47 protein-coding genes (2 of these 47 running past the window's edge) are annotated in these 57,117 nt (G+C 72.4%); 23 read left to right on the forward strand and 24 right to left on the reverse strand.

What is annotated here, in order from left to right; genetic code table 11:
- On the reverse strand, positions 1–1,204 hold the 5' portion of the coding sequence (locus ACZ41I_RS11205) for a Xaa-Pro dipeptidyl-peptidase (protein ID WP_468513909.1). The gene continues 770 nt to the left of window position 1, outside the view; the window shows 1,204 of its 1,974 coding nt (coding positions 1–1,204); its start codon is at positions 1,202–1,204; its stop codon lies beyond the left edge, outside the window.
- Positions 1,205–1,391: 187 nt separating this feature from the next.
- Between ACZ41I_RS11205 and ACZ41I_RS11210 the strand changes: the two genes are divergently transcribed.
- Positions 1,392–2,879 carry a M1 family metallopeptidase gene (locus ACZ41I_RS11210; RefSeq protein WP_399765767.1) on the forward strand — a complete coding sequence of 496 codons (1,488 nt, stop codon included), beginning with the start codon at positions 1,392–1,394 and terminating at the stop codon, positions 2,877–2,879.
- Between the two features lie 15 nt (positions 2,880–2,894).
- Here the strand turns inward: ACZ41I_RS11210 and ACZ41I_RS11215 are convergent, their stop codons facing one another.
- The 3 genes from ACZ41I_RS11215 to ACZ41I_RS11225 are packed head-to-tail and all read right to left on the reverse strand — an operon-like array spanning position 2,895 to position 5,806.
- Positions 2,895–3,812 (reverse strand): PfkB family carbohydrate kinase, encoded by a 918-nt coding sequence (locus ACZ41I_RS11215; RefSeq protein WP_399765769.1) that lies wholly within the window; start codon positions 3,810–3,812, stop codon positions 2,895–2,897.
- Positions 3,809–4,297 carry a macro domain-containing protein gene (locus ACZ41I_RS11220; RefSeq protein ID WP_399765772.1) on the reverse strand — a complete coding sequence of 163 codons (489 nt, stop codon included), beginning with the start codon at positions 4,295–4,297 and terminating at the stop codon, positions 3,809–3,811. The genes ACZ41I_RS11215 and ACZ41I_RS11220 overlap by 4 nt, the downstream gene beginning before the upstream one ends.
- 42 nt (positions 4,298–4,339) lie before the next feature.
- Entirely contained in the window at positions 4,340–5,806 is a 1,467-nt protein-coding gene (locus ACZ41I_RS11225) for an amino acid permease (protein WP_363217481.1), read from the reverse strand.
- Positions 5,807–6,043: 237 nt separating this feature from the next.
- Here ACZ41I_RS11225 and ACZ41I_RS11230 point away from each other — a divergent pair, with 237 nt between their 5' ends.
- Positions 6,044–6,751 (forward strand): MerR family transcriptional regulator, encoded by a 708-nt coding sequence (locus tag ACZ41I_RS11230; protein WP_468513910.1) that lies wholly within the window; start codon positions 6,044–6,046, stop codon positions 6,749–6,751.
- Here the strand turns inward: ACZ41I_RS11230 and ACZ41I_RS11235 are convergent.
- The 3 genes from ACZ41I_RS11235 to ACZ41I_RS11245 are packed head-to-tail and all read right to left on the reverse strand — an operon-like array spanning position 6,737 to position 11,389.
- Entirely contained in the window at positions 6,737–8,929 is a 2,193-nt protein-coding gene (locus tag ACZ41I_RS11235; protein ID WP_468513911.1) for a 3-hydroxyacyl-CoA dehydrogenase NAD-binding domain-containing protein, read from the reverse strand. The two genes, ACZ41I_RS11230 and ACZ41I_RS11235, sit on opposite strands and share 15 nt — an antisense overlap.
- 41 nt (positions 8,930–8,970) lie before the next feature.
- Positions 8,971–10,185, reverse strand: coding sequence for an acetyl-CoA C-acetyltransferase (locus ACZ41I_RS11240; RefSeq protein WP_363217484.1), 1,215 nt, complete (start codon positions 10,183–10,185; stop codon positions 8,971–8,973).
- Positions 10,186–10,228: 43 nt separating this feature from the next.
- Positions 10,229–11,389 carry a CaiB/BaiF CoA transferase family protein gene (locus tag ACZ41I_RS11245; RefSeq protein ID WP_468513912.1) on the reverse strand — a complete coding sequence of 387 codons (1,161 nt, stop codon included), beginning with the start codon at positions 11,387–11,389 and terminating at the stop codon, positions 10,229–10,231.
- 289 nt (positions 11,390–11,678) lie between these two features.
- On the opposite strand from ACZ41I_RS11245, the gene ACZ41I_RS11250 reads away from it, so the two are divergent.
- Positions 11,679–12,875 carry a saccharopine dehydrogenase family protein gene (locus ACZ41I_RS11250; RefSeq protein WP_468513913.1) on the forward strand — a complete coding sequence of 399 codons (1,197 nt, stop codon included), beginning with the start codon at positions 11,679–11,681 and terminating at the stop codon, positions 12,873–12,875.
- Between the two features lie 116 nt (positions 12,876–12,991).
- A complete protein-coding gene (locus tag ACZ41I_RS11255) occupies positions 12,992–13,180 on the forward strand; it encodes a hypothetical protein (protein WP_363217487.1) in 189 nt (62 codons plus the stop codon).
- On the opposite strand, the gene ACZ41I_RS11260 is transcribed toward ACZ41I_RS11255, so the two are convergent.
- The gene (locus tag ACZ41I_RS11260) at positions 13,144–13,884 is read right to left on the reverse strand and encodes an endonuclease V (protein WP_363217488.1); all 741 of its coding nucleotides are present in this window, start codon (positions 13,882–13,884) and stop codon (positions 13,144–13,146) included. The genes ACZ41I_RS11255 and ACZ41I_RS11260 overlap by 37 nt on opposite strands.
- 60 nt (positions 13,885–13,944) lie before the next feature.
- Here ACZ41I_RS11260 and ACZ41I_RS11265 point away from each other — a divergent pair, with 60 nt between their 5' ends.
- A complete protein-coding gene (locus tag ACZ41I_RS11265) occupies positions 13,945–14,241 on the forward strand; it encodes a YciI family protein (protein WP_468513914.1) in 297 nt (98 codons plus the stop codon).
- 10 nt (positions 14,242–14,251) lie between these two features.
- Here the strand turns inward: ACZ41I_RS11265 and ACZ41I_RS11270 are convergent, their stop codons facing one another.
- Positions 14,252–14,590 (reverse strand): plasmid stabilization protein, encoded by a 339-nt coding sequence (locus ACZ41I_RS11270; protein WP_363217490.1) that lies wholly within the window; start codon positions 14,588–14,590, stop codon positions 14,252–14,254.
- A gap of 59 nt (positions 14,591–14,649) precedes the next feature.
- Positions 14,650–15,744 carry a WD40/YVTN/BNR-like repeat-containing protein gene (locus ACZ41I_RS11275; RefSeq protein ID WP_363217491.1) on the reverse strand — a complete coding sequence of 365 codons (1,095 nt, stop codon included), beginning with the start codon at positions 15,742–15,744 and terminating at the stop codon, positions 14,650–14,652.
- A 219-nt stretch (positions 15,745–15,963) separates the two neighbouring features.
- Between ACZ41I_RS11275 and ssgD the strand changes: the two genes are divergently transcribed.
- The 5 genes from ssgD to ACZ41I_RS11300 all read left to right on the forward strand — a co-directional run bounded on the left by ssgD (position 15,964) and on the right by ACZ41I_RS11300 (position 22,719).
- The gene (ssgD, locus tag ACZ41I_RS11280) at positions 15,964–16,380 is read left to right on the forward strand and encodes a spore wall synthesis regulator SsgD (RefSeq protein ID WP_363217492.1); all 417 of its coding nucleotides are present in this window, start codon (positions 15,964–15,966) and stop codon (positions 16,378–16,380) included.
- A 289-nt stretch (positions 16,381–16,669) separates the two neighbouring features.
- Entirely contained in the window at positions 16,670–18,295 is a 1,626-nt protein-coding gene (locus ACZ41I_RS11285; RefSeq protein ID WP_399765801.1) for an ABC-F family ATP-binding cassette domain-containing protein, read from the forward strand.
- A 10-nt stretch (positions 18,296–18,305) separates the two neighbouring features.
- Positions 18,306–20,573 carry an ATP-binding cassette domain-containing protein gene (locus ACZ41I_RS11290; RefSeq protein ID WP_468513915.1) on the forward strand — a complete coding sequence of 756 codons (2,268 nt, stop codon included), beginning with the start codon at positions 18,306–18,308 and terminating at the stop codon, positions 20,571–20,573.
- A gap of 134 nt (positions 20,574–20,707) precedes the next feature.
- The gene (gene ddaH / locus ACZ41I_RS11295; RefSeq protein WP_399765807.1) at positions 20,708–21,484 is read left to right on the forward strand and encodes a dimethylargininase; all 777 of its coding nucleotides are present in this window, start codon (positions 20,708–20,710) and stop codon (positions 21,482–21,484) included.
- Positions 21,485–21,744: 260 nt separating this feature from the next.
- Entirely contained in the window at positions 21,745–22,719 is a 975-nt protein-coding gene (locus tag ACZ41I_RS11300; protein WP_468319051.1) for an acyl-ACP desaturase, read from the forward strand.
- Positions 22,720–23,454: 735 nt separating this feature from the next.
- Here the strand turns inward: ACZ41I_RS11300 and ACZ41I_RS11305 are convergent.
- On the reverse strand, positions 23,455–23,700 hold the full coding sequence (locus ACZ41I_RS11305) for a WhiB family transcriptional regulator (protein WP_031167920.1): 246 nt from the start codon (positions 23,698–23,700) through the stop codon (positions 23,455–23,457).
- A 244-nt stretch (positions 23,701–23,944) separates the two neighbouring features.
- On the opposite strand from ACZ41I_RS11305, the gene ACZ41I_RS11310 reads away from it, so the two are divergent.
- Complete coding sequence (locus ACZ41I_RS11310; RefSeq protein WP_399765814.1) at positions 23,945–24,736, forward strand: VOC family protein; 792 nt, start codon at positions 23,945–23,947, stop codon at positions 24,734–24,736.
- A gap of 36 nt (positions 24,737–24,772) precedes the next feature.
- On the opposite strand, the gene ACZ41I_RS11315 is transcribed toward ACZ41I_RS11310, so the two are convergent.
- Both ACZ41I_RS11315 and ligD read right to left on the reverse strand, forming a co-directional pair.
- Positions 24,773–25,879 (reverse strand): LacI family DNA-binding transcriptional regulator, encoded by a 1,107-nt coding sequence (locus ACZ41I_RS11315; RefSeq protein ID WP_468513916.1) that lies wholly within the window; start codon positions 25,877–25,879, stop codon positions 24,773–24,775.
- A gap of 138 nt (positions 25,880–26,017) precedes the next feature.
- The gene (gene ligD, locus ACZ41I_RS11320; RefSeq protein ID WP_468513917.1) at positions 26,018–27,037 is read right to left on the reverse strand and encodes a non-homologous end-joining DNA ligase; all 1,020 of its coding nucleotides are present in this window, start codon (positions 27,035–27,037) and stop codon (positions 26,018–26,020) included.
- Between the two features lie 74 nt (positions 27,038–27,111).
- Between ligD and ACZ41I_RS11325 the strand changes: the two genes are divergently transcribed.
- A complete protein-coding gene (locus ACZ41I_RS11325; protein WP_468513918.1) occupies positions 27,112–28,188 on the forward strand; it encodes an ATP-dependent DNA ligase in 1,077 nt (358 codons plus the stop codon).
- Between the two features lie 35 nt (positions 28,189–28,223).
- Here the strand turns inward: ACZ41I_RS11325 and ACZ41I_RS11330 are convergent, their stop codons facing one another.
- Positions 28,224–29,414 (reverse strand): zinc-dependent alcohol dehydrogenase, encoded by a 1,191-nt coding sequence (locus ACZ41I_RS11330; protein ID WP_399765824.1) that lies wholly within the window; start codon positions 29,412–29,414, stop codon positions 28,224–28,226.
- 276 nt (positions 29,415–29,690) lie between these two features.
- Positions 29,691–32,387: an ATP-binding protein gene (locus ACZ41I_RS11335; RefSeq protein ID WP_468513919.1), complete on the reverse strand. Its 2,697-nt coding sequence runs from the start codon at positions 32,385–32,387 to the stop codon at positions 29,691–29,693.
- 172 nt (positions 32,388–32,559) lie between these two features.
- On the opposite strand from ACZ41I_RS11335, the gene ACZ41I_RS11340 reads away from it, so the two are divergent.
- The 3 genes from ACZ41I_RS11340 (at position 32,560) to ACZ41I_RS11350 (ending at position 36,194) form a co-directional block, all read left to right on the forward strand.
- Positions 32,560–33,870 (forward strand): MFS transporter, encoded by a 1,311-nt coding sequence (locus tag ACZ41I_RS11340; protein ID WP_468513920.1) that lies wholly within the window; start codon positions 32,560–32,562, stop codon positions 33,868–33,870.
- 3 nt (positions 33,871–33,873) lie between these two features.
- Entirely contained in the window at positions 33,874–35,043 is a 1,170-nt protein-coding gene (locus ACZ41I_RS11345; RefSeq protein ID WP_468513921.1) for an anhydro-N-acetylmuramic acid kinase, read from the forward strand.
- Between the two features lie 113 nt (positions 35,044–35,156).
- The gene (locus ACZ41I_RS11350) at positions 35,157–36,194 is read left to right on the forward strand and encodes a DUF2510 domain-containing protein (RefSeq protein ID WP_468513922.1); all 1,038 of its coding nucleotides are present in this window, start codon (positions 35,157–35,159) and stop codon (positions 36,192–36,194) included.
- 150 nt (positions 36,195–36,344) lie between these two features.
- Here the strand turns inward: ACZ41I_RS11350 and ACZ41I_RS11355 are convergent, their stop codons facing one another.
- Positions 36,345–36,959, reverse strand: a complete 615-nt coding sequence (locus ACZ41I_RS11355) for a TetR/AcrR family transcriptional regulator (RefSeq protein ID WP_363217505.1) — start codon at positions 36,957–36,959, stop codon at positions 36,345–36,347.
- 169 nt (positions 36,960–37,128) lie between these two features.
- Between ACZ41I_RS11355 and ACZ41I_RS11360 the strand changes: the two genes are divergently transcribed.
- Both ACZ41I_RS11360 and ACZ41I_RS11365 read left to right on the forward strand, forming a co-directional pair.
- Positions 37,129–37,929: a phosphatase PAP2 family protein gene (locus tag ACZ41I_RS11360; RefSeq protein ID WP_468513923.1), complete on the forward strand. Its 801-nt coding sequence runs from the start codon at positions 37,129–37,131 to the stop codon at positions 37,927–37,929.
- On the forward strand, positions 37,926–38,882 hold the full coding sequence (locus ACZ41I_RS11365) for a DMT family protein (protein ID WP_468319060.1): 957 nt from the start codon (positions 37,926–37,928) through the stop codon (positions 38,880–38,882). The genes ACZ41I_RS11360 and ACZ41I_RS11365 overlap by 4 nt, the downstream gene beginning before the upstream one ends.
- A gap of 108 nt (positions 38,883–38,990) precedes the next feature.
- Here the strand turns inward: ACZ41I_RS11365 and ACZ41I_RS11370 are convergent, their stop codons facing one another.
- The 4 genes from ACZ41I_RS11370 to ACZ41I_RS11385 form a co-directional block, all read right to left on the reverse strand.
- Positions 38,991–39,857, reverse strand: a complete 867-nt coding sequence (locus ACZ41I_RS11370) for an LURP-one-related family protein (RefSeq protein ID WP_363217508.1) — start codon at positions 39,855–39,857, stop codon at positions 38,991–38,993.
- A 66-nt stretch (positions 39,858–39,923) separates the two neighbouring features.
- The gene (locus ACZ41I_RS11375) at positions 39,924–41,972 is read right to left on the reverse strand and encodes a phosphocholine-specific phospholipase C (protein WP_468319064.1); all 2,049 of its coding nucleotides are present in this window, start codon (positions 41,970–41,972) and stop codon (positions 39,924–39,926) included.
- 218 nt (positions 41,973–42,190) lie between these two features.
- Positions 42,191–43,978: an HEXXH motif domain-containing protein gene (locus ACZ41I_RS11380; RefSeq protein ID WP_468513924.1), complete on the reverse strand. Its 1,788-nt coding sequence runs from the start codon at positions 43,976–43,978 to the stop codon at positions 42,191–42,193.
- Positions 43,975–44,160: a hypothetical protein gene (locus tag ACZ41I_RS11385; protein WP_363218477.1), complete on the reverse strand. Its 186-nt coding sequence runs from the start codon at positions 44,158–44,160 to the stop codon at positions 43,975–43,977. The genes ACZ41I_RS11380 and ACZ41I_RS11385 overlap by 4 nt, the downstream gene beginning before the upstream one ends.
- 254 nt (positions 44,161–44,414) lie before the next feature.
- Here ACZ41I_RS11385 and ACZ41I_RS11390 point away from each other — a divergent pair, with 254 nt between their 5' ends.
- From ACZ41I_RS11390 to ACZ41I_RS11400, 3 genes are all read left to right on the forward strand, one after another.
- A complete protein-coding gene (locus ACZ41I_RS11390) occupies positions 44,415–45,533 on the forward strand; it encodes an effector-associated domain 2-containing protein (RefSeq protein ID WP_468513925.1) in 1,119 nt (372 codons plus the stop codon).
- A gap of 116 nt (positions 45,534–45,649) precedes the next feature.
- Positions 45,650–45,832, forward strand: coding sequence for a hypothetical protein (locus ACZ41I_RS11395; protein ID WP_399765850.1), 183 nt, complete (start codon positions 45,650–45,652; stop codon positions 45,830–45,832).
- A 17-nt stretch (positions 45,833–45,849) separates the two neighbouring features.
- Complete coding sequence (locus tag ACZ41I_RS11400; protein WP_468513926.1) at positions 45,850–47,664, forward strand: HEXXH motif domain-containing protein; 1,815 nt, start codon at positions 45,850–45,852, stop codon at positions 47,662–47,664.
- Positions 47,665–48,042: 378 nt separating this feature from the next.
- Here the strand turns inward: ACZ41I_RS11400 and fxsT are convergent, their stop codons facing one another.
- From fxsT to ACZ41I_RS11415, 3 genes are all read right to left on the reverse strand, one after another.
- Complete coding sequence (gene fxsT / locus ACZ41I_RS11405; protein ID WP_468513927.1) at positions 48,043–52,056, reverse strand: FxSxx-COOH system tetratricopeptide repeat protein; 4,014 nt, start codon at positions 52,054–52,056, stop codon at positions 48,043–48,045.
- 450 nt (positions 52,057–52,506) lie between these two features.
- The gene (locus tag ACZ41I_RS11410) at positions 52,507–53,976 is read right to left on the reverse strand and encodes a VMAP-C domain-containing protein (protein ID WP_468513928.1); all 1,470 of its coding nucleotides are present in this window, start codon (positions 53,974–53,976) and stop codon (positions 52,507–52,509) included.
- Positions 53,977–54,112: 136 nt separating this feature from the next.
- Positions 54,113–54,784: an MmyB family transcriptional regulator gene (locus ACZ41I_RS11415; RefSeq protein WP_399765862.1), complete on the reverse strand. Its 672-nt coding sequence runs from the start codon at positions 54,782–54,784 to the stop codon at positions 54,113–54,115.
- Positions 54,785–55,024: 240 nt separating this feature from the next.
- Between ACZ41I_RS11415 and ACZ41I_RS11420 the strand changes: the two genes are divergently transcribed.
- The 3 genes from ACZ41I_RS11420 to ACZ41I_RS11430 all read left to right on the forward strand — a co-directional run bounded on the left by ACZ41I_RS11420 (position 55,025) and on the right by ACZ41I_RS11430 (position 56,704).
- Complete coding sequence (locus ACZ41I_RS11420) at positions 55,025–55,681, forward strand: helix-turn-helix domain-containing protein (RefSeq protein WP_363218484.1); 657 nt, start codon at positions 55,025–55,027, stop codon at positions 55,679–55,681.
- Positions 55,682–55,695: 14 nt separating this feature from the next.
- Positions 55,696–56,253 carry a toxin-antitoxin system, toxin component gene (locus ACZ41I_RS11425; protein WP_399765866.1) on the forward strand — a complete coding sequence of 186 codons (558 nt, stop codon included), beginning with the start codon at positions 55,696–55,698 and terminating at the stop codon, positions 56,251–56,253.
- Between the two features lie 223 nt (positions 56,254–56,476).
- A complete protein-coding gene (locus ACZ41I_RS11430; protein WP_363218486.1) occupies positions 56,477–56,704 on the forward strand; it encodes a hypothetical protein in 228 nt (75 codons plus the stop codon).
- A gap of 48 nt (positions 56,705–56,752) precedes the next feature.
- On the opposite strand, the gene ACZ41I_RS11435 is transcribed toward ACZ41I_RS11430, so the two are convergent.
- On the reverse strand, positions 56,753–57,117 hold the 3' portion of the coding sequence (locus ACZ41I_RS11435) for a 4'-phosphopantetheinyl transferase family protein (RefSeq protein WP_468513929.1). It continues 316 nt past the right edge of the window; 365 of the gene's 681 nt are visible here — the last part of the coding sequence; the start codon falls outside the window, past its right edge — the gene reads right to left on this strand; it ends in the stop codon at positions 56,753–56,755.

Genomic DNA, 57,117 nt, shown 5'->3' on the forward strand with positions numbered 1-57,117 from the left:
GGGTGGTCCGCGGGGGCCAGACGCGGGAGGTGACCCACTGGTCGGGGTGGCGTTCGATGTCGGCCATCGGCTCGCGGTCGATGCCGTTGTCGTAGCCGAGGAGTGCGTGGTCGAACCAGCGGTGCAGGGTGTCTACCCAGGCGCCGCGCCGGTAGTCGAAGGGGTCGACGTGCCCGGTCTGGGACAGCCAGATCTTGCGCTGCACACCGCGCTTCGCGAGGGCGTCCCACCACTGGCCGAAGTGCTTGGTGCGGACGTTGAGGTCCTGCATGCCGTGCACCAGGAACACGCTGGCGCGCACCTTGGCCGCGTCCTTGACGTAGTCCCGCTCGGTCCACAGCCCGGTCCAGTCGCCGCTGCGCGGGCTGCCGTCGGCGAGTTTCTTCTGTACGGCCGCGCAGTGGGCGTGCGCCGCGTCGCTCTCGACGTAGCCGGCCAGTTCGTCGGGGCCGCCGTCGTACAGGGGGGCGCCCTGTGCGAAGTAGTAGTCGTACCAGGAGGAGATACCGCTGATCGGGACGATCGTCTTCAGGCCCTTGACGCCGGTGGCGGCGACGCCGTTGGCGATCGTGGCGTCCCAGCTCTTGCCGATCATGCCGGTCCTGCCGTTCGTCCAGGCGGCTTTGACGGTTCTGCCCCCGGTCCGGGTGGTGTAGGCCGTGGCGCGGCCGTTCAGCCAGTCGATGACGGCCTTCGCGGACTGGACGTCGGAGCGGCCGCCGGTGTCGACGCAGCCGTCGGAGCGGTTGGTGCCGGCGAGGTCGACGCCGATGAAGGCGTAGCCGCGGGGCACGAAGTAGTTGTCGTAGAAGAGCGGCATCTGGACGACGTGGCCCTGTGCGTCGTACGTCTTCTTCTGGCTCTCGTTGCCGCGACCGCAGCAGGAGTAGTAGGGGCTGGCGTCCATGATGACGGGCACCTTGCGGCCCTGGCGGGCGGGTTCGGCGGGCCGGACGATGTCGGCGGCGACGCGGTCGGTCTTCCCGTCTCCGTCCCCGTCGAGGCCGGTGTCCACCCACACGGCCTCGCGGATGGCATGGGCGTAGGAGTAGACGGGCCGGCTCTCGCGGCCGGCCGGGCCCGCGCCGGTGGCGGCCTGTGCGGCGACCGGGGTGAGGAAGGCGGCCGTCAGGATGGCGGCGACCGCGGTGGCGAGCGTTCTCCAGGTCGTGAAGCGCGTTCTCATCGGCGTACGAAGTGGCATGCGCGGACGGTACTCCGGTCAACTCCCTGGCAGAAGTGCGATTTACGGTGCCTCGCGTGTCGCATGACGGCTGAATGGCGATCGTGTGACAGCAGGGCCCGTGGACAGGTCAGGGGCCACAGGGACTGAATAGGCTGCGAACAGAGTTCTCCGAACGGACTTACCGTCCTGAAGACTTGGAGCTGACGTGCACCGCAGAATCATCGCGCCGGGCGCACTCGCGGCGGCCTCCCTCCTGCTGGCGATCCCGGCATCGGCCGCGAGCCACTCCCCCGGCGCGCCGGGCATCGGCGACCCCTACTACCCCGACTACGGCAACGGCGGCTACGACGTCTCGCACTACGACCTGAGGCTGCAGTATCAGCCGAAGACCGACGAGTTGCAGGGCACGGCGACGATCCTGGCGAAGACCACGCAGGATCTGTCCAGCTTCGACCTGGACTTCCTGCTGGACGTGAGCGAGGTGCGGGTCAACGGCGCCAAGGCCGCCTTCACCGCCTCCGGGCAGCACGAGCTGGTCGTCACGCCGAAGACGCCACTGGCCAAGGGCACGCCGATCACGGTCGTCGTCCGCTACAGCGGGGTACCGTCCACGAAGACCGCCTACGGCTTCAACGCCTGGCACCGCACGCCGGACGGCGCGGTCGCCGCCGACGAGCCCGAGGCCGCCTGGTGGTGGTTCCCGAGCAACGACCATCCGAGCGACAAGGCCACCTACGACGTGTCGGTGGCCGTGCCGGACGGCACCCAGGCCATCTCCAACGGCACGCTGCAGTCGACGAGTTCGAAGCTGGGCTGGACCCGCTACAGCTGGCGGGAGAACAAGCCGCAGGCGACCTATCTGGCCACGCTCGCCGTCGGCCGGTTCGACATCACCACCGGTACGTCCGAGGGCGGGGTGCCGGTCGTCAACGCCTACAGCAAGGACCTCGGCGACAACGACGGGGCCGCGCGCGCGAGCGTGGAGCGCACCGGCGAGATCGTCGACTGGCTGAGCGGCTACTTCGGGCCGTATCCGTTCGGTTCGGTCGGCGGGTACGTGCCGAACACCACGACCGGGTACGCGCTGGAGACCCAGACCCGCGTCTACTACAGCCCGAAGCAGTTCGCGAAGGGCTCCAACGCCTCGGTGGTCGTGCACGAGCTGGCCCACCAGTGGTACGGCGACGACGTGTCGCTGAAGGGCTGGAAGGACATCTGGCTCAACGAGGGCTTCGCGACGTACGCGCAGTGGCTGTGGTCCGAGCACGAGGGCGAGGGCACCGCGCAGCAGCTCGCCGACTACGTGTACGCCTCCCACCCGGCCGACGACGCCTTCTGGACCGTCAAGCCCGGTGACCCGGGTCCGGACAACCAGTTCGACGCCGCCGTCTACGACCGGGGTGCCCTCGCCCTCCAGGCGCTGCGGGGCGAGGTCGGCGACGACGTGTTCTTCCGCATCCTGAAGGGCTGGCCGCAGGAGCACGCGTACGGCAACGCCTCGGTGGCCGACTTCCAGAAGTATGCCGAGCAGGTGTCCGGCAAGCCCCTCGCGGCGCTGTTCGACACCTGGCTGTTCCAGCCGTCGAAGCCGGCCGCACCCGCCGCTCGGTCGCTGGCGACGAAGGCGGCCACGGTGGCCCGGCCGAAGTCGTGGAAGAAGATCGAGGCGGCGCACGGCGGCCACGGGCACTGACCGGGGCACGGCCCGCTACGGTCTCGGCTCGGCCGCCCGCTTCAGCAGCTCCTCCCGGCCCAGCGCCTTCGCGCGGGAGGCCGGGACCGTGCAGGCGTACGCCCCGGCGATCGCCCCGTAGCGGGCGCATCGGTGGGGCGGCTCGCCGCTGAGGCGGCCGTAGAGGAACGCGGCGGCGAAGGCGTCACCCGCGCCGTTGGAGTCCACCACCGGCGCGGGCGGCCGCACCGGGGGCACCCGGACGAGCTCGCCGTCGGCGAGCAGATGGGCGCCCTCGGCACCGGCGGTGGCGACCACGACCTCGGCCCGGCCCCGCTCGGCGATGCGCCGCATCGTCCGCTCGGGGTCGGCGAGGGCGGCGGCCGAAAGGAAGACGACGTCGGCGGCGTGGGCGAACGGCTCGTGGTACGGGTTCTCGCCGTCCCAGTCGTGCAGGTCCGTCGAGAGCGGCAGGCCCGTCTCGCGGAGCACCGGCAGCGCGTCGCCGCACGGCTGGGTGATGGTCACGTGCACATGCCGGCTCGCCCCGGCCAGCCCGCGCAGCAGGTCCGCGGGGAAGCGGTCGCCGGGGCGGGCACGGCTGGTGTCGTAGAGGGACAGGCGGCGGCCGTCCGGGCCGACGAGGTTCACCGCGCGCTTGGTGCCGGCGGGCTGCGGGAGCGCGGTCAGCCCGATGCCGTGCTCGCGGTGCAGGGCGCGCACGAGGTCGCCCTCGGGGTCGTCGCCGAGCAGGTCGAGGTGGTGGGTGCGCAGGCCGAGGGCGGCGAGGCCCAGCGCGACGAAGTCACCGGTCTGTCCGGCGCGGGTGCGGATCCCGGTGTCGATCATGTAGCTGTCGGCGTACGGGAGGGGCAGTTCGGGAACATGGATGATCGTGTCCACGCCCGCTCCGCCCAGCACCAGGACGTCCGTCGCACCGGCCTGTGAGTTCATCCGCCGCTCTCCCCGTGGTCGTACACCGTCACGCTGATCCCCCGCTTCGCCAGCCGCTCGGTGATCAGCGGCTCTACGCGGGACCAGGTGCCGCCCGCCAGGCCGCAGCCTATGCGGGGCATGTGCACGGACGCGCCGAGTCCGATCACTTCACCGGCGAGACGGGCGAGGGCGCTGTCGATCGCCTCGTAGCGGACGGGGACGCCCTTGCTCCCCCTCCTGACACCGCGCTGGCCGATCATGTTGGCCACCCACACGTACGGTTCGACCCGGACCAGCTGGACCGCGCCCAGTGCGAAGTCGTTCTTCGCGCGGTCGCGGTGCCAGGCGCGGTATGCCGCCTCCGGCTCCGGCCAGCGGCGCGAGAGCGCGAGCACGAAGCCCTTCCCCCACCCGCCGATGTCGTTGCAGACGTGGGCGATCACCTTGGCGCCCCTCACCGACGGCACGGTGGCGTCACCTCGGACATATGTGATCTCCGACATGACGCCACCGTAGGCGATGCCACTGACAGTGGCTCTGAGCTGCTACTTCGTCAGCTGGGAGAGCTCCTGATCGGTGTTCTGCGACACCCGGCGGCGCACGCCGAACCAGCCGGCGACCAGCATGAGGGCGATCACCGGGATCAGCAGGATGGTCTTGCGGCCCACGTCGGGGTCGTTCCACATCATGCCGAGGCAGACCAGCAGGAAGGCGATCGTGGCGATCTCGGTGACGGGGCTGAACTTCAGCTGGAAGCGCGGCCGGGTCACCAGGCCCTCGCGGGCACGGCGGACGAAGATCATGTGGCAGACCATGATGATCACCCAGGTGCTGATGATGCCGAGGGAGGCGACGTTCAGCACGATCTCGAAGGCCTGGCTGGGCACCAGGTAGTTCAGGCCGACGCCGAGCACACAGACCGCGCAGGTCAGCAGGATGCCGCCGTAGGGCACCTGGCTGCGGTTCATGCGCGCGGTGAACTTCGGGGCGGAGCCCGCCATGGCCATGGAGCGCAGGATGCGGCCGGTGGAGTACAGGCCCGAGTTCAGCGAGGACATGGCCGCGGTCAGCACGACCAGGTTCATCACATCCCCGGCGGCCGGAACACCGATCTTGGACAGCACGGTCACGAACGGGCTCTGGTCGGCGGAGTACACCGAGCCGGGCAGCAGCAGGGCGAGCAGCACGACCGAGCCGACGTAGAACAGGCCGACCCGCCACATGATCGAGTTCACCGCGCGCGGGACGACCTTCTCCGGCTCGGCGGTCTCGCCGGCGGCGACACCGACCAGCTCCAGGGCCGCGTAGGCGAAGATCACGCCCTGCATGACCAGGACGACCGGCATCGCGCCGTGCGGGAAGACACCACCGTTGTCGGTGATCACGCTCAGGCCGGGGGTGTGGCCGCCGACCTTGTGCTGGGTGGCGAGCAGGAAAATGCTGATCAGCATGAAGCCGACGATGGTGGCGACCTTGATGATCGCGAACCAGAACTCCATCTCGCCGAAGATCTTCACCGAGATCAGGTTCACGGCGAGGACCACCGCGAGGGCGATCAGGGCGAGCACCCACTGGGGGATGCTGGTGAACATGCTCCAGTAGTGCGTGTAGAGCGCGATCGCGGTGATGTCGGCGATGCCGGTCGTCGACCAGTTCAGGAAGTACATCCAGCCGGCGACGTACGCGCCCTTCTCGCCGAGGAACTCGCGCGCGTACGACACGAAGGACCCGGAGGACGGCCGGTACAGGACCAGCTCGCCCAGGGCCCGGACGACGAAGAAGGCGAAGACGCCGCAGACCAGGTAGGCCAGGGCGAGGGCCGGACCGGCGTTGTGCAGTCGGCCGCCGGCGCCCAGGAGGAGTCCGGTGCCGATGGCGCCACCGATGGCGATCATGTTGACGTGGCGGGCCTTGAGGTCCTTGCTGTAACCGGCGTCGCCCGCGTCCGCGGGCGTCGCGGCCGCCTGGGCAGGGGCAACGGCCTGTGCCGTGTCCACGGCGTCCTTGCTCACGGGTGGTACCACTTTCCTGGTGCGCCCGGACCTCGTGGGCCACGGGGGACGTGCAGGGCTTGGCCCGCGCCGACCTGATGAGTCGCGGCACAAACCAAGGCAGCAGCTTCCCAGAAGGATCCACCGGTACGCGGTGGCCTACATCACAGAGCGTTACTTCTCACACGATCAACTCGGGCTTCACCGGACGTTCACCCGAGGTTTCACACCTTCGGTGAGACAGCGATACTGCTGCACATGACGACCGATGCCGGGGAGACGCCCCTCACCATCGACGAGCTGGCCGCCCGGGCGGGCGTCACGGTCCGCACCGTGCGCTTCTACGGCAGCAAGGGCCTGCTGCCGCCGCCGGTGATCGGCCCGCGCCGGGTGGGGCACTACGGGCCGGACCACGTGGCGCGGCTGGCCCTCATCGAGGAGCTGCAGCAGCAGGGCATGACCCTGTCGGCCATCGAGCGGTACCTGAAGCAGCTGCCGGACGACCTCACCCCGCACGACCTGGCCATTCACCGGGCGGTGGTGGCGTCCTGGGCGCCGGACGCGGTGGACACGGTGTCGCGGCGGGAGCTGGAACGGCGGGCGGGCCGGCCACTCGCCGCCGAGGACGTGGAGCGGCTGGCGGCGATGAACGTCGTCACGGAGGTGGAGGGTGACGCCTTCCGGGTGGACTCGGGGCTGCTCCGGCTCGGCGTGCAGCTCCTCGACGTACCGCTGTCGCACGAGGCGATCCTCGCGGCGCGCAAGGTGCTCATCGAGCACTCGCGCGCCGCGGCTCACGAACTCTCCCAGCTCTTCCGCGGCGAGGTGGCGGAGCGTGACGCCCAGGACGTGAGGTCCCTGTCGGCGCACATGCACCCTCTGGTGGTGCAGGCGCTGCTGACGACGTTCCAGCGCTCGCTGCGGGAAGAGCTGAGCGAGTGGGTCACCGGGTCAGGAACGGACTGAGTCGCTGAACGGCTCCCCCTTCCCGTCCTTCTCCGCCTTCTCGACGAGCAGCGCGGGCGGGGTGAACCGCTCTCCGTAGCGCTCGGCCAGTTCACGCGCGCGTGCCACGAATCCGGGCAGGCCCCCTTCGTAGCCGTTGATGTACTGGAGCACACCGCCGGTCCAGCCCGGGAAGCCGATGCCGAGGATCGAGCCGATGTTGGCGTCGGCGACCGAGGTCAGGACGCCCTCTTCGAGGAGGCGCACGGTGTCGAGCGCCTCGGAGAAGAGCATCCGCTCCTGCATGTCCCGGAAGGGGATCTCGTACCCGGGCTTGGTGAAGTGCTCGCGCAGGCCCGGCCAGAGTCCGGCCCGCTTGCCGTCCTCGGTGTAGTCGTAGAAACCGGCGCCGCCGCTGCGGCCGGTGCGGCCGAACTCGTCGACCATGCGGTCGATGACCGCCTCCGCCGGGTGCGCGGTCCAGGTGCCGCCCGCCTCCTCCACGGCCCGCCTGGTCTCATTGCGGATCTTGCGCGGCAGGGTGAGGGTCAGCTCGTCCATGAGGGACAGGACCTTCGCCGGGTAGCCGGCCTGGGCGGCGGCCTGCTCCACGGAGGCGGGCTCGATGCCCTCGCCGACCATGGCGACGCCCTCGTTGATGAAGTGGCCGATCACCCGGGAGGTGAAGAAGCCGCGGGAGTCGTTCACGACGATCGGCGTCTTGTTGATCTGCCGGACCAGATCGAAGGCGCGGGCGAGGGCCTCGTCGCCGGTGCGCGCCCCCTTGATGATCTCCACCAGCGGCATCTTGTCGACCGGCGAGAAGAAGTGCAGCCCGATGAAGTCGGCCTGGCGCTGCACGCCCTCGGCGAGAGTGGTGATGGGCAGGGTGGAGGTGTTGGAGCACAGCAGGGCGTCGGGCGCGACGACGGACTCGATCTCCTGGAACACCTTGTGCTTGAGCGCGGTGTCCTCGAAGACGGCCTCGATCACCGCGTCGCAGCCCGCGAGGTCGGACACGTCGGCGGTGGGCGTGATCCGGGCGAGCAGCGCGTCGGCCTTCTCCTGGCTGGTACGGCCCTTGGCGACGGCCTTGGCGCACAGCTGCTCGGAGTAGCCCCTGCCCTTGACGGCCGCCTCCAGGGAGACGTCCTTGAGGAGGACCTCGATGCCGGCGCGGGCGCAGGAGTAGGCGATGCCGGCGCCCATCATGCCGGCGCCGAGGACGGCGACCTTGCGGACCTGGCGGGGCTCGATGCCCTGGGGGCGGTTCGCGCCGGAGTTGACGGCCTGGAGGTCGAAGAAGAACGCCTGGATCATGTTCTTCGCGGTCTGCCCGGTGACCAGCTCGGTGAAGTAGCGGGTCTCGATGGTGATCGCGGTCTCGAAGTCGACCTGGGAGCCCTCGACGGCAGCGGCCATGATGTTGCGCGGCGCCGGGTAGGGCGCGCCGTTCGTCTGCTTGCGCAGGTTGGCCGGGAAGGCGGGCAGGTTGGCGGCGAACTTCGGGTGGGCGGGGGTGCCGCCCGGGATCTTGTAGCCGGGGACGTCCCAGGGCTGGTGCGACTCGGGGTGCGCGTCGATGAAGGCGCGGGCCTTGGCGAGCATCTCCTCCGGAGTGGCGGCCACCTCGTGGACCAGGCCGTTCTCCAGGGCGCGGCGGGGGTTGTACTGGGTGCCCTGCAGCAGCACCTTCAGCAGCGCGTCCGTGATGCCCATCAGGCGTACCGTGCGGGTGACGCCGCCGCCGGCCGGCAGCAGGCCGAGCGTGACCTCGGGCAGGCCGATCTTGGAGCCGGGGGCGTCCAGGGCGATGCGGTGGTGGGAGGCGAGGGCGATCTCGTAACCGCCGCCCAGGGCCGCGCCGTTGATGGCGGCGACGACCGGCTTGCCGAGGGTCTCGATGCGGCGCAGCGCGTTCTTGATCTCGGTGGCGGTGTCGAAGACCTGCTGGGCGTCCTCGGGACCGGCCTTGATCATGTCCTTGAGGTCGCCGCCCGCGAAGAAGGTCTTCTTGGCGGAGGTGTAGATGATGCCGCGAATGGAGTCCTGCTCGGCCTCCGCACGTGCGGCGATCGCCGTGATGGAGGCCCGGAACGCCTGGTTCATGGTGTTCGCGGACTGGTGCGGGTCGTCCAGGACGAGGGTGACGACACCGGTGTCGTCCTGCTCCCAGCGGATGGTGGTGCTCTCGGTCATGACAGTTGTCTCCGTTGAAGTCCGTTGGTTCCGCGGGGAGTTCAGATGCGCTCGACGATGGTGGCGATGCCCATGCCGCCGCCGACGCACAGGGTGGCGAGGCCGTAGCGCTTGTCCTGGCGCTCCAGCTCGTCGATGAGCGAGCCGAGGATCATCGCGCCCGTCGCGCCGAGCGGGTGGCCGAGGGCGATGGCGCCGCCGTTGACGTTGACCTTGTCGAGGCTGAGGCCCATGTCCTTGACGAAGCGCAGCACGACCGCGGCGAACGCCTCGTTGATCTCGACCAGGTCGATGTCGTCGATGGTGAGCCCGGCCTTCGCCAGCGCCTTGCGGGTGGCGGGGGCGGGGCCGGTGAGCATGATGGTCGGCTCGGATCCGGAGACGGCGGCGGAGACGATCCGCGCGCGGGGGGTGAGGCCGTGGCGCTCGCCGACCTCCTTGGAGCCGATCGCGACGAGCGAGGCGCCGTCCACGATGCCGGAGGAGTTGCCCGCGTGGTGGACGTGGTCGATCTTCTCCACCCAGTGGTACTTCTGCAGCGCCACGGCGTCGAAGCCGCCCATCTCTCCGATGTCGGCGAAGGACGGCTTGAGCTTCGCGAGGGAGTCGGCGGTGGTGCCGGGGCGCAGGTGTTCGTCGTGGTCGAGGACGACCAGGCCGCTGCGGTCCTTCACCGGGACGACGGAGCGGTCGAAGCGGCCCTCCTTCCAGGCGGTGGCGGCGCGCTCCTGGGACAGGGCCGCGTACTCGTCGACGTCCCGGCGGGTGAAGCCCTCGATGGTGGCGATCAGGTCGGCGCCGATGCCCTGCGGGACGAAGTTGACGGCGAGGTTGGTCATCGGGTCGTTGAACCAGGCGCCGCCGTCGGAGGCCATCGGGACGCGGGACATGGACTCGACGCCGCCCGCGAGGACCAGGTCCTCCCAGCCGGAACGGACCTTGGCCGCGGCCAGGTTGACGGCTTCCAGGCCCGAGGCACAGAAGCGGTTCTCCTGCACGCCCGCGACCGTGTCCGGGAGTCCGGCGGCGATCGCGGCGATCCGGGCGATGTCGGACCCCTGGTCGCCGACCGGTCCGACGACGCCGAGCACGATGTCGTCGATCGCGGCCGGGTCGAGGCCCGGGAAGCGGTCGCGGATCTCGTGGATGAGCCCGACGACCAGGTCGATGGGCTTCGTGCCGTGCAGGGCGCCGTTCGCCTTGCCGCGGCCGCGCGGGGTGCGGATCGCGTCGTACACGTACGCTTCGGTGCTCACTGGTGTGCCTTTCGAAGGGGTGGGCCGAGCGGGGTGGGCGGGGTCAGTCGGCGTCGGTGACCGGGTCCTCGTTCACGAGTGCGGGTATTCCCCAGTCGCGGGCCACCGTCCCGGTGTCCGCGCCGGGCCGGGCCGGGCCGGTGCGGATGGCGGTGGGGGTCGCGGAGAAGCGGGGGGCGGGGGCGGGCTGGGTGATGCCGCTGTGGTCGGTGAAGGTGCCGCGGGCGGCGAGGTGCGGGTGGTGCGGGGCCTCGCGCAGGGACAGCACCGGGGCCACGCACGCGTCCGTGCCCTCGAAGACGGCCGTCCACTCGTCCCGGGTGCGGGACGTGAAGCGGGCGGCGATCCGCTCGCGCAGCTCGCTCCAGCGGGTCCGGTCCCTGCGGGCGTCGGCCAGGTCCTCCAGGCCCAGGAGGCGCAGGAACTCCGCGGAGAACTGCTCCTCCAGGGCACCGACCGCCATGTACCTGCCGTCGGCGGTCTCGTAGGTGCCGTAGTAGGGGCAGCCGCCGTCGAAGAGGTTGGCGGCGCGCCGGTCCTGCCAGCCGCCGGCCGCGAGCATGCCGTGGATCATCGCGGACAGGTGGGCCGTGCCGTCCACGATGGCGGCGTCGACGACCTGGCCGACGCCGGTCATGCGCGCGTGGTGCAGGGCGGCGAGGGCGCCGACGACCAGGTAGAGGGCACCGCCCGCGTAGTCGCCGAGCAGGTTGGCCGGGACGGCCGGGGGCTCGTCCGGGCGGCCGATCATGCCGAGGGTGCCGGTGAGCGCGATGTAGGCCACGTCGTGGCCCGCGCGGTCGGCGAGCGGGCCGTCCTGTCCCCAGCCGGTCATGCGGCCGTAGACCAGGCGGGGGTTGCGGGCGTGGCACTCCTCGGGGCCGACGCCGAGGCGCTCGGCGACGCCCGGGCGGTAGCCCTCGACGAGGATGTCGGCCCGCTCGGCGAGGTCCAGCACGCGCGCGGGGCCGTCCGCGGCCTTCAGGTCGACCACGATCGAGCGCTTGTTGCGGTTGGTCACGTCCAGGGCGGGATCGATCGCGAGTGCGGGGCCGCCCGGCCGGTCCACCCGGACCACGTCGGCGCCCAGGTCCGCGAGGAGCATGGCGGCGAACGGGCCCGGCCCGATACCGGCCAGCTCGACCACGCGCACGCCGGAGAGCGGACCGCTGCCCGGCGCCGCCGGCGTCCCTGCCGTCGTCATGCGTCCAGCCCCCTCAACACGTGTGACACAACTGATGTAACACCGGTGATGCTAGGAACGCACCGCACCGGACACAAGCCCCAACGAGCAAGCGCTTAGCCAAGTGCCCGGCCGCCCGCGTATCACCCGGGAGAGTGAGAGAGGGGTGCACCGCGGCCTGTACCCCGTGTGCTGTCGGCGCGTGCGCGCTGCGGCCACCGCTTGCCTCCGGGCTGGTCGTCCTCGCTGACTCTCCTCACGCTAGCCTCAGCCACCGACAGCGGCGCGGGCTGCGGGAGCAAGGGGTGTCATGAGCAGGCTGAACAGGACGGACCGTCGCTACGACCTCGTGCTCTTCGGAGCCACCGGGTTCGTCGGCACGCTCACGGCGGAGTATCTCGCCGCGCACGCGCCGAAGGACCTGCGCTGGGCGGTGGCCGGGCGCGACGAGGGAAAGCTGGAGCGGCTGCGTGAGCGGCTGCCCGGCGGGGCGGAGGTCGGCGTGCTGCGCGCCGACGTGACCGAACCGGCCGGCCTGCGCGCCCTCGCCGAGCACGCGCGCGTGGTGGCCACGACCGTCGGACCGTACGTGCTCCACGGCGAGGAACTGGTCGCCGCCTGCGCGGACGCCGGGACCGACTATCTGGACCTGACGGGTGAGCCGGAGTTCGTGGACCTGATGTACGTCCGGCACGACACGCGCGCGCGGGAGACGGGCGCCCGCCTGGTCCACGCGTGCGGCTTCGACTCCGTACCCCACGACTTGGGCGTGTACTTCACGGTGCGGCAGCTGCCGGAGGGTGTGCCGCTGACTGTGGACGGCTATGTGACCGCCGACGCGGCCTTCTCCGGGGGCACCCTGGCCTCGGCGCTGAACCAGTTCGCCCGCGGTAGGCAATTGCTGGCCGCCGCACGCGAGCGGGGCCGGCACGAGCCGCGGCTGATGGGACGCCGGGTCGCGGCGCCCACAGGTGCGCCCCGGTTCGCCGCGGAGGTCGGCGCATGGGCGCTGCCCCTGCCGACCCTCGACCCGCAGATCGTGCGCCGCTCGGCGAAGGCGCTCGAACGGTACGGCCCCGACTTCCGTTACCGGCACTACGCGGCGGTGCGGCATCTGCCGGTCGCCCTCGGCGGGGTCGCCGCGGTCGGCGCGGTCGTGGCGGCCGCCCAGCTGCCGTACGCGAGGCGCTGGCTGTCGGGCCGGCTGCGGCCGGGGGACGGGCCGAGCGCGGAGCGGCGGGCGAGGAGCCGGTTCGCGGTGCGCTTCGTCGGCGAGGGTGGCGGACGGCGGGTGTTCACGGAGGTCGCGGGCGGCGACCCGGGCTACGACGAGACCGCGAAGATGTTCGCCGAGGCGGCGTTGTGCCTGGCCTTCGACGACCTGCCGCCGACGGCCGGGCAGGTCACCACGGCGCAGGCGATGGGCGACGCCCTGACCGGGCGGCTGCGCGCCGCGGGCATCACCTTCCGGGTCGCGGCCAGCGGCCCCGCCCGCTCCTCCGTTTGAGGCTTGCACACCCGGACATCCCCGGTTCCCGGCGGCCACCGCCGGGAAAGTCTCACACGCTTCTTCAATGAAACGATGGAGGCCCAGGCAAAAGAGCCGAAGGAGGCGGGAGAGGCATGAAGTTCGTGCTCGAAGTGACCGTGGACGAGGACGCGCCGACGCAGGACCGCGCCGGCGAACTGGGGCGGATCCTGCGGTACTGGGGCGGGAACCTGCGGCACTACGCCCTCGAACCCGGTGACGGCTCGGCCGTCTACGACTCGGCGTATCAGGAGGTCGGCGCCTGGCGGATCGTGGCCTCCTGAGCGCCGCCCCCTGCGCTCCGTGCCGCCTGCTGAAGCGCACGGCGGCACAGGGCGTCCGCCCGGCGGGTGGTCTCCGGCAGCCGGTAGCGCGGGGTGAGGGCCAAGGTGTGCGCCAGGGCGTTGTCCAGGCTCACCCGGTGGCCGACGGAGACGAAGACCGGTTTGACGCCGTCCCGGGTGCGCAGCGCACGCCCCACCTCCTCGGTCCCCGCGAGCAGCGGAGCACAAGCGCCCCGTTGCGGACCGGGATCGTCGTACGTGAAGGTGAACGGGTTCTTCGCGACCCCGATGACCGGCAGGCCGGTGAGCACGCCCAGGTGGCTCGCGAGGCCGAAGCGGCGCGGATGGGCCAGGCCGTAGCCGTCGCAGACGACCAGGCCCGGCGGGCACGGCAGCATGTCCAGGGCGGCCCGGACGGTCGGGAGCTCACGGAAGGCCAGCAGGCCTGGCACGTACGGGAAGGACACCCGGCCGACGGCCGTCGCCTCGGCCACCACCTCCAGGGTGGCGGCGTCCAGCACGACGGCCGCCGCGGCGACGAGGTCGAGGGCGTCGTCGTAGGCGACATCAACCCCCGTGACACGGCCCGTACCGGGCCGGGGTCCGCGCTCGTCGAGCACCACCCGGCCGCGCAGCTCGTCCTGGACCGCACGGGCCTCTTCCTCGGTCGCGGGCCAGCCCGCGGGTACGCCTACGGTCGTCATGGTGACGCCGACTCTACGGGCCCACGGCCGCTGTCGGAGCCGGGGGGTAGGCTCACGATCATGTTCGTACTGGAGCTGACCTACACCGCGCCTCTCGACGCCGTCGACGCGCTGCTCGCCGACCATGTGGCCTGGCTGGAGGAGCTGTACGAGAAGGGCTTCGTCCTGGCCTCCGGGCGCAAGAACCCGCGCGACGGCGGGGTGATCATCGCCGTCGCCGAGGACCGCGCCCGGATCGAGGAGATCGTCGCGGGCGACCCGTTCACCGTCGGCGGCGTGTGCACGTACCGCATCACGGAGTTCACCGCCACGAAGACGGCTCCCGAGCTCGCCCGCCACCGGCAGACGCTGGACTGACTGGCGCCGCTCATCCCTTCTTGGCGTTCAGCGCGCGCTGCAGCTCGTCCTTGTTCATGTGCGAACGGCCTTCGATGCCGCGCTGCTTCGCCTCGTTGTACAGCTGGTCGCGGGTCGGGCCGTGGGAGCCGACCCGGTTGCCCGACCGCTGGCCGCCACGCTTGCCGGACGACATGTCCTGCGTCGAGCTGCGGCTCGCGGTCTTCGACTCACCGGAGCGGGCGCGTTCCTTGTTGACCGTCCGCGCGGCGATCTCCTTGGCGCGCTCGGTGCTCTCGCCCCGGTCCTGCGCGCTCTTCTTGATGTGCTCGTACTGGCGCTCGCGCTTGGAGCTGGAACCGGCGGGCATGATCGCTCCCTTCCTGTCGCTTTCCGTGGGAACGAGTACCCGGGTTCCGGGCGCTCACGTCAGCGTTCCAGCCGTGCCACCCTTCCCTGTTCGCCGGCCGCCCAGCAGCTCAGGTCGGGCGTGCAGTCCACGGTGTCGTACGAGCCGGTGTCGATCGTCCGCCAGGTGCGGCCGGCGTCCGTGGTGAGGTCGGTGCCGGTCGGGCCGACGGCGAGCGCCGCGGTGCGGCTGTGCGGCAGCCAGGCGGCCCCCGAACGGTAGGCGGGCGGCGGTGTGGCGGCCGGGGTCCAGGTGCGGCCGCCGTCCGAGGTGCCGGCGGCGGCCTGCGGCGAGGGCTGGTCGGGGCGGTAGTCGCCGCCGACGGCGAGGCCGTGGGTGCGGTCGCGGAAGGCGAGCGCGAAGACGCCCTTGGCGGGATCGCCGGCCGGGACCGGTGTGCCGGCGGCCGTCCAGGTCAGTCCTCGGTCCGCGGAGTGCAGCACGCGCGCGTGGGCGCCGCCGCCGGTGGCCAGCCAGACGTCGTCCGGGCCCGAGGTGACCAGGCACTGGCCGCCGGCGGCGAAGCCGGCCTCGCCGTCCAGTGCGGGCGGCATGCCACCGGCGGGCAGCACCCGCCAGGAGCGGCCGCCGTCGCTCGTGGACAGGATGCGGAACCTTCCGTCCACGGGGTCGCTCATCGCGAGGCCGTGCCGCCGGTCGAAGAAGGCCAGACAGTCGTAGAACGCCTTCGGGTCGGTGTTGCGGAAGGACTCCGTCCACGTCGCGCCGCCGTCGTCGGTGCGGTACACACGGGACGCCTCGCCCTCGCCGATGGCCAGCACCACGGCGCGCCGCGCGTCGAACGCCTCGACGTCCCGGAACTGCAGATCCGCCGCGCCCGGCGGAGAGACGTTCCGCCAGCTCGCTCCGCCGTCCGTGGTGCGCAGCACCGTGCCGCCGGTACCGGCCAGCCAGGCGGTGCGCCGGTCCACGGCCGCGAGGCCCCGGAAGCGGACCTGCGGGGTGCCCGGGTCCTTCGGTGCCCAGTGCGGGCTTTTCCGGCCCAGCGGTCCGGCCTCGGCCGCCGGAACGGTCAGCGCGGCCAGCGCCGCCCCGCACGCCACCCCCGCCGCCACCAGCCTGCTCGTGCGTCCTCCGCGTCGCGTGCTGCCCATGCGCCTCATGGCGGGCGAAGCTAGCCCACCGGCCCGGCGCCGTCCAGAGGCCAACTGCCCGTCGGTGCGCGGGAGAACACCCGGCCCATCGCCGTGCATGAATGCGGTGACCGAGGTCACTCGGTCTCCGTGTGCACGCATCGGCCGGATCCGTCGTCTCTTCCAGTGCCGGGTAGCGCACACCCGGGCGTAGTCCAGCCGTCACGAGGGAGCAAGGCGTTGTCCACCGTCATCGAGCAGCCCGTAGAGGCCCGTCTCGTCGCCGCCGCACCGCGCATGCCGAGCATTCCCGCGACGCTGCGCTACGACCGGCGCGATCCGTTCGCCGTCGTCATGACCTTCCCGGCGCCGGCCACCCTGGAAGGGGTCGACGTCTGCTGGACCTTCTCCCGCGAACTGCTCACGGCCGGACTGCAGGGCCCGGCGGGCCACGGAGACGTGCGGGTGCGGCCGTACGGCTACGACCGCACGGTACTGGAGTTCCACGCCCCCGAGGGCACCGCGATCGTGCATGTGCGCTCGGGTGAGATCCGGCGCTTCCTGGAGGCGGCCAACGCACTCGTGCCCGTCGGCCTGGAACACCTCCAGCTCGACCTGGACCACGGCCTGGCCGAGCTGATGCGGGACGCCTGCTGAGCGCCACGCGCGCGTGCGGCCCTTAATTCCGTTGACAGCCCCCAGGCTCCCTCGTACGGTGTACATCGGTTCTGTTGCCGTCGATTGGAGAAGGACGTTGCTCGTCTGAGGTCCTGAGACACCGCGTCGCACCGGTGAGGTGTGCGCGGCGTACGACCTCGGCGTCCGAGCCGTCCCCCGGCACAGGCCTTTTTTCATGGCCTCTCCGTGCCCCACGACCTTTCGGTTCCCGCCTCGCGGTGTCTCGACATGCGCCCACCGACCGCACGACACCCTTCGCGAGGCCCTCATGTCATCTTCCCTCACCTGCACGTCCCTGTCCTTCACCTGGGCCGACGGCACCGCCGTCTTCGACGGCCTGGACATCGCCTTCGGACCCGGCCGCACCGGGCTCGTCGGCGTCAACGGATCGGGGAAATCGACCCTGTTGAAGCTGCTCGCCGGTGAACTCAGCCCGCTCGACGGCACCGTCAAAGCCGCCGGCGAGGTCGGCCACCTCCCGCAGAACGTCACCCTCGACACCGCGCTCCGCGTCGACGAGGCCCTCGGCATCGCCGCACGGCGGGCCGCACTGCACGCCATCGAGGCGGGCGACGTCGCCGAGGAGCACTTCGAGACACTCGGCGACGACTGGGACGTCGAGGAACGCGCCCTGGTCACCCTCGGCGAACTCGGTCTCGGCCACATCGGCCTGGACCGCACCGTCGGCGAGGTCTCCGGCGGCGAGTCGGTGCTGCTGCGGCTGGCCGCGCTGCTGCTGCGCCGCCCCGACGTGCTGCTGCTGGACGAGCCCACCAACAACCTCGACCTGTATGCACGCCGCCGGCTGTACCAGGCCGTCGCCGCGTGGCCGGGCGTGCTGGTCGTGGTCAGCCACGACCGGGAACTGCTCGACCTGGTCGACCAGATCGCGGAGCTGCGCTCCGGGGAGGTCACCTGGTACGGCGGCAACTTCTCGGCCTACGAGGAGGCGCTGGCCGTCGAGCAGGAGGCGGCCGAACGAATGGTGCGCGTCGCCGAGGCCGATGTGCGCAAGCAGAAGCGCGAACTGGCCGACGCCCAGGTCAAGCTGGCCCGCCGCAAGCGGTACGGGCAGAAGATGTGGGACCAGAAACGCGAGCCGAAGATCGTCATGGGTGCCCGCAAACGCGCCGCCCAGGAGTCGGCGGGCAAGCACCGGATCATGCACGAGGAGCGGCTCGCCGAGGCCAGGGAGCGCCTGGACGAGGCGGTGGAGGCGGTACGGGACGACGACGAGATCCGCGTCGACCTGCCGTACACCGCCGTGCCGCCCGGCCGGCAGGTGCTCACCCTGGAGAACCTGGCGATGGCCTACGGGGCGCGGATCGAGGGGATCCTCGATCTGCGCGGTCCGGAGCGGATCGCGCTGGTCGGCCGCAACGGCGCCGGCAAGACGACACTGCTGCGGACGGTCGCCGGGGAGCTGGCGCCGGTGTCCGGGGAGGCGCGGGCGCACGTCCCGCTGCGCTTCCTGCCCCAGCGGCTGGACGTGCTGGACGACGCCCTGACGGTCGCCCAGAACGTGGCCCGGTTCGCGCCGGGCGCCACCAACAACCGGATCCGGGCGCGGCTGGCCCGCTTCCTGTTCCGGGGCGCGCGGGCCGACCAGCAGGCGGCCACCCTGTCGGGCGGCGAGCGGTTCCGGGCGGCCCTGGCCGCCTTGATGCTCGCCGAGCCGGCGCCTCAGCTGCTGCTGCTCGACGAGCCGACCAACAACCTCGACATGGCGAGCGTGCGGCAGCTGACCTCGGCCCTGGAGTCGTACGAGGGCGCGCTGCTCGTGGCCAGCCACGACCTGCCGTTCCTGGAGTCGATCGGCATCACGCGCTGGCTGCTGATGGAGGAGGGAGAACTGAAGGAAATCACGCCGGAGGATGTCGGGTATCCCGCCTAGCGTCGGCGGCATGCCCGATTTCATCACCCTCACCGGAGCCCGGGAGAACAACCTCAAGAACGTCGATCTCCGCATCCCGAAAGGCCGGCTGACCGTGTTCACCGGCGTTTCGGGATCGGGCAAGTCCTCGCTCGTCTTCGACACGATCGCCGTCGAGTCGCAACGCCAGCTGAACGAGACCTACCCCTCGTTCGTGCGCAACCGGCTCCCCCGGTTCGAGCGCCCGCACATCGAGTCACTGACGGACCTCTCGCCGGCGGTCGTGGTCGACCAGCGGCCGGTCGGCGGCCATGCCCGGTCGACGGTCGGCACGATGACCGACATCCAGGCGGTGCTCCGGGTGCTGTTCTCCCGGTACGGCACCCCGAGCGCCGGGCCGGCCACGGCCTACTCGTTCAACGACCCGTCGGGGATGTGTCCCGAGTGCGACGGCCTGGGCCGTACGGTACGGCCCGACTGGGACCGCATCCTCGACCCGGCCAGGTCGCTGGCCGGCGGGGCGGTCCGGTTCCCGCCGTTCGCCGCGGGCACCTGGCACGGGCAGACGTACACCAACACCAGCCGCCTCGATGTGCACAAGCCGGTCGGGGCGTTCACCGCCGAGGAGCGCGCGTTCCTGCTGCGCGGACGGGGCGCACGCGTCCGCGTCGGCAACACGGGCGGCTCGCGGGACATCGATTACGAGGGTCTCGCCGACCGGTTCGAACGGCTCTACCTCAAACGCGACCTGTCCGCGCTCAGCCGGCGCACCCGCGATCTCGTCCGGGAGTTCCTGACCGAGGACGTCTGCCCGGTGTGCCGGGGAGCCCGGCTGAACGCGGCAGCGCTCGCCACGCGCGTGTGCGGGCTGTCCCTCGCCGACTGCGCCCGGATGCAGGTCACCGACCTCATCGCCGTGCTGCGGCGGATCGACGACCCGGTGGCGGCGCCCGTCGCCCGGGCCGCCGTGGACGGCCTGGAGCGCATCGAGGCGATCGGCCTGGGCTATCTCAGCCTGGACCGGGAGACCGCGACGCTCTCCGGCGGCGAGGGCCAGCGGCTGAAGACCGTGCGGCACCTCGGCTCCAGCCTGAGCGGACTGACGTACGTCTTCGACGAACCCAGTGCCGGGCTGCACCCGCGTGACGTGGGCCGCCTGGGCGAGTTGCTGCTGCGGCTGCGCGACCGGGGCAACACGGTACTGGTCGTGGAGCACGACCCCGATCTCATCGCGCTGGCCGACCACGTCGTCGACATGGGTCCGGGGGCGGGTGCCGGGGGCGGACACGTCGTCTTCGAGGGCACGCCCGGCGCGCTGGCCGCCTCGGGCACCCTCACCGGCCGCTGTCTGCGCCGCCGTGCCACGGTGAAACGCCGGGTGCGGCGGGCCACGGGCGGGCTGTGGGTGAAGGGCGCGAGCCTTCACAACCTGCGCGAGGTCACGGTGGAGTTCCCGACGGGCGTGCTGACCGCGGTGACCGGGGTGGCCGGCTCCGGCAAGAGCACACTGACCGGCGAACTGACCGCCGCCCACCCCGACGCCGTGATCGTGGACCAGTCGGCGATCGCGGTGTCCGGGCGGTCCACGCCCGCGACCCACCTCGGGATCATGGACGCCGTACGCAGGCTCTTCGCCCGCTCGACGGGGACGTCACCCGCGCTGTTCAGCTTCAACTCGGCGGGCGCGTGCGGCGGCTGCGAGGGGCGCGGTGTCATCGTCACCGACCTCGCCTTCATGGACCCGGTGACGACCGTCTGCCCCGACTGCGCGGGGCGCCGCTTCCAGGACGAGGTGCTGCGGCTCACCGTCCGCGGAGCCTCGATCGCGGACGTGCTCGACATGGGTCCGGAGCAGGCGCTGGACTTCTTCGGCGACCTGGACGTCCCCGAGGACGCCGTGCTGCGCCCGCTGCGGGCCCTGCGGGACGTCGGCCTGACGCATCTGGCCCTCGGCCGGCCGCTGTCCACGCTGTCCGGCGGCGAGCGGCAGCGCATCGAGCTCGCCACCCGGCTGCACCGGACCGGCGCGGTGTACGTGCTGGACGAACCGACCACGGGGCTGCACCTGGCGGACGTCGGCGCGCTGCTGGCCCTGCTCGACCGGCTGGTCGATGCGGGCAACACGGTCGTGGTGGTCGAGCACCACCTGGACGTCGTCCGCCACGCCGACTGGGTCATCGACCTCGGGCCCGGCGGCGGCCGGGACGGCGGCGAGGTGATCTTCGAGGGAACTCCGCGGCAGTTGCTCACCGCCCAGGGCTCGGCCACCGCCGAGCATCTGCGCAGGACGACGGTGTGACGTCTCAGGAGGGGCACAGCCTGACAACGAGGGTTTTGTCCTGGCCGGAGCGGACTGCATGATGGCGGACCGGTGCCGCAACCAGCGGCGCTGTCCGTCGCACCATCGACCCGCACCGATTCGAAAGGCCCGTCGTGCCCAGCAAGAAGGCCCTCGTCCGCCGCCCCAGCCCCCGCCTCGCCGAAGGCCTGGTGACGCACATCGAGCGGGAGAAGGTCGATGTCGGGCGCGCCGTCGAGCAGTGGGAGGCGTACGTCGAGGCCCTGCGCACGCACGGCTGGGAGACGATCGAGGTCGAACCGGCCGACGACTGCCCGGACTCGGTGTTCGTCGAGGACACCGTCGTCATGTACAGGAACGTGGCGTTGATCACCCGGCCCGGCGCGGAGTCCCGGCGCGCGGAGACCGTCGGCGTGGAGGAGGCGGTGGCCCGCCTCGGCTGCTCGGTGAACTGGATATGGGAGCCGGGCACGCTGGACGGCGGTGATGTGCTGAAGGTCGGCGAGACGGTGTTCGTCGGCCGCGGCGGACGTACCAACGCGGCCGGGGTGCAGCAACTGCGGGCGGCCTTCGAGCCGCTGGGCGCGCGAGTGGTCGCCGTGCCCGTGAGCAAGGTGCTGCACCTGAAGTCGGCGGTGACCGCGCTGCCCGACGGCACGGTGATCGGGCACATCCCGAAGGTCGACCGGCCGTCGCTGTTCCCCGGCTTCCTGTCGGTGCCGGAGGAGTCCGGCGCACACGTGGTGCTGCTCGGCGGGCACAAGCTGCTGATGGCGGCGAGCGCGCCGAAGACGGCGGAGCTGCTGACCGACCTCGGCCACGAGGTGGTCACGGTGGACATCAGCGAGTTCGAGAAGCTCGAGGGCTGTGTGACCTGTCTCTCGGTACGGCTGCGGGAGCTGTACGCCTGACCAGGTGGTCCCGTCACGCCGACGGCCCCGGAACCCACGGTTCCGGGGCCGTCGGCATGTCCAGGAGCCGCGCCGCGACACCACGCGGAACACGCCGGAAAGACCCGCCTTCACCCTGCTGATCAGTGATCTTTACGACGGCCTTAACCTACGGCTTCGTAACCTACGGCTTCGTAGCCTACGATCTCGTAGGTTTCCCGGCACCGCTCGCCGGACCGCCCCCTTTCTCCCCCGTTGTTCGGCGTCCCCCTGGAGTTCCCGTGACGATCACTTCCCCTCACCTCGGCAGCCCGTCCGCATGGACCGACGCGCGGCTGCTGTTCGCGCTGGAGGAAGTGGTCGAGAAGGAACTGAACCGGCATCTGAAGATCGCCAAGGACTGGATGCCGCACGAGTACGTCCCGTGGAGCGACGCGCGCAATTTCCCGGGCCTTTTCGAGGACGGGGAGGCCTGGGGCAAGGACCAGTCCAAGGTGACGGAGATCGGCCGTATCGCCCTGGTGGTCAACCTGCTCACCGAGGACAACCTGCCGAGCTACCACCACGAGATCGCCACCCTCTTCGGCCGCGACGGCGCGTGGGGCACCTGGGTGCACCGGTGGACGGCCGAGGAGGGCCGGCACGGCATCGTGATGCGCGACTACCTGCTCGCCTCGCGGGCGGTGGACCCGGACAAGCTCGAACAGTTCCGTATGGCGCACATGAGCGAGGGCTTCGAGTCCGACAACCGGCACTCGATGCTGCACTCGATCGCCTACGTCGCCTTCCAGGAGCTGGCCACGCGCATCTCGCACCGCAACACCGGCCATCAGTCCGGCGATCCGGTCTGCGACCGCATGCTGGCCCGCATCGCGACCGACGAGAACCTGCACATGGTCTTCTACCGCAACCTGCTGAAGGCGGCCTTCGAGCTGGCTCCCGACCTGACGATGCAGGCGGTCCGGGACGTCGTGGTGAACTTCCGCATGCCTGGTCACGGCATCCCGGGCTTCGAGCGGGCCGCCGCGCAGATGGCCATCGGCGAGGTGTACAACATGCGCATCCACCACGACGACGTCCTCCAGCCCGTCCTGCGCTTCCTGAAGGTCATGGAGATCGACGGCCTCGGCCCCGAGGGGCGCCAGGCACAGGAGGAACTCGGCCTCTTCCTGGGCGGTCTGAACGCGGAGGCTTCCAAGTTCGACGAGAAGCTGGCCGCCCGCAAGGCCCGCATGGCGGCCCGCGCGGGAGCCTGACGCCCGGAAGGGTTCCGCAGGACCTGACCCTCGCCGGACCCGGCCCCGCGGAACCCTGACACCCACCGGCCACCGAGCCCACCACCGCCCGCTGGGCTCACCCGTCACCGGCTCCACCGCCCGCCGGGATTCGCCCCTCACCGGGTCCGCCGCCCGACGGGATTCGCCCGTCATCGCCTCTGCCACCCGCCGGGCTCGCCCCTCGCTGGATCTGCCACCCGCCGGGGGCCACTCCTCACCGGATCCGCCTCCCGCCGGGGGCACCCCCCGTGGGTCTGCCACCCGCCGGGATGCGCACCTCGCAGGCTCTGCCACCCGCCGGGGGGCACACCTCACCGGCTCCACCGCCCGTCGGGGCTCGCCCCTCACCGGATCCGCCGGCTCGCAGGGGTCCGGCCCGCCGGACCCGGCCACCAGGGGACGGCCCTCGCCGGGGTTCGCTGTTCGCCGGGCCTGCCGCTCGCTGAGGCGCGGCCTCGCCGGCCACGCCCGGACTCGCAGGGGAGCCGACGCTCGCGGGGGCCTGGGGCCCGGTCGCGGGACTAGGTCCGCAGGACCGGTCTCGGCGGCGTCCGACGCTCGCTGGAAAGTGGCCTTCCCCGGAGGCTGCCGTTCGCTGGGGTGGCTGTCCCGGTGGGCGGGTTACGCCGCTCACGGACGGCCGGGCCGGTGTCCGTCGGTACGGGCGTTCGGGGCGGCGGTGGGCGCAGGTGACCGAGGGGCGGCGGGCCGGGGTCAGCGGGACGTGCGCCGGAGGGCGAGGCGTTCCTTTTCCGAAAGGCCGCCCCAGACGCCGAAGCGCTCGTCGTTGGCCAGCGCGTAGTCCAGACAGGCCGGGCGCAGCTCGCACATGGCGCAGATGCGCTTCGCCTCGCGCACCGAGCTGCCGGGCTCGGGGAAGAAGAAGTCCGGTCCGGTCTGCGCGCACAGGGCCTGCGCCTGCCAGGTGTCGTCGGCCGGAGTGATCGTTTCGAAGTGCATGGCCAGGATCGTGCCGCGTGGTGAAAAACGTTCGATCAACGCCGGGTCAACGCCGCCGCCAGGGCCTCCGCCACCCCGATGATGCTCCCCCGGGCCGGACCGGCGCACGGCGGCGCGCGGGGCCGGGCCGAAATCCCGGACCCGGGCCCGGTACGGCGCGGCGCTGTGCTCCGGCGGCGATTGTCAGTGGGGGGTGCCAGACTCGGCAGTGCACAGGACGGGACCCTTTTCGAGGAGGGCGAAGATGCTCACCACCCGTTTCGTCAACGGCGCGCCGAACTGGATCGACATCGGCACCCCGGACATCGACGGTGCCCTCTCCTTCTACGGCGGCCTCTTCGGCTGGCAGTTCCAGTCGGCGGGGCCGGACGCCGGAGGCTACGGCTTCTTCCAGCTCGACGGCAGGACCGTCGCGGGCGGTATGCAGTCCGGCCCCGAGCAGGGCCCGCCGGCCTGGACGGTGTACTTCCAGAGCGAGGACGCACAGGCCACCGCCAAGGCCGCCCAAGAGGCCCACGGCAGTGTGCTGTTCCAGCCGATGGACGTGATGGGGCAGGGGCACATGGCGGTGCTCGCCGACCGGGCGGGCGTGCCGTTCGGGATCTGGCAGCCGGCCCGGACCAAGGGCGTCGACGTGGCGAACGAGCCGGGCGCGCTGTGCTGGGTCGAGCTGTACACCCCGGACATCGCCGCAGCAGCCGCCTTCTACCACCAGGTGCTCGGCCTGGAGACCTCCGCCGTGCCCTTCCCGGGCGGGACGTACACCTGCGTCAACCCGGCGGGCGGCGCCGAGGACACCATGTTCGGCGGCATCGTGCCGCTGGCCGACGCCCCGGCCGAGGCCGAGGGCGGCCCGTACTGGCTGCCGTACTTCGAGGTCATGGACACCGACGCGGTGGTCGAGAAGGCGCAGCAGCTCGGCGGAGCGGTGCGCATGCCGGCGACGACCATGCCGGGGGTGGGCCGCATGGCCAAGCTCAGCGACCCGTACGGCGCGCGCTTCGCAGTGATCAGAAGCGAGTCGCAGCAGGGCTGAACCCGGACCGGACGGAAGCCCGGCGCAGCGGTCCGGCTAGGCGGAGGCCCGTCGTATCAGCGTGGTCGGCAGGATCACCCCGCCGGCGGGCGGCGGGCCGGCCGAGGCACCGGTGCGGTCACGGGCGTCGGCCAGGCCGTGCAGCAGCAGGCGGGCCATCAGGCGCCCCATCTCCTCGATGTCCTGACGGACCGTCGTCAGCGGCGGGTCGGCCTCTTCGGCGACGGGCAGCATGTCGTCGAAGCCGATCACGGCAACGTCCTCGGGCACCCGCCGGCCCTTCTCGCGCAGCACGCGCAGGGCACCGAGCGCGGTGAGGTCGTTGGCGGCGAACACGGCGTCCGCGTCCGGGCACCGTTCGAGGAGTTCCCGCATGGCGCGTTCGCCGCCGGCCGGTGTGAAGTCGCTCTCCACGACCAGCCGGGGATCGTTCCCGCCCGGCACCTCGGCCATGACGTCCCGGTAGCCGTCCAGCCGGTCCACCGCGGACGTCTGGTCCAGCACGCCGGTGAGGTGCGCGACGCGTCTGCGGCCGAGGTCCACGAGGTGCCGTACGGCCGTGCGTGCCCCGCCCCGGTTGTCGCAGTCGACGTACACCACGCCCGGCCCCGGGCTCCGCCCCGCCCGCGTGGCGCGCCGGGGCTCGTCGTCGCGGCTGTCGTCGCCCCAGCCGGGCCGTCCGCCGAACACGGTGGGCACGTTTGCGTCATGGATGAGGCCGGGCAGCGGGTCGTCGAGGTGCAGGGAGAAGACGAGCGCGCCGTCGACATGGCCTCCGGCGAGATACCGGGCCACGCGCGCGTGATCGTCACGGCCCTCGGTGAGCAGCAGTACCAGCTGGTTGTCGTGGGCGGTCAGCTCCTTGCTGATGCCGCGCAGCTGCAGGGCGAAGAAGGGGTCGGCGAAGACCCGGGTCTCGGGCTCGGCGATGACGACGGCGACGGCGTCGTGCCGCTTGGTGACGAGGCTGCGCGCCGCCTGGTTGGGGACGTACCCCAGCTCGGCCACGGCCTGCCGGACCCGTTCCGCCAGGGGTTCGCGCACCCCGTCGCCGCCGTTGACCACCCGGGACACGGTGGCCCGGGACACCCCGGCCCGCGCGGCCACGGCCTCCAGCGTGGGACGCGACACTGCCTCGGTCACTTCGGCATCTCCTCCTCGGCGCTGCCGGTCAGGATAACCGTGCGGTGAAGACGCCGCCGGAGCGGCAACGGCGGCTTGTGGAGGGGCAGGTGAACTCGCCGGTCCGCGCCGGGGGAGGCCGGCGGCAGCCGGGCGGCCTCAGGACGTCTTCTCCTGGCGGGCCCGGCTCGGTTGGACCCGCTTCGGTTCGCCGGGCATCTTCGGGTACTCCGGCGGGTACGGCAGGTCCCCCAGGCCGTGGTCGTGTTCGTCGCGGCGGGCCAGTTCCAGCAGGGCGTCCAGGGAGTAGGCGTGGTCGTCCATGTCGGCGTGCACGTCGCCGAGTTCGGCGAAGCGGCCCGGCATGGTGGCGAGGTCGAAGTCGGCGGGGTGGGCCACGCCGACCTCCTCCCAGCGCAGGGGTGCCGAGACGGGGGCGTGCGGGTGGGGGCGGACGGAGTAGGCGGAGGCGATGGTGCGGTCGCGGGCCGTCTGGTTGTAGTCGAGGAAGATACGGCGGCCCCGCTCCTCCTTCCACCACTTGATCGTCACCTGGTCGGGCATCCGGCGTTCCATCTCGCGGCCGACGGCGATCGCGGCGCGGCGCACCTGGGTGAACGTCCAGCGCGGTTCGATCGGGACGAAGACATGCAGGCCACGGCCGCCGGAGGTCTTGGGCCAGCCGCGCAGCCCGCCGAACTCGTCGAGGACGGCGCGTAGTTCGTGCGCGGCGCGGGCGGCGTCCGCGTAGTCGGTGCCGGGTTGCGGGTCGAGGTCGATGCGCAGTTCGTCGGGGCGGTCGACGTCCGTGGCGCGCACCGGCCAGGGGTGGAAGGTGAGCGTGCCGTACTGGGCGGCCCAGACGACGGCACCCTCCTCGGTGGGACACATCTCGTCGGCGCTGCGGCCGCTGGGGAAGGTGATGTGGGCGGTCGGGATCCAGCCGGGCATGCCCTTCGGGGCCCTCTTCTGGAAGAACCACTCCCCGCCGACGCCGTCCGGGTAGCGCTCCAGGGTGGTGGGGCGGTTGCGCAGCGCGCGCAGGATGCCGGGGCCGACGGCGACGTAGTACCGCGCCAGGTCCAGCTTGGTGAAACCGCGCTCGGGAAAGAAGACCTTGTCCGGGCTGGACAGCCGTACCGTCCGACCGCCGACCTCCAGTTCCACCGCAGCACCCATGCGGCCACGGTAGGCGCACCCCGCACAGCTCGCACACCGGGCGGCAAGGGACGTATGCGAGCAGAATCGAGGGCATGGATCTGCCGGTGATGCCGCCTGTGAAGCCCATGCTCGCCAAGTCGGTGGCGAAGATCCCGCCGGGTATGCACTACGAGGCGAAGTGGGACGGGTTCCGTTCGATCGTGTTCCGGGACGGCACGGAGGTCGAGCTGGGCAGCCGTACCGGAAAGCCGCTGACCAGGTATTTTCCCGAGCTGGTGGGGGCGCTGAGGGAGCGGGTGCCGAAGCGGTGCGTGCTGGACGGGGAGATCGTGATCGCACGGGAGGGCCATCTCGACTTCGACGCGCTGACCGAGCGGATCCACCCGGCGGACTCCCGGGTGCGGATGCTGGCCGAGAGGACCCCCGCGTCGTTCGTCGCCTTCGACCTGCTCGCGCTGGACGACCAGTCGCTGCTCGACGTGGAGCTGACCGACCGCCGTGCCCTGCTGGACCGGGCGCTCGCCGCGACCACACCGCCGGTGCATCTGGCGCCCGCGACGACGGACCTCGCAGTGGCGCAGCAGTGGTTCGAGCAGTTCGAGGGCGCCGGTCTCGACGGGGTCGTCGCCAAGCCGCTCACCCTGCGCTATCTGCAGGACGAGCGGGCCATGTTCAAGATCAAGCACGAGCGGACGGCGGACGTGGTCGTGGCCGGGTACCGCTTCCACAAGAGCGGCCCGGTGGTCGGCTCGCTGCTGCTGGGGCTGTACGACGACCACGGCAAACTGCAGCACGTCGGCGTGTCGGCCGCCTTCTCCATGAAGAGGCGGGCCGAGCTCGTCGAGGAGCTGGAGCCGCTGCGCATGGACGACGTGGCCGGGCATCCGTGGGCGGCCTGGTCGGACGAGGCCGCCCATGAGACGGCCCGGCTGCCGGGGGCGCCGAGCCGCTGGTCCGGGAAGAAGGACCTGTCATGGGTGCCGCTGCGTCCGGAGCGGGTCGCCGAGGTGGCCTACGACCACATGGAGAACGGCCAGCGCTTCCGGCACACCGCCCCCTTCCGCCGCTGGCGCCCGGACCGCATGCCGGAGAGCTGCACCTACGCCCAGCTGGAGGAGCCGGTCCGCTACGACCTCGCGGAGATCCTCGGCGAGAAGGACCGGGCCTGAGGCGGGGCTGCGTCCGGTGAGGCAGGGCTGCGGGCTCAGGGCTGCATGAGGATCTTGATGGCGCCGTCCTGCTTGCGCTGGAACATCTCGTAGGCGTGCGGTGCCTCGGTGAGCGGCAGCCGGTGGGTGGCGAAGTCCTCGACACCCAGGGGGTCCTCGTCGGTCAGATACGGCATGATCAGGTCGGTCCAGCGGCGGACGTTGGCCTGGCCCATGCGCAGCTGGATCTGCTTGTCGAACAGGGTGAGCATCGGCATCGGGTCGGCCATCCCGCCGTAGACGCCGCTGAGCGAGATGGTGCCGCCGCGCCGGACCAGGTCGATCGCCATGTACAGGGCGCCGAGCCGGTCGACGGCGAAGCGTTCCGCGAGCGGCGCGCTGATCCTGCGGGGCAGGAGCCCGGTGGCGGTCTGGGCGAGCTTGGCGGCGGCGCTGCCGTGGGCCTCGGTGCCGACGGCGTCGATCACGGCGTCCGGGCCCCGGCCGCCGGTCGCGTCGCGGATCGCGTGCACCAGCGCCTTCTCGTCGTCGAAGGCCCTGAGGTCGTACGTCTCCACGCCGTCCCGGGCGGCCCGCGCGAGCCGTTCCGGCACCAGGTCGACGCCGAACACCTGCTCCGCGCCGCGCGCCCTCGCGATCCGGCAGGACATGTCGCCGATGGGGCCGAGGCCGAGGACGGCGAGGGTGCCGCCGGGCGGGACGGCGGCGTACTCGACGGCCTGCCAGGCGGTGGGCAGGACGTCGGAGAGATAGACGAAACGGTCGTCCGGGGGGCCCTCGGGCACCTTGATCGGGCCGAACTGTGCCTGCGGGACGCGCAGATACTCGGCCTGGCCGCCGGGGACGGCGCCGTACAGACGGGTGTAGCCGAACAGGGCGGCGCCCATGCCCTCGCCGGTGACCTGGGTGGTCTCGCACTGCGTGGGCAGGCCGGTCAGGCACATCCAGCAGTTGCCGCAGGCGATCTGGAACGGCACCACGACCCGGTCCCCCGCCGCGAGGTCCGGCACACCCGGGCCGACCTCCTCGACGATGCCGATGGGTTCATGGCCGAGGATGTCGCCCGGGGTCATGAACGGGGTGAGCACCTCGTACAGGTGCAGGTCCGAGCCGCAGAGGCCGGTGGATGTGACGCGGATGACGGCGTCCGTGGGCTCCTCGATCCGCGGGTCGGGCACGTCCTCGACACTGACGTGCCGCCTGCCCTGCCAGGTGACTGCCTTCATGGGGTCCGCTCCCTCGCTGTCCTGCGTGCGGTGGCGCCCGGGTACCCGTGCCCACCTGCGCCGAATCCCCGGCCGGGACCTCGTCGGGGAACTCCGCCCGCAGCGGCGCCTTGTCGATCAGCAGCGAGCTGCGCCGGGCGCCGGAGCGGTCAGCCGTGTGCAGTCAGGTGTATGCGGTCACGTGTATGCAGTCAGCCGTATGCAGTCAGGTGTGTGCAGTCACGTGCATGCGGTCGCATGGATGCGGTCGCGTGCATACCGCCGACCGTAGCCCGCCTACCGCAACCCCCGCCCCGTCTCCAGCACCTCCCTCGCCTGGGCCACCAGCCCGTCCGCGCCGCAGGCCCGGGCAAGGTCCAGGCCCCGGTTGAGCTCTGCGACGGAGCGGGCTGCGATGCCGTACTCGACGCGGGCCGCCGCGTGTTCGTACTGGCAGGGTGAGGCTTCCAGGTAGGTGACGGCCTGGGCGGCGAACTGGACCGCGCGACCGCCTGTCTCCAGGGCGGCGGCGCAGCGCAGGGCCTCGCCGATGGCGGTGTCCGTGCCGAAGCGCTCGGCCTGCCGGCGGGCGTCGGCGGCGAGCTGGGCGGCACGGGCCGGGTTCTGGCCGGTGACGGCCTTGGCGAGGTCGATGGACCAGGGTGAGAGGACGGGATTGTGGCCGCCGCGCGAGGCGGCCGTCTTCTCTGCGGCCTCCAGTTCGTGGATGCCCTCCTCGGTGCGGCCGACGGCGAGCAGCAGCCGGCCGCGGACGCAGCGGATGTCGGGCAGCACGATCGTGGACGGGTAGGGCGGCGCGAAGCCGTACTGCTCGGCGATCGACCAGGCCTCGTCGATACGGCCGCGGGCCAGCAGGGTGTCGATCAGTCCGCAGGTCGCCGACCAGTACAGCGGCAGCCGGCGGCCGACGCGTTCGGCGAGGACGAGAGCCTCGCGCAGGGTGGACTCGGCGTCGCGCAGCCGGCCCTGTCTGCGGTAGGCGAGTCCGAGGAAGGCGTTGGCGAGGGAGAGATGGCCGCCGCGCCAGCCGGCGGTGGTGTAGGCGCGCAGGGCCTCGGCGAAGAGGCTCTCGGCGCGGTCGAGCCGGTCGGCGTAGGCGTACGCGCTGCCGAGCATCATCAGCAGCTCCATGCCCCATTCCTGGTCGGTCCAGCCGAGACCGGGTGCGAGGCGGCCGTTGACGAGGGCGCGGTCGCACAGTTCGAGGACCTCGTCGGCGCTCTCGCCGTGCGTCATGGCGTCGAAGCCGCGCAGGATGAGCAGGGCGCGTTCGGCGTTGTCGCGGCCGGTGCAGGTGCGCGCGAGGTCGGCCAGGCTGCGGGAGCGGGCCGGGGAGACCGTTTCGCCGTGGATGCCCTCCCACATGAACTGCACGGCCTGCAGCCGCAGTTTGACCGGTCCGGGTTCGTGCCGTGCGGCCTCGGCCTCGACCGTGCGGACGGCCTCCTCCAGCTGGTCGTTGTGGAGCAGCGCCTGGGAGAGCCGGACCACCGCGTCGACGCGCCGCTCGCCGTCGAGGCCGGACAAGCCCAGGGCGTGCTGCAGGTGTTCGATGGTGACGGCGGGTGCCGTGAGCAGGGTGGCACAGCCCAGTTCGTACAGGACGTGTGCGTGGACCTCGGGGAGCGGTGGCTCCTGCAGGGCGCGTTCGAGGCAGGTGCGGGCCGCGTCCGGGGCGCCGACTGCCAGGTGTTCGCGGGCGGCCTCGCGCAGCTGCTCGACGAGTTCCTCGTCGCCGTCCGGGTGCACCTTCAGCAGGTGCCGGGCGGCCTGGGCGGCGCCGCGGCCCAGTTCGGTGATGATCTGGGCGGCGACGCCGTGCATGGCGGTGCACACGCCGGACGGGATGGAGTTGTAGACGGCGGTGGCGATGAGCGGGTGGACGAACTCCAGCTCCCCGTCCTCGCGTTCGGTGCCGGCGCCCTGCATTCCCGCCGGCTCGGGTTCGGTGAGGATGCGGGCGGCGCAGAGCAGGTCGGCGCAGTGCCGGGCGACGGCCTCGTCCATGGTGGCGAGGCGGGCGACCATGTCGACGGTGATGCCGGTGCCGAGGATGGCGGCGGCCCAGGCGAACTGGGTGGCCTCCAGACCGAGCCCCTTGAGCCGGTCGACCAGTCCGCCGCCGCGCGCGGCCCGGTTGAGGGCGCGCAGTTCACCGGCCCGGCCCTCGACCGGCTGGAGTTCGCTGTCCTGCACCCTGGCGAGGAGTTCGACGGTCTCGTAGGGGTTGCCCCCGGTGACGGCCCAGACTTCGCGGCAGAACGCGTCGTCGGCGTGCCGGCCGAGGGTGGCTCGGGTGAGTCCGGCGGCGGCCTCCGGGGTGAGGGCCCTGAGATTGGTGACGGGGCGGCCCGCGGCGGCGGCCACCGCGTCGAGGTGGCGGGCGCTCTCGCCCCTGACCTCGCCGGGCCGGCGGGCGACCACGACGAGAACGGACAGGTCGTCCAGGCGTTCGGCGAACGCGGCGAGCCAGCGCAGGGTCTCCTGGTCGGCCCAGTGCGCGTCGTCGATCAGCAGCACGAGCGGCCACTCGCGGCGGGCGAGCCGGCGGACCGCGGCGACGAGTCCGTCGCACACGTACTGCGGGTCGGCGCTGCCCTCCTGCGGGTCGGTTATCCCGAGGGCCGGACCGGCGATGTCGTACCAGTCGCCGAGGTACTCACGGGCCTCCTCCGGCAGTAAGGACAGCAGCGCGGGCTGGAGCAGCTGCCGTACCACGTTGAACGGGACGGACTTCAGGGTCTCCGCGCCCCGCGCCGACCACACGGTGCAGCCGCGGCGTTCGGCGATGCGGCGTGTCTCCGCCAGCAGCGCCGTCTTGCCGAGTCCCGCCTCGCCGCGGACGACGAGCAGGCTGCCCGCGGACGTCTGGTCGGCGCACAGGAGGTCGAGTGCCTGTGCGACGGTGCCGATCTCCCCGTCCCGCTCCCACAGGGAAGCCGAGGCGGCCGACGGCGGCCGTCCCTCCGTCATTCCGTTACCTCCCCAGGTCGCCCGAATGACGTACAGACCACGAGCCTAGCCGTCCGGTGGGATGTGTGGTGGCCGGTCGGGGCAGCTGTTGCCCCGGTGGGTGAAACCGGGTGCGGCCGGGCGACGCGCACCCGGCCCGAGCAGCCGGTCAGCAGCGGACGGAGCGTCAACCATGGCTGGCACGAAACCTGTTTCCGGCGCCCGAGCGCCCTCGCGCGTGCCGGCGGTGCGCGCGGTGGCGGCGGGTTCGGTGGGCAATCTCGTCGAGTGGTACGAGTTCGGGGTCTACGGCTTTCTGGCCACCGTGCTGGCCGAGCGGTTCTTCGCCCCGGCGGGCGGCGGCACGGCCGAGGCGCTGGTGCGAACGTACGCCTCGTTCGCGCTGGCCTTCTTCTTCCGGCCGCTCGGCGCGGTGCTGTTCGGCCGGCTGGGCGACCGGTGGGGGCGGCGTCCGGTGCTGATCGCGGTGGTCGCGCTGATGTCGGGGACGACGACGCTGATCGGCGTGCTGCCGACGTACGGCACCGCGGGCGCGCTCGCCCCGTGGCTCCTGACGTTCCTGAGGGTGCTTCAGGGGCTGTCGGCGGGCGGGGAGTTCGGTGGCGCCGTGACGGTGCTGACGGAGTTCGCGCCGCCGGGACGGCGGGGTCTGTACGGGGCGTGGCAGTCGTTCACGGTGGCGCTGGGGCTGCTCTGCGGGGCGGGCGTGGCGGCGCTGACGGCGGCCGTGCTCTCCGGGGCCCAGCTGGCCGCCTGGGGCTGGCGTGTGCCGTTCCTGCTGGCGTTGCCGCTGGGCATGGTGGCGCTGTGGCTGCGGGCGGGGCTGGCGGAGACCCCGTCGTTTCTGGCGCACGCGGAGCGGGAGGGTGTGCGGACGGTGCGGCTCGGGTCCGGGGCGCTGCTGCTCGCGGCGGCGCGGGTGACGGGCTGGGCGGCGGCCGGCTACACGTTCCTGGTGGTGCTGCCCTCGTACCTCCAGGTCTCGCTGCATGCGGATGTGCGCCGGGCGCTGCTCTCCGCGGCCGTGGCCAACGCGGGGTTCGCGGCGGCGATCCTGCCGGCGGGACTGCTCAGCGACCGGGTCGGGCGGCGTCCGGTGCTGATCGCGGGGGCCGTGCTGGTGGCGGTGACGGCGCTTCCGGTCCTCGATCTCCTTCAGGATCCGGCTGTTTCGGGACTCGTGAAGGGGTGGGCGCTCGCCGCTGCGGGCGCGATGGTGGGCCTGATGGCCGGTCCGGGCCCCGCGCTGCTGGCCGAGACGTTCCCGACCGGGGTGCGCTGGACGGGCCTCGGTCTCGCCTACGCCCTGGCGAACGCGGTGTTCTCCGGCTGCGCCGGGCTGATCATCACGGAGGCGGTGCGCCGCACCGGCAACCCGGACGTGCCCGCGTACTACGCGGCGACGGCGTGCGCGGTCAGCGCCCTGGCCCTGCTCGGACATCCCTCGAAGAAGCGGACACACCCCTCGGGGAAGGTGAGTTGACCGATGCTGGTGATCGGTTTGATGTCGGGGACGTCGTACGACGCGGTCGACGCGGCGGCGGCCGGGCTCCGGCTCGACGGTGACACGCTGCTGCTGCGGCCCCTGGGGATGGTGAGCAGCCCGTACGACGCCGGTCTGCGCGCGGCGCTCACGGGAGCGCTGCCGCCGGCCGCCGTACCGCTCGCCGAGGTGTGCCGGCTGGACACCGGCATCGGGCGGGCGTTCGCGGCGGCGGCGGTGCGGGCGGACCGTGAACTGTGCGGCGGGCGGGCGGAGTTGGTGGCCTCGCACGGGCAGACCGTGTATCACTGGGCGGCGGGCGGCCGGGTGCACGGCACGCTCCAGATCGGTCAGCCCGCCTGGATCGCGGAGGCGACCGGGCTGCCGGTGGTCGCCGATTTCCGGGCCCGGGACGTCGCGGCCGGCGGTCAGGGCGCGCCGCTGGTCAGCCTGGTCGATCTGTTGTGGCTGCGCGGCAGGCCGGGCCGGGCGGTGGCCCTGAACATCGGCGGCATCGCGAATCTGACCGCACCGGACGGGACGGCGTTCGACACCGGACCGGGCTGTGCGCTGCTGGACGCGGCGGTCCGGGAGTTCAGCGGCGGACGCGAGGCCTATGACGCGGACGGCGCGCTGGCCGGGCGCGGGCGGCCGGAGCGGCGGCTGCTGGACCGGCTGCTCGCGGACCCGTACTACGCGCTGCCACCGCCGAAGACGACCGGCAAGGAGGTGTTCCACGCCGGGTATCTGCGGTCGGCCGGGCTGTTCGACGGCATCCGTCCCGAGGACGCGCTGGCGACCCTCGCCCTGCTGACGGCCCGGACGGTCGCGGACGCGGTGCGGTCCGTCGGCGCCGGCGAGGTGATCGCGTCCGGCGGCGGCATCCGCAACCCGGTGCTGGTGAGGATGCTCCGGGAGGAGCTGGCGCCCGTGGCGGTGCGTGCCTCGGACGAGCTGGGGCTGCCGGGCGCCGCGAAGGAGGCGTACGCCTTCGCGGTCCTCGGCTTCCTGACCGCCCATGGCCTGCCCGGTACCGATCCGCGCAGCACGGGCGCCCGCCATCCGAGCGTGCTGGGGTCGCTGACCCCGGGCAGGGACGGGTTCCGGCTGCCGCCGGCGGCGTCGCGCGGGCCGGTGCGACTGGTGGTGGAGGGGGCGGACCGGGGGCCGTGACGAGGGCGGCCGGGCGGCCGCGGGGCGGAACCGACGGGGCGGATCATCTCGTCCGAGGGCGGGGACACGGGTCCTCTCATCGCGCTTTCACCGTCGCCTCATACGGTATGGGCATGACGCAGGTGACTCCCCCCGGGTGGTACCCCGACCCCGGGCAGACGAACGACGGTGCGCCCACCGAGCGCTGGTGGGACGGCAAGGCCTGGACGGACCGGACCCGCCCCGCCGGGACGGCCGCCCCGTGGGGTCCCCCGGCACAGCAGCCGACGCACCCGGCGGCGCCCTCCGTTCCCCCCGGGTACGGCGCACAGCCCGGTTATCCGCCGTATCCGGCCTACCCCGCTGCGGCCCGCAACGGGTCCCGGCGCCTGCGCACCGGCATAGCCGTCACGGTGGGGGTGGCGGTCCTGGCGAGCATCGCGGTCGGCGCGTGGGCGCTCGCCAAGAACCCCGACGGCCACGCCGACCGGGCCGGGACCCGGCAGGGAGCCGCGGGCGGGCAGGACGGCGGCCAGGGCGGCGGACCCGGCGGCTCGGGCGGCTTCGGCGGTCAGGGCGGGTCCGGGGGCGGATCCGGTGGGGCCTCGCCGTCGCCGGGTCAGCCCGAGGCGCCCAAGGTCAAGGGCGGCGGCACGGTGCCTGACCTGGCCAACGGGATCAGCCTGCCGGTGCCCCAGGGCTGGACCGGGCAGACGATCCGCCTCGGCGCGGAGGTGACCTCCGACGACTCCTACACGTGCCCGGGCAATCCCGCCCAGACCTGCACCCCCGGCGGCGCCTACACGGCTCCGGCGCGGGCACTGCGCATCAAGGGCGACACCGCGGAGGAGGTCGCCAAGGCGGACATCGCGGCGAACGCCAAGCAGTCCTACGGCGGGAGCACCTACGGCAGCATCACCTCGCACCAGGTGCTCGGCTCCGGGACGGTGACGGTGGCCGGGCAGAAGGGCTACATGGTGCGCTGGAAGGCGGTCACCAGCAAGGGCGCCGACGGATACGTCGAGTCGGTCGCCTTCCCCTCGCCCGACGACGCCCGGCAGATCGTGGTGGTGCGCTTCGGCATCGACGTCGGACAGAACACGTCGGTCATCGACGAGATCCTCAAGGGGATCAAGGTCTCGTCCGGGGGCGGGAACGGCCAGGACGTCTGATCCCGGCCCGCCCGCACATGATGTGGCCGGGCGGGGCTCCCCTCCGCTCAAGAGGAGCCCCACCCGGCCGGGGGTGCGCGCCGCCCCCGTCCCCACGGTGCGGCGCGGGCAGGTCGCCGTCGAGTCATCCCGTGAACGGCGACCTGAGTCCTATGTCAGCCCGAGCGCAGGCAGCACGGTGGCCTCCACGAACCGGGCGAGATAGTCGGCGTCGGCGTACTGGCCGCTGAGCACGGGCCTTACGCGCAGCACGCCGAAGATCATCGCGGGGATGTACTCCAGGGCCGGATGGTCCGCTCGCACCTCGCCCCGGGCCACACCCCGCGCGAGCATCTCCTGCAGCGCGGCGATCTCCGGATACACCAGCGCCTCGCGCAGCGCCCGGGCCAGTTCCTGGTCCGCCGTCACCGCGTGCCCGAGCGCCTGCAGCAGCCTGGTGTCCTTGCCGGACCAGTCACCCGCGGCCCGCGCGGCCTGGCGCAGGTCCTCGGCGAGCGATCCGGTGTCGATGCCGGCGAACCGCACCCGGCGGTTGGCCCGCAGTGCGGCCGCGACGAACTGGGGCTTGGTCTTCCACTGCCGGTAGAGCGTGGACTTGCTGCAGCGGGTGCTGGCGGCGACGCCCTCCATGGTGACCGACTCGTAGCCGCACTCGCGGATCTGCTCCAGCACGGCGTCGAAGAACTCCCGCTCACGCTCCGGCGTGATCTTGGAGCGGCGCGAGGCGACGACCGTCTCCGGTCCGTCCGCGGCCTGCGACGTCATGCGGTGCTTCCTCTCACTCGTGGGCCCTGGCCCTGTGTCTCCAGTGTGTCGCACATCAATCGATACGCCAGTGTACCGGTACCGAACCGTATCGGTACACTGGCGTATCGGTACGACAGCGTATCGATGATGTGCACACCCGCACCACCGTCAGCGAAGGGGCCGGGGGATGAATGCCCGAACCGAGCCTGCAGAGGCAGAAGCGGAGCCGGACGCGACCGCGCGTCCGGCGCTGATACGTGAGCTTCTGCTGGTCGCGGGGCTCTTCCTCGTCTACAAGCTCGGCCGGCAACTGGCCATCGGGCACACCGGGACCGCCTTCCACAACGCACACCGCGTGTGGGACCTGGAACGGACCCTGCATCTCCCGCACGAGAACGGCGTGCAGTCCGCACTGCTGCACGGCGACACCCTCGTCCGCCTCGCGAACACCTACTACGCCACCGTCCACTTCCCGGCGACGCTCGCCTTCCTGGTCTGGCTCTACCTCAGGAGGCCCGCCCACTATGTGTGGGCCCGCCGGGTCCTCGCCCTCGTCACCACCGCCGCGCTGGTGCTGCCGTTCACCTTCCCGCTCGCCCCGCCGCGGATGCTGACCGGTACGGGTCTGGTGGACACCGCCCGCCGGTACGGCCCGTCCGTGTACGGCCCGCCGGCCGGCGACCACCTGTCCAACCAGTTCGCGGCGATGCCGTCGCTGCACTTCGGCTGGGCGCTGATGGTGGCTGTCGGCCTGATCGCGGCCACCAGGTCCCGGTGGCGCCCGCTGTGGCTGCTGCACCCGCTGATCACCCTGCTGGTGATCGTGGGCACGGCGAACCACTACTGGCTCGACGCGCTCGTGGCCACGGCCATGCTCGGCATAGCCCTGGCCGTGGTCCGTCCGCCGCACCCGACGGCCACCGCGCCGGGAGGCGGTACCGGCCGGCTCGCGCCGCGCGAGCCCGTCCTCGCGGGAGCGGGCCGATGAGCGCCGCCGCCCTGGCCGCCGTAGCCCTCTGCCTCGTCTCGGCCGTCGCCTACGCGCTGGCCGCCGTCGCCCAGGAGCGCCTCGCCTCGCGCACCACCGGCACCGGCCTGCTGCGGCTGCTCGGCACCGGTGCCTGGTGGTCGGCGGTCGGCCTGAACGCGGCCGCCGCCCTGCTGCACGTCGTCGCCCTCAAGTACGGTCCGCTCACCCTCGTCCAGCCGCTGGGCGCGCTCACCCTGGTCGCGGCCGTGCCGCTCGGGGCGCGGGCGGCCGGACGCCGGGTCGGTACGGCGGAGTGGCGGGGTACGGCGCTGACGCTGCTCGGGCTCGCCGCACTGCTCGTCACCGCCTCGGGACCGGCGCCCGCACGGGTGCTGACCCTGACCGAGGCGCTGGCGGTCGCCGGTACGACCGCTGCCGCCATCGGCATGCTGTCGTGGCCCGGCGCCCGGCCGGGGCTCAGGCACGCGACGGCGTCCGGCTTCGCCTCCGGTGTCGCCTCGGCGCTGACCCAGACGGTGACCGTGGCGGCCACCGACCGCACCGGGCCGGGCCCGAGCACCGAGGTGATCGTCGTCGCCGTGCTCGTCGCCGCGTTCGCCGCCGGCGGGCTGCTGCTGTCCCAGACCGCCTACCGCGACGGCCTCGGCGCGCCGCTGGCGGTGGTCACCCTCACCAACCCGGTGGCGGCCGCGGTCATCGGGCTCACCCTGCTCGGCCAGGGCCTCAGGGGCGGCCCGGCCGGCGTCCTGCTGGCCCTCGCCGGGGCCGGCCTGGCGTCCTGGGGCGTGGTCCTGCTCACCCGGGGCACGCCGGATCCGGTGCAGCCGGTGCTTGAGGACGATGACCACCCCGTGGCCGCGGTGCTGGCGCTGGAGCCGGGCACGGCGACCGCCGAACCGGCGCTGGTGCCCCGGCAGCCGGAACAGCCGGGACACCTCACCTCGCTCTGACCGCCCGGGCTCCGCGGACACACGACGGCGGCCGGTGCGCGCGAACTGCGCAGGCACCGGCCGCCGTCGCCGTACTCCCCGTGTTCCGTTCTCCCCGTCGGGGCCCGCTCAGTTCCAGCCCCGCGAGTCCTGCTTCAGCGCGGTGTCGACGGTCAGGGCCGTCGCCACCACGAGGCTCAGCAGCGGCTCGGGCAGCTGGTAGTGGATCTGCAGGACGTAGTTGTCGGCGCTCGTGAAGAGCGTCTTGGCGAGGCCTTCCCAGGTCTTGGTGATCCGGGCCACCTCGTTGTCCGCGTGGTCGACGATGGCGAAGTTCCACGCCCGCCAGTTCTCCGCCTTGATCGCGCCGACCTGCTGGCCGTTCGCGTTCATCGCGAAGTTGATCTTCCCGATCATGTTCTGCTGGACGATCTCACCGACCTGCGAGCCGTCCGGGCGGGTCACGATGACCCGGGACTTGAAGATCTTCGCGGGGCGGGTCAGCAGCAGCTGCGGCTGCCCGTAGGCGTCGCGGATCTCCAGCTTGTGGGTCAGGAACTGGTCCCAGCTGGAGATGAAGCGGAAGATCTTCCTCAGCACGCCCTGGCCGACCTCGGTGACCGAGCCGATCTCGCGGCCGTTCTGATCCATGACCTTGTACTCGTTGGTCACCTCGATCAGCTTGGCCTTCTGGTTCACCACCAGGACGGGCTCGGTGAACAGGGTGCCGCCGCCGGGGCCGCCGGCCGCGACCCCGGCCTGCTGCTGCACCTGGCGCTGCACCTTGGGGTCGGCGGTCTGCGCCTGCGGGGCGCCGTAGTGCTGCGGAGCGGTCTGCTGTTGCGGAGCGGTCTGCTGCTGGGGCATCTGACCGGCGGGCGCCTGCGCCGGGTTGGTGTGCTCGGTCCACTGCGCGCCGTCCCAGTAGCGGAGCGTCTGCGGCGCTCCGTGCGGATCCGGGTACCAGCCTGCAGGAGTGTTCGATTGCGTGGTCACCGGGGCACACTACCCTGCTGTGACCGGTACCTGACCAGTCCGCACGGAGCGGTGTTCATCGCCCGTTCACTCCGCGGCGATGGCCGGGTCGCTGACGCCGGGGCGCCCGTTCTCGACGTGGCCGGCGAAGCCGCGCAGGAAGGCCGGGTCGCCGTCGCAGGTGACCGTCACGTCGTACCAGCGCTTGCTCGCCGTGAGGTCGACGGTGTGCCTGACCGTCGCGCCGGGCCGTACGGTCACGGTGGCCGGACTGCCGCCGTAGCCGCTCACGAGCCTCAGCCTCACCGTGCCGGCACCCTTGTTGGTGAAGGTGAGTTCCAGGTGGTCGCCCACGTGCCGGGCGGTCGCCTCGGGGCCCGCCGCCTTCCCCTTGCCCTTGAAGACGCGCAGGAAGCCGTTGGGGCCGTGCACGGCGAGGTCGTGGACGCCGCCGGAGTAGGCCGAGTTCCAGGTGTCGGACAGGGACTTGCCGGCCTGGGTGGTGTAGGTCCAGGGGCCGTCGGTGCGGTTGCCGGAGGTCACGAGGAAGGCGGCGCCCGCGTGCGCCCCCGAGGCGAACGTGAGCGTGAAGGTGCCGGCCGCCGTGTCCGCGGAACCGTCCACCACCGGGGCGTACTTCAGCGGGCGGGTGGGCCGGTGGCCGCGCTCCTGCCTGGGCAGGGAGGGGTTGGCGGGCGGCTTGGGCACGTAGTCGGGGTGACGGCCCCGGTCCCGCGGCTGATAGGCGGCCGTGGACGGCAGCGCGACCGGTTCGGTGTCCTTGCGGGAGAAGTCGAAGGCGCTGGTCAGGTCGCCGGTGACGGCGCGGCGCCAGGGCGAGACGTTCGGCTCCCGCACGCCGAAGCGGCGCTCGATGAACCGGATGATCGAGGTGTGGTCGAAGGTCTCGGAGCAGACGTAACCACCCTTGCTCCACGGCGAGACCACCAGCATCGGCACCCGCTGGCCGAGTCCGTAGGGACCGGCGACATGGCTCGCGTCGCCCTTGTACAGATCGAGGGAGGGATCGACGGTCGACTTGCCCTGGGCGCCCGAAGCCGGCGGGAAGGGCGGGACGACGTGGTCGAAGAAGCCGTCGTTCTCGTCGTACGTGATGAACAGCGCGGTCTTGGCCCACACCTCGGGGTCGGCGGTGAGCGCGTCGAGGACCTGGGAGATGTACCAGGCGCCGTAGTTGGCGGGCCAGTTGGGGTGCTCGGTGAAGGCCTCGGGGGCGACGACCCAGGAGACCTGCGGCAGCTTGCCGGCCTTCACGTCGGCCTTCAGCTGGTCGAAGAAGCCTTCGCCCTTCTTCGCGTCGGTGCCGGTGCGGGCCTTGTCGTACAGCGGGTCGCCGGGCTTGGCATTGCGGTACTGGTTGAAATAGAGCAGCGAGTTGTCGCCGTAGTTGCCGCGGTAGGCGTCGTCGATCCAGCCCCAGCCGCCGGCGGCGTCCAGGCCGTCGCCGACGTCCTGGTAGATCTTCCAGGAGACCCCGGCCTGCTCCAGGCGCTCCGGGTACGTCGTCCAGCCGTAGCCCTTCTCGTCGTTGCCGAGGACGGGGCCGCCGCCCTTGCCGTCGTTGCCGACGTAACCGGTCCACATGTAGTAGCGGTTCGGGTCGGTCGAGCCCATGAACGAGCAGTGGTAGGCGTCGCAGAGGGTGAAGGCGTCGGCGAGCGCGTAGTGGAACGGGATGTCCTCGCGGGTCAGGTACGCCATGGTCGTGGTGCCCTTGGCCGGCACCCACTTGTCGTACTTGCCCCCGTTGAAGGCGGCGTGCGTGTCCTGCCAGCCGTGCGGCAGGTCCTGGATGAAGGCCAGGCCCAGGTCGTCGGCGTCCGGATGGAAGGGCAGGATGTCCTTCGTGCCGTCGGACTGCTTCCAGACCGACCGGCCGTTCTGCGTGACGGAGCGGGGATCGCCGAAACCGCGGACGCCGCGGAGCGTGCCGAAGTAGTGGTCGAAGGATCGGTTCTCCTGCATGAGGACGACGATGTGCTCGACGTCCTGGACCGTCCCCGTGCGATGGTGCGCGGGCAGGGCCGCGGCGCGCTGGATACTGCCGGACAGCGCGGTGAACGCGGTGGTGGCGCCCGCGAGTTGAAGGAAACGGCGCCGGTTGACTTCGGCCATGGGTGTGAGGGTCCTCTCGTCCTGACGTACGTGATGCCGCCGTGATGCCGTACACATGACGGAATCTGCGCGGAGCGAGTGTTCCAAGAGCAGCAAACGTCAGGGAAGGGTCTGGTGGCGCCTGTGTGAAACTCGGCGGTCCGTGCGGTGCGCACCACGGGGGCATATGAGGCACCGGTCACCGAAGCCAACGCTCGTGGCGGGCCGGTGACTTCGGGCTACGGGGTGAACTGCCGTGCGAGGGCGCGGCCCAGTTCCAGCGGGTCCCGTTCGCCCAGCGCGTACAGGGCCATGGCGAGTTCGGGGGCGGCGAGGAGGGCCTCGCCTCCCGGGTCGCCGTGCGCGCGGGCGGCAAGGGCGAGGCCGGTCCAGGTCTCCGGGTCGCCCTCGCCCCGGACGATCCGGCTCCGGAAGGCGTCGAGCGCCTCTCCGGTGCGGCCCGTGACCAGGGCGACGTCCTCGGGGCGCGCGCCCTCGACGACGGCGCCGGGGGCTGCGCCGAAACGGTGGACGTCCTCGGGGTCGGCCAGCAGACGGCGCAGCAGCACCGCGCGCGTGTCCAAGCCACGCACCGGACGCCCGGGGACCAGTCTGGGGGTGGAAAGGCCCGGGGGCGGCGGGGCGCTCCGCGCGAGGGCCTCGGCGTACTCGCCAACCGCGTCCGGATCGGGCCGCAGATGATAGGCCCGCCAGGTCGCCCGGTGGTCGGCGGCGGCGAGTTCGGCTGCGGCGAGCGCGCGGGCGCCGACCGGTTCGGTGAGCCAGGGCCGGAGCGTTGCGGTCAGCTCGGCCACCAGCCTCCGTCCCAGCTCGGTGAGCTGGGGTGCGGCGGCGACGGAGTGCAGGGCGTGCGCGGTCTGGGTGCGCCACAGGGCGAACTCGAAGTGGGCGAGGGGGTGCTGACGGCGGCGCCAGAACCGGGTGACACCGTGGAAGGCGTACACACCCTGCAGCAGACCGCCGAGGGGGCGCGGGTCGTCGCGCCAGGGAGCGTAGTACCGCTGTTCGCCGGTGTCCTCGTGCAGGGTGAACAGGTGCATGAGCGCACTGAGTTTGCTGTGCTGGAACTCGTGCACGAGAGTCGAGGCGAACTGCTCGGCGTCGTCGGGGACGGACGCCAGCGCCGCGCCGAAGGCGTCCCCGGAGGAGGCGCTGTGCGGCCGGTACCGCTCGGCCCGCGGCCGGGGCACGACCACGGACAGCCCCCGTGCGATCGCCCGGGCCTCCTCGGCCCCGGTCTCCCTCAGCACCTCCCACGCCCCGGCGAACAGTTGTCGCCAGTCGTCGGCGGCGGGGAGCGGCTCGGGTACGGCGGGTGTGCGCAGGGTGCGGTAGGGGTCGAGGTCGTCGAGCACCAGGGTGCAGCCCTCGGCGGTCAGCTGGGTCAGGGGGTGCCAGCCGGGGCCGGGCACGGGCCGTGCGGCGACCGTGACGCGTCCTCCGCCTTCGGCGCGTACCTCGGCGGTCGACCAGGCGGCACCGTCGTCGTACGCCTCGGTGGTGTCCGGCTCGTGGCCGCCACCGTCCAGTCGCAGGGCCCCCAGGCAGGGCAGCACCACCCAGCCGCGCCGCACCGGCACGTCCGCACGGAACTCCAGCCCGGCCAGGATCGCCGCGCTCGCCGCGAGGGCCTGGAGGTGGCCGGTGTGCACCCACACAGGTGCGTCGTCCCGGGCGCTGCCACGCAGCCGGCGCAGGGTGTGGGCGGCCCAGGCGCCGGTCGCCGGGTAGGCCAGCACCCGCTCGGCCGCGGCCGGGTCGGCCGCCCCGGCCCGGACGAGCAACTGCCAGGCTTCGGCAGGCGGCGGCAGCGGGCCGGCGAGGTCCGGCGGTGGTGCGGTGTCCAGCACCGCACGGATGGCGAGCAGCCGCCAGCTGCGCTCGCTCGCCCTCAGGCCGGCCACGGTGTCCGGCCCGCCGGCACCGCAGAGCAGTTCGTCGAAGGCGGTGGCGGAAAGGACATGGGGCGGGGCGGCCGGGTGGGTCACGGAAGCCGGGTGGGTCACGGAAGAAGTCCCTGGGCCTCGCGCGGCGGCTGGTAGCCGCCGTAGCTGCCTTCACCGTCGTCGATCCGGCCGAGCAGCCGGCTCATGGAGGCGTCGGACGGCGGCAGTTGCGTCCCGGGCAAGTCGTCCAGCCGAACGCCACTGAGATCAACCAGCTCGGACTCGACTCCCGGCATGTGCATCGCGCTGTCCCTGTGTGTGGCATGAACTGGATCCGACGAAGAATGTCACTGAATACCACCTTTCGGCGGTATTCATACGACTTGATCGACTCTAGTGCACCGACACCCCACCCCACGGCCGCCGCACGGAAAGCCACCCGAAATGAGTGATCCCCGACGCCTTGCGGGTAGAACGCGAGCGTGACTGAACTCTTTTGCCACGCCGCGGCTTTGCCCTGTTCCGGGGCCGCTCCGCGGCGGACGGGCTGAGCCCGGTGCCGGAGCCGGACGGACGCCCCGGTCTGGACCCGCTCCGGGTGGCGGAGGTGATGGTCCGGGCGACGGGCGACGCCCGGGGTCCGGGCCGGCGCGGCTCCGGCTACCGGGTGGGTCCTGGCTGGGTGCTCACGGCCGCGCACGTCGTACAGGGCGCGGCCGAGGACGCTGTGCGGGTCCGGTTCGACGCCGACCGCCCCGACGAGTGGACCGCGCCGGCCCGGGTGGTTCTCGCCTCCGGCAAGGCGGACGTGGCACTCCTCGCCCTCACCGGTCCGCCGCCGCCCGGTCCGCACGCGGCACCGGCCGGCCCCCCGCTCTACGGCGACCTGCCGGACGCGGATCTGCACCTGCCGTGGAGCGCGCTGGGCTTTCCCCGCTTCAAGCTGCGCAAGGACCGGATGCGTCTGCTGGACGACGGTTCGCCCTCGCAGTACCGCGACTCCTGCCATGCACACGGGCTCACTTCGGTCCTCTCCAACCGTCGCGAAGGCACACTGGAGCTGGCGGTGACCCCGCCGGCCGCCGACCCGGATCCGCGGCGCTCGCCCTGGGAGGGGATGTCGGGGGCGGCCGTGTGGTACGACGGGCGGCTGGTCGGCCTGATCAGCACCCACCATCCGGCGGACGGGCTGGGCCGGCTCGCGGCCGTCCGGGTGAGCCGCTGGTACGCGCTGCTGAGCCCCGCCGAGCTGACCACCCTGCATACATACGCCGGACTGCCCCCGTCCCCGGCCGGCCTGTCCCGGGCGCCGGAGGTCACCGGGGCCTCACCGGCCCCGGCCGACCTGGCCCATCTGCCCTCCGACCTCCGGCTCGGCGAACTCGCCCCGCTGGCCGACGCCTTGGTCACCCTGCCGACCGTGGCCGACCGCACCACGCTCGACCTGGTGCTGTCCGGCATCGACCCGTCGATCGCGGCGATGAGCCCCCGCTCGCCCTCCCTGCGGCCGGACGTGTTCGGGATCCTGCGCACCTGCCTGCGCTATCCGGGAAGCCTGGACCAATTCCTGGAAGCGGTACGGCTGTTGGAGGACGGATCGGCCGGGGTGACGCTTCTGGACCGGGCTGCTTCGGCACTGTCCCGGCGCCACCGGTCCGGCCCGGACGCGGGGTGACCTGATATCGCGCGCCCGGCTGAGCGCGGGGTTTCATCGTCCGTGCGGCGGGTCATGATGAGGAGGATGTGAGCAGCCAGCATCCAAACACAGCCGGGGGAAGGGGTTTGGCCGCCATGGAGCCGACTGTGTCCGACGTGGAGTCCAGCCTGGTCGATCTCGCGGGGGTATCTCTTGAAACGCTGCGCTCCATGGACGACCGAGTCCTCGCGCCGTCGGTACGGGAGTTGCTGCCACAGATCGACCACCATCTGGCCAGCGTCAGCCAACTCGACGGCGGGGCCATGCGGTTCGACTGACGCGCACGGGGCCGCTCGTGAGCGCTGAGCCCTCCCTGCCCCATCATCGCCTGCCCGCCGCCGGCGTCCTGGAGCTGATCCGGGGCGAGGGCGGCTCGGAGACCCTGGACTTCCTCCTCGGGGCCGAGCGCAGCCGCCGCCTGCTGCTGTTGCGGATACTCGACGACATCACGGACCTCGGCCCCGCCTGGGACCTGATCAGCCGGGCGCAGCGCCACGCCCCCCAGGTCGTCGAGGATCTCCTGATGTACCCGCAGACGGGCATGTGGCTGGCCACCGTACTGCGTCGGCTGCGTGGCGCGGCAGCCGTGGAGGAGCCGCCGCTGTCGGTGGTGCTCGGCCATGCCGGCGCCCTGGCCGCCTCGGCGGGACTGCGCGCCGGTCTGGACTTCGCCATCGATGTGCCGGTGTGGCACGGCCGGGTACCCCTGCCGACGCTCGGCTGCGCGGTGCTGCCGGTGCGTGAGCCGTGGGGTACGGCCACCGTCCGGGCGCAGGACGGAAGGGCCGTACTGGAGGTGCCCGGTGCCACGGTCGCAGTACCGTTTCCGCCGGGTTCGTCCGGCCCGCACTGGCACCCTGTGCGACGGGTTGTCGTCGGGCCCGAGGGCCGGCGGCTCGACATCGCCCTGGACGATTCGGACCCCTACCGGACGTATCCGCCGCCGACCGAGCCCCAACCGCTGTCCGACGAAGCCGCGGCGCTGTGGCGGGAGTTCCTGGGGCGGGCTTGGGCCGTGCTGCTGGACGAGCAGCCCGCCACGGCCGACGCGATGCGCCGCAGTTGGCTCTCACTGACTCCCACAGCCGCAAGGGAAAGGTTTCGGCCGCGTAGCGTCACATCCGGGGACGCGTTCGGCGGTATCGAGGCCTCGGAACCGGACGACGCCACTCAGCTGGCCGTCACCCTCGTCCACGAGTTCCAGCACACGAAGCTCGGCGGCCTGCTGCACCTGGCCCCGTTGCTGACCCGCGACACCAGTGCATCCCCTCAGCTGTGGTACGCACCCTGGCGGGACGATCCGCGGCCGCTGGACGGACTGCTCCAAGGTATCTACGCCTTCATGGGGATCACCGCGTTCTGGCGTACGCACCGCGCCGCCGCAGCGGAAGGTGACGCCCTCGCGCACTTCGAGTTCGCCCTGTGGCGCATCCATGTGGCCACGGCGATGGAGCAGATACATCGCCACCCGCGCTTCACCCCGCTGGGCGCGGCGCTGCTGGAGGCGCTGCGCGAGCGAGCCGCGCAGTGGCAGTCCGAGCCGGTACCCGAGGACTGCCTGGCGCTGGCCCGGCTGTGCGCGCAGGACCGTCTCGCCCGCTGGCGCGCGCATCACCGGCAGCCTCCCGCTCCGGCGGTCGACGACGCGGTCCGCGCATGGCTGGACGGAGCGGACACGCCGCCCTCCTCGCTGGCGGCGGAACCCGGGACCGTGCCCGACCGGTCGGCCCGCTGGCTCGACAGTCTGTCGGTGCTCGCCCGCTACCGTCTCGCCGGCACGGACGACGACGGGACCCCACCCGACGCGGCCGAGAAGACGGCCGCCAGGGTCGCCGGTGCCCTGACCGCGGACGCACTGCTGGCCGCGGGCGACGCCACGGCGGCCCGGGACGCCTATGTGTCACACCTGGCCACCGATGCCTGCCCCGCCGGAGCCTGGGCGGGTCTCGGCCGCGCCCTCGCCATGGCGGGCACCGACACGGCGGCGGCCCGCCTGCTCTGCCACCACCCGGAGCGCGCCCGAGCCGTGCACCAGGCCCTCGTCCGCACCACCGGCACCGCCCCCGACCCGATCCACCTCGGCACCTGGCTCGGCTCGACCGAGCAGTGAGGCAACCGTCGTCGGCGACCGGCCTCGACTCGACCGCGAAGCAAGGCGACCCACCCCGCACCTGACCCCGCCCAACCGCAAAGGACGGCGGCCCACCCCCGCACCCGCCCACAGCCACGAACCACGACGACCGGCCTCGATGACCTGCCTCAACTCACCCACGAAGCAAGACGGCCCAGCCCAGCCACACAGCAAGGCGCCCCACCCCTGCACCCGGCCGGCTCAACCCCGAACCACGACGACCGGCCACGGTGACCTGCCTCAACTCAACCCGAAACAAGACGGCCCGCTTCCCTGTCCGGCCCGGCTCGACCACGCGCAAGGCCGTCCGTCACGGTGACTGCCGTCCGGGTAGGCGGAGGAGTGACATGGGTGGTTTTACATCGGCATCGGGTCGATGTCGCAGTCGCTGCGCCGCCGGGCCCTGGCCTGCTCGGTCGCCGGGTGTGGGGCGGGCTCGGCCGACCTGAGGCGCGGCTCGTCCAGGACCTGCTCCATCCGGGCCAGGGTGGCTGCGCGCAGCGCCTCGCCCTCGGCCTGCTCGCCGACGGCGATGAGGTCCAGGGAGAGATTGGCCGCGCCCACCAGCGTGGTCGGGTGGTCCTCCCCCAGCCGCGAACGGCACAGCGCCACCGTGCGCTCCCCCAGTGCGCGGGCCTCGGCCACCTGCCCCAGCGCACTGAGGTCACTCGCCAGGTTGATGGCGCAGGCCAGCACGATCGGGTGACTGTCACCGAGCCGCCCGCTCAGCGAGGCCAGCGCCGCCTCGTCCAGCTCTCTGGCTTCCGCCACCCGGCCCAGGAGCCGCAGCGTCACCGCGAGGTCCACATCCGCGGCCATGACATGGGGATGGTCCGGCCGGAAGACGGAGCGGAAACCCTCCGCGGCCTTCACCCCGCGCTCCAGCGCGCCTTCCAGGTCACCGTTGTGCCGCAGTGCCACCGACAGGGCGAGCGCGGACGTCAGGGACTCCGGGTGCGTGTCGCCGTAACGGCGGGTGAACTGGTCGAACGTCTCGCGTGCCAGGAGCAGCGCGGTCACCTGGTCGCCCTCCTTGCGGCAGGCCTCACTGAGCTGGCGCACGTTCCGCAACGTGGTGGGGTTCTCCGGCCCGAAGGTGTCGCGGTAGCCGTCGACGACGGCCTGCTGAAGGGATCGGGCGCCGACGTAGTTGCCCGTCTCGCGCACGTCGACGGCGACACTCGCCTCGGTCACCAGGGACTGCTGATGGTCACGGCCGAACAGCCGCACCTTCATCACATGGGTCTTCCGGTCGAGTTCCAGGGCGCGCTGGAAGTCGCCGACCAGCCGCAGGCTGACGCCGAGGTTGTGCGAGGTGACCAGCGTGGTGGGGTCGTCCTCGCCGAAGGCGCGCAAGGCCCGCTGATAGGCCAGCTCGTCCACCTCGGCACCGGCGATGAAGTCCCCCTGGTGCCGTCGTACCGCGGCTTCGAGGTTCAGGGCCACCAGCGCGTCCTCGCGGGTGTCCTCCTGGTCGGCCGGAGCGGTCCGGGTATAGGCGTCCTTCAGGACGGACACGACCTCGGCGGCATCGTCATGGCGCCCCACCATGAGATACAGGAAGCCCAGCCACCAGCCCATCAGCAGGGTCTGCTGGTCCTCCGGCCCGAACAGCCGCTGCCAGGTCTCCCACGCCTGCTCCGAGAACTCCAGGGCGACCGGGTGATCACCCCAGTACCACAGGTACTTGGCGACGTTCATCACGAGCTCGCGCACCCACGGCTGGTCGGACTCGATGGCCGTGGACGCGATGACATGGCCGTACAGCTCCGCATAGCGAGGCCAGTTGCCCGCCTGGTTGGGTCCCTTCGGGTCGGCGGCGGCGAGCAGTGTGTGAGCCCCATTGCGCATGCGTTTCTGTTCCTCGGGGGTCATCCGGTGGACCAGCACCGCCTGCACGAGGCGGTGCATCTCGATCGAGTTGGTCCGGTGGTCGATACGGGCGAGCGAGTAGCGGTTGATTTCCCGGATGGCGCGGGCCAGCCGCATCGGATCGTTGAGGGCCCGGTCCAGGTCGGGATCGATCTGGGAGGCTCCGAGACCAGAGAAGATCGAACGCGAGATCGGGTCCGGGGCGAAGTAGGAGCACAGCTGGAGCAGGCGCAGCGCGGTCCGGCTGCGGGTCTCCAGGTGGTCGAGGGAGACGTTCCAGGCCGCCGCGACCGGCAGCTGGTAGTCGGCGGGCGGCGAGACCGCCAGGAGTTCGCTGCGCTTGTCCTCGAACAGCCGCAGGTACTCCGAGACCGGCATCCCGGTCTCCGCCCGCCAGGCCGCCGCCTGTTCCAGGGCGAGCGGGAGGTCACCGAGGGCCTCGGCGAGACGGTCGGCGTCCTGGTCGCTGAGTTCCTCGCCGTAGGCCCTGGACCGGCGCAGCAGCTGCTTGCTCTCGTCGCGTGTGAAGACGTCCACCTCCAGGGAGGGGCCGACCACGCTCCAGCGGCGGTTGCGGGAGGTGACCAGGATGGTGCCGCTGCCGCCGGTCGGGAAGTACTCCCGCACCCGCTCCGGGCTGTCGGCGTTGTCGAAGATCAGCAGCCAGCGGGAGTACGGCCGGCCCTCGCGCAACGCCTCGCGCACCGCGGGCCCGGCGATGTTCGCCTCGGCGCTGCTGACCAGCCCGAGCCGCTGGGCGAGTTCCACCAGGGCCTGTCCGATCTGACCGGGCCGCTCGGCGGGGATCCACCAGACGACGTCGTACTCGGACTGGTGCCGGTAGGCGTACTCGATGGCCAGCTGGGTCTTGCCCACACCGCCCATGCCGTGGATCGCCTCGGGCAGCACGGTGGTCGTGCCCTCGCGCAGCCGCTCGCCCAGACGTTCGAGAAGATCCACGCGGCCGGTGAAATTCGGGTTGCGCGGGGGGATGTTGCCCCAGACCCGCGGCGTGGACTGCCCGCTGCCCACCGTCGGCTGCTGCTGCGTGGTGGTCATGGCCGTGGCTCCTCCTGAAGTGGTCCCGGCGCCCCGGGGGACTGACGCGGTCTGCGCGGGGTCGGGTGAGCCGGCGGGCCCGGATCGCCGCGGACTCTCCGTCCGGGCGGGCCTGCGGACTCCGCTGCCCTTGCGCAGGCTGACGGTATGCTGGCGGTCGTACTCGTCGATCGCCCGGGCCAGTTGTCCGGCCCGGGTGAGGAAACGCCCGGAGAGGGCGGACAGCGCGGCCAGTTCCACCCGCAGCAGGGACACATTGCGCACCGTGACGGGCGGCACCGGACCGGCGTCGGCCGGCCGGCCGGTAGCGGTCGCGGCGGGTCCGGCGGCCTCGGCGCCTTCCGCGGTGACAGCCTCGCCGTCCGCCGTCACGGCAGGCTCGCCGTCCTCGCCGTCCCCCGGCGTCGCCGCCATCAGTGACCGCACCTCGTGCAGCACCCGCACGGTGTCCCGGCGCCGGGACAGGGCCAGCAGCTCCTGGCGGATGTTGGGACCGAACGTGAAGATCACATCGGCCGCCCGGTCGGCCTCCCCGCCCGCGGGCCGCACCAGGCCGCTCATCAGCAGCTCGCTGAGGTGGGCCGGACCGGCGCCCGGTAACGAGGCGGTGACGGCCCGCATCACCTGCGGAGTCAGCGGGGCCGCAGCCAACCGGGTGGCGAGCGCGAACGCGGTGGGCGAGGCCGCCGCCCGGAACTCCGAGACGCGCTCCCACGGCGGTACGCCGCTCGCGGGATCGGGTACGTCGTCGATCCACGGCACGGCCCGCGCCGCGTCCGCCCGGCGCTTCCACTCGCGCGCGCGCAGGCCGGACGTCTCCAGCCGGCCGGCGCCGCGGCCGGTCACCAGGCCGGCCCAGCCCGCCAGCGACCGTTCGGTGAGCTCCAGGACGGGGACCGGCACCACGCCCGCCGGGTCGACGTCGTCGACGGGCTCCAGCGGCGAGGTGCGCAGCTCCCAGCGCAGCTCGGTGTTGGGTGCCCATGGCGCCCCGGCCCGCAGTCGCATCCGGCGGACGTCCAGCCCGGTACGGAACCACAGCCGTTGCGGTGGCAGCTCCAGGACCGCAAGGGGGCCCATCGCGCCCAGTTCCCGCAGCAGCGGAAGCACCGCTCCCGACCGCCAGCCCGCGGCGAGGCCGTCCGTCAGCACCAGCACCACCCGGCGGGCGGCCTTGACGGGCGGCAGATCGGCCAGCCGGACCCGGTCCGGTTCGGTGTCGTCGGAGCACAGCAGCCCGGTGACCGCCACCGGACCCAGTCCCGTCAAGTCGGCCAGGCCGCAGCTGAGTTGCTCGACCACCGAGTCCCATACCCGCATGGTGACGTGGTGGTCCACCACCAGCAGTACGGCGCAGCGCCCGGCGGCGTCGGGTGCGGCGAGCCCGCTCAGGGCTTGGCACGCCGCCTGAAGGGACACGGCGTCAGAAGTCGGTGCCATCGCTGATCGTGAGTCATCGTCACACCGCATAAGCACTCTCTGCGCGTCCAGGGGCTCTGGTCGCCGGGATGAAGGAGGGGAGGCGCATCGCGCGGGCATGCGTGACCACGCGCCCACCCTGTCAGTGGACTGTCGCAGGTGCAAGACGACAGGCCAGAAGGGGTGAGAGAAGACCGGATGAGGCGATGGAACATGGGCGCGCAGTCGTACCAGCGTGGCACCGCTCCCCCTACCGCGCAAGGGTGCCTCCGGGCCGTTTCGCCGCCCGGCCGAAAGGACGGAGACGGCCGGAAAAGGCCCTCTCGCAGGGGGGCCGAGAGGACGGTCCGGCCGGCCCGGCACGACGGCGCACAGCCCGGCCGGCGGTTCGGCCGCCCGCCCCCGAGCCGGTCCGCCCGACCGGCCGGCCCCGGCGTCCGGCCGCGCCCCGCCGCGCCAGTCCATGGCCGCCTACACCGGACCGGGCGGTGTCGGTTTGCGGTCCGGATCGTCCAGCAGGATGGCGAGGTGCCGGCCGACGTGCCCGTCCCACGCGTCCGGCCCGGCGGCCAGCGCCTCGTTGCGCCACTTGCGGACCCGGTCCTCCAGACTGCCCAGGCTCCGCTCCTCCAGTATGTCCCCGAGCGCATCCTGAAAGGCCGCGTCGGAGCAGTCGCTGCGGTGCCAGATCATCGCCGGCACCCCCGCCCGAAGCCCGGCCAGCACCTCACGCCGCCCGGCGCCCGAGTCGTCACCCGGCGGCTCGCTGAGGACCAGGCAGACCGCCTGGCGGTCCTCCTTCAGCTCACGCTCCAGGTGGAAGAAGTACGTCCCCTCCTGCACGGGGTGGCTCCAGTGGGAACGGCTGTCCGCCGGCCGTTCGCTCAACTGCCGCCACTTGGCCCGCCACGGCCGGTGCCAGGCGCCCCGCTGCAGACGCTCCAGGCTGCGCACCACCACCGGATAGTCGAGGACCAGCGGGGTCGGGGAGGGCGAGTCGGACTCCCTCGGCCACCATTCCACCGGCTCGTTCAGCAGTTCCCACGGCAGGACGAACTCCAGGAAGACCGGCTGGCGCAGATCGGCCCATCGCTCCTCGGTCTCCTCGATCAGCGCCTCGACCGCCGCCGGCAGCTCGTCCCGGCGCAGATGGATGGTCTCGCCACGTACCGGGTGCCAGCCCTCGGAGTCGGACTGGCGCCAGTGCGAGAGGTAGTAGCGGCCCGCCTCGACGCGGTCGGGCTCGAACTGGATGAGCAGATAGGCGGGCACCACGGAGGGCTCGGTCTGGAGGACCTGCGCGTGCTGCCAGTCCGCGAGCAGCGCCTCGGCGCCCAGCCGCCCCGCCTGCTCCCGGTTGAAGCGGCGCAGCCGCTCCGCCGCCTCCGTGCTGCCCTCTTCCACCAGCCACTCCGCGCACAGCGCCAGGAACGCCATGCCGGGCGCGAGTTCCCCGGGAGGTGTGTTCTGCCCGGCCAGCCGCAGGAAGACCTGCCACGCCGTACGGCACCAGGCGGGCAGCTCCTGCACCCGGGACCGGCTGGCCCGGCGGGCCGTCGCCGACAGGTCCATGGAGATCATCGGCTGCAGTACGGGGCGCAGCCCGCGCAGGTCGACCTGGAAGAAGTCGACGGCCTCCCACTCGTCCACCAGCGGCCACAGCTCCGCGACCGTCGTCGACTCCTCCTCCACGTACTCGACGGACCGCACCAGACAGGCGAGGCCGTCGCCGACCTCGGCGCAGGCCCTCGCCACGCTCAGCAGCCAGGGCCGCAGCCGGTCCCCGGTGTACGGCTCCACGCGCCGGCCCAGTTCACCGGAGAGCAGGTCGAGCCAGACCTCACGGCCGGCCGGCTGGCTCACCGTTCCCGACCGCTGCAGCGCGTCCACCATGGACACGATCAGCTCGTTGCGGACCCGTTCCAGACTGCGCTCTCCCACCCCGTTGCCTCCAGACAGCCTGCGCGGTTCCCTGACGGTGCCGACCAGGGTAAGGCCGGGCACCGGGAAAGGGCAGCAGAAGTACGGACCACCACCCCGAACGGCGCACGGCCCGCGCCTCCAGGGGCGCGCCGGGTCAGTCCTCGGGGGTGCGGACGACCGTGAGGTGCCCCGCCGGGCCACGTGACCGGCGCGGGCGGCGTACGGGTGCGGCGGGCCGGCGGTTCTCGCGCAGGACCATCGAAAGGCGCCGGTAGCCGAGGTCGCGCAGGACCTCCGGCGTCTCCTCGACGATGCGGCACTCGGTGGGGCCGCGCCGCGGGTCGGGATGGACCAGCAGCCGCACGGCCCCGTCGATCCGGGTGGCCGTCTCCCCCACGGCCCGGATCCAGTGCGGCAGGCCCTGCCGGTAGGCGGCCTCCATGAGCGGGTCCTGGGCGATGTCCCGGCGGATCGCCTGGAGTTCGTGGTCGTGACCGTACGTCTCCAGGGCGGACCTGAGATGGGCCAGCATCGGCAGGCACCAGCCCTGCTCGTGCTCGCCGAGGACGTCGCCCGCGTCCGGGTGGAAGAGGACGAACCGCAGGAAGTTGTCCCCGGGCATGGCCGGCGCATACCGGCGCACCCCGCGGAAAAGTGTCTCGAACGCGCCGTTGGCCATGACCACGTCCCAGCGGTGGTCGACGACCAGGGACGGGCAGGCGAGGGCCTCCAGCAGTACGCCGTAGTCCTGGAGATACGCCTGGGTCTCGCAGGTCTCGGGGACGGGCCGCGGTGCCGGCCGCCGCCCTCCTGCCTGATGTGCCATCGGGAGGTCACCCCTCTTGCCTCTGCCGCCTTCACGCGGCCCTGCGATCCTGCGGCCCCCGGCAAGACCGTGTCAACTATCGTGGCATTCCATGCCCGTTGACGGCCGAAATTCGCCACAGTTGTGGCGACACCTGGATGTGAGTTCGAGGCACCCGCTACTCTCCGGGAAGTTCACGGCGATCGCTCGTGAGAAGCACGGACACATCTGAAGCCCTCGAGAGACGTAGGAGTTCTGTCGGTGACGGATGGCTACGAGGATCCGGGCGCCACGGCGACCGCCCAGCTGCCGGCCGTCGTCGCCCGCGTCACCGCACTCGCCGACCGGCTCGGCGTGCCGCAGTCCGAGGTCTTCGACGTCGGGCGGCTCTCCGTGGCCTGCGGTGTGCCGGAGGCGGTGGTCAAGGCCCTGCTCAGCGGCCGGCCGGCCGGTGAACCGGACGTCCAGGCCCGCTTTCTGCAGCGCCTGGGCCTGCTGCGGCGTACGCGGCTGAAACCCAACGGCCGCAAGTACACCCAGCAGGAGATCGCCGACGGTGCGGGCATGTCCCGGCAGCAGGCCGGCGCGCTCATCAACGGCGACCGGCGGCCGACCATGGAGCACTGCGACGCGCTGCAGCGTTTCTTCCGGGTGCACGCCGGCTTCCTCACCGCCGAGGACCCCGAGGCGCTGGCCGGTGCGCTGCAGCGCACCGAGCAGGAGCTGCTGCAGAAGCTCGCCGACCGGGAGCGGGCCGCCGCCGGGGCCGACCAGGATCCGCTGGAGCGGCTGCTGCAGGACCACGGCGTGCGCGGCATAGCCTGGCGCGCCGCGCAGTTGCCCACCGACCAGCACCGGGACAAGGTCGCGGAGTGGCTCGACATGCTCCTGGAGAGCGTCAAACGACCCGAGTCGTGAGCCGGGGGAGGACTGTGGGCATCGGCAGGGACATGCGCCGGCTGTGCAACGAGCTGGCGGGCGGGCTCAGGCTGCCCGTGCCGGCACCGCCGGGAGAGCTGTACCGCGCACTGTGCGAGGCGATGAGCCGCCGCCGCGGCCGGCCGGTGCACTTCCGGGCCGCCGCGTTTCCGCCGGGCACGGCGAGCGGGCTGTGGCTGGACCTGACCGACCGCGACCTCGTCGTCGTGGAGGAACGCACCGCGCCCGACCACCAGTTGGTGATCCTCGGCCACGAGCTCTGGCACATGCAGGCCGACCACCGCGGACACCACGTCGACGCCGTCGGGGTCGCCACCCGCCTGCTGCACGACGACACCGACCATGACGCGCTCCGGGCCACGGTGCAGCGGATCGCGGCGCGGACCCGCTTCGACCTCGCGGAGGAGCGGGAGGCCGAGACCTTCGGCCTGCTGCTGGCCAGCAAGTGCCGTACCTGGCTGGCCGGTTCGGGGCGCGGTCCGGTGCAGCGGGACGACGTGGTCGGGCGCATCGAGGCGTCCCTGGGATACCACTCGGGCGCAAAGGGCTGACCCCGGGCGTTCGCCGCAGCACCCCGGGACGCCCGGCGCCCGCCGCCCGCACGTCGTCTTCGGCGCGGCTCGTCCTTTTCGCCTCCGCTGAGCGGGCGAACCGGCGCGGAGTCGAACGGCGTTGTCAGTGGCGGGCGGCAAGCTGGAGGCGTGCGCCGTACTGCGCGGCGCGCGGCGCCGCAGGGCGCATGACCGATGACGCCTACTCGGGGAGAGCCGACCGATGCCCACCGCCGTACTCACCGACCGTGAGCGCACCGCCGTACAGGCCTACCTCCGGCTGCTGCACACGGTGCGCGCCGCCTTCGACGGGCCGCCGGACGAGGCCCGGCCCGCCGTGGTACCGCCCGCCGTGCTGGCCGAGGCGGAACAGGCCCTGGCGCGCGCGGGTCTCGCGGGCAACGAGGAGGAGTTCTTCCGTCTGCTGCACCACTGGTGCCCGCCGGACTGAGCGGGCCTCCGGGGCGGAGACCGGCGCTCACCCGCCCCGGCCGGGGCTTCAGGGGTGCGGGACGATCACGGCGGTGGCGACCAGCCCGTCGCGTACGGCCCACCGGCCGTCGAAGACCTGAACCCTGCGGTCGCCGACCCGGGGCCCGGGGACGAGGAGTTCGGCGCGCAGGATGCCGTCCGCCGCGTCGCCGGTCCCCGGGTGGAGGGTGATGTCGGCCTCGGAGAAGTCCAGCCACATACGGGTGAGCGGGAACCACGCCTTGTAGACGGACTCCTTGGCGCTGAACAGGATCCGGTCCCAGTGCACGGCGGGCCGCCGCCCGGCGAGCCGGGCGAGCCGGGCGCCCTCCTCGGGCAGGAAGACGGCGGGGCCGACGCCCTCCGGGAGCGGGCCGTGCGGTTCCGCGTCGA

Source organism: Streptomyces sp. NPDC030799 (assembly GCF_055572255.1).

Bases quoted from the DNA above. Each gene is read 5' to 3' on its own strand.
- ACZ41I_RS11215 (WP_399765769.1), bottom strand. From the start codon at position 3,812: ATGAACTCACAGGCCGGTGCGACGGACGTCCTGGTGCTGGGCGGAGCG.
- ACZ41I_RS11220 (WP_399765772.1), bottom strand. From the start codon at position 4,297: ATGTCGGAGATCACATATGTCCGAGGTGACGCCACCGTGCCGTCGGTG.
- ACZ41I_RS11230 (WP_468513910.1), top strand. From the start codon at position 6,044: ATGACGACCGATGCCGGGGAGACGCCCCTCACCATCGACGAGCTGGCC.
- ACZ41I_RS11235 (WP_468513911.1), bottom strand. From the start codon at position 8,929: ATGACCGAGAGCACCACCATCCGCTGGGAGCAGGACGACACCGGTGTC.
- ACZ41I_RS11245 (WP_468513912.1), bottom strand. From the start codon at position 11,389: ATGACGACGGCAGGGACGCCGGCGGCGCCGGGCAGCGGTCCGCTCTCC.
- ACZ41I_RS11250 (WP_468513913.1), top strand. From the start codon at position 11,679: ATGAGCAGGCTGAACAGGACGGACCGTCGCTACGACCTCGTGCTCTTC.
- ACZ41I_RS11255 (WP_363217487.1), top strand. From the start codon at position 12,992: ATGAAGTTCGTGCTCGAAGTGACCGTGGACGAGGACGCGCCGACGCAG.
- ACZ41I_RS11260 (WP_363217488.1), bottom strand. From the start codon at position 13,884: ATGACGACCGTAGGCGTACCCGCGGGCTGGCCCGCGACCGAGGAAGAG.
- ACZ41I_RS11265 (WP_468513914.1), top strand. From the start codon at position 13,945: ATGTTCGTACTGGAGCTGACCTACACCGCGCCTCTCGACGCCGTCGAC.
- ACZ41I_RS11270 (WP_363217490.1), bottom strand. From the start codon at position 14,590: ATGCCCGCCGGTTCCAGCTCCAAGCGCGAGCGCCAGTACGAGCACATC.
- ACZ41I_RS11275 (WP_363217491.1), bottom strand. From the start codon at position 15,744: ATGGGCAGCACGCGACGCGGAGGACGCACGAGCAGGCTGGTGGCGGCG.
- ACZ41I_RS11285 (WP_399765801.1), top strand. From the start codon at position 16,670: ATGTCATCTTCCCTCACCTGCACGTCCCTGTCCTTCACCTGGGCCGAC.
- ACZ41I_RS11290 (WP_468513915.1), top strand. From the start codon at position 18,306: ATGCCCGATTTCATCACCCTCACCGGAGCCCGGGAGAACAACCTCAAG.
- ACZ41I_RS11305 (WP_031167920.1), bottom strand. From the start codon at position 23,700: ATGCACTTCGAAACGATCACTCCGGCCGACGACACCTGGCAGGCGCAG.
- ACZ41I_RS11310 (WP_399765814.1), top strand. From the start codon at position 23,945: ATGCTCACCACCCGTTTCGTCAACGGCGCGCCGAACTGGATCGACATC.
- ligD (WP_468513917.1), bottom strand. From the start codon at position 27,037: ATGGGTGCTGCGGTGGAACTGGAGGTCGGCGGTCGGACGGTACGGCTG.
- ACZ41I_RS11325 (WP_468513918.1), top strand. From the start codon at position 27,112: ATGGATCTGCCGGTGATGCCGCCTGTGAAGCCCATGCTCGCCAAGTCG.
- ACZ41I_RS11330 (WP_399765824.1), bottom strand. From the start codon at position 29,414: ATGAAGGCAGTCACCTGGCAGGGCAGGCGGCACGTCAGTGTCGAGGAC.
- ACZ41I_RS11335 (WP_468513919.1), bottom strand. From the start codon at position 32,387: ATGACGGAGGGACGGCCGCCGTCGGCCGCCTCGGCTTCCCTGTGGGAG.
- ACZ41I_RS11340 (WP_468513920.1), top strand. From the start codon at position 32,560: ATGGCTGGCACGAAACCTGTTTCCGGCGCCCGAGCGCCCTCGCGCGTG.
- ACZ41I_RS11345 (WP_468513921.1), top strand. From the start codon at position 33,874: ATGCTGGTGATCGGTTTGATGTCGGGGACGTCGTACGACGCGGTCGAC.
- ACZ41I_RS11350 (WP_468513922.1), top strand. From the start codon at position 35,157: ATGACGCAGGTGACTCCCCCCGGGTGGTACCCCGACCCCGGGCAGACG.
- ACZ41I_RS11355 (WP_363217505.1), bottom strand. From the start codon at position 36,959: ATGACGTCGCAGGCCGCGGACGGACCGGAGACGGTCGTCGCCTCGCGC.
- ACZ41I_RS11360 (WP_468513923.1), top strand. From the start codon at position 37,129: ATGAATGCCCGAACCGAGCCTGCAGAGGCAGAAGCGGAGCCGGACGCG.
- ACZ41I_RS11365 (WP_468319060.1), top strand. From the start codon at position 37,926: ATGAGCGCCGCCGCCCTGGCCGCCGTAGCCCTCTGCCTCGTCTCGGCC.
- ACZ41I_RS11375 (WP_468319064.1), bottom strand. From the start codon at position 41,972: ATGGCCGAAGTCAACCGGCGCCGTTTCCTTCAACTCGCGGGCGCCACC.
- ACZ41I_RS11385 (WP_363218477.1), bottom strand. From the start codon at position 44,160: ATGCACATGCCGGGAGTCGAGTCCGAGCTGGTTGATCTCAGTGGCGTT.
- ACZ41I_RS11395 (WP_399765850.1), top strand. From the start codon at position 45,650: ATGGAGCCGACTGTGTCCGACGTGGAGTCCAGCCTGGTCGATCTCGCG.
- fxsT (WP_468513927.1), bottom strand. From the start codon at position 52,056: ATGGCACCGACTTCTGACGCCGTGTCCCTTCAGGCGGCGTGCCAAGCC.
- ACZ41I_RS11415 (WP_399765862.1), bottom strand. From the start codon at position 54,784: ATGGCACATCAGGCAGGAGGGCGGCGGCCGGCACCGCGGCCCGTCCCC.
- ACZ41I_RS11430 (WP_363218486.1), top strand. From the start codon at position 56,477: ATGCCCACCGCCGTACTCACCGACCGTGAGCGCACCGCCGTACAGGCC.